This window comes from Gordonia desulfuricans NBRC 100010, assembly GCF_001485495.1.
Taxonomy (GTDB): Bacteria; Actinomycetota; Actinomycetes; order Mycobacteriales; family Mycobacteriaceae; genus Gordonia; species Gordonia desulfuricans.
Window position 1 is genome coordinate 1 of sequence record NZ_BCNF01000048.1, and the last position, 45,228, is coordinate 45,228.

46 protein-coding genes and 1 tRNA gene are annotated in these 45,228 nt (G+C 66.0%); 36 read left to right on the plus strand and 11 right to left on the minus strand.

From position 1 onward, the window contains the following. The first annotated feature begins 194 nt into the window (after nt 1-194). Nucleotides 195-626, plus strand: coding sequence for a PaaX family transcriptional regulator C-terminal domain-containing protein (locus tag GD1_RS08540; protein ID WP_059036715.1), 432 nt, complete (start codon nt 195-197; stop codon nt 624-626). Nucleotides 627-716: 90 nt separating this feature from the next. Here GD1_RS08540 and GD1_RS08545 read toward each other — a convergent pair whose 3' ends face one another. From GD1_RS08545 to GD1_RS08560, 4 genes are all read right to left on the minus strand, one after another. Further along, nucleotides 717-1,532 carry a sodium/glutamate symporter family protein gene (locus tag GD1_RS08545; protein ID WP_307190338.1) on the minus strand — a complete coding sequence of 272 codons (816 nt, stop codon included), beginning with the start codon at nt 1,530-1,532 and terminating at the stop codon, nt 717-719. 386 nt (nt 1,533-1,918) lie between these two features. Further along, entirely contained in the window at nt 1,919-3,124 is a 1,206-nt protein-coding gene (locus tag GD1_RS08550) for an MFS transporter (protein WP_307190339.1), read from the minus strand. Nucleotide 3,125: 1 nt separating this feature from the next. After that, nucleotides 3,126-4,016, minus strand: a complete 891-nt coding sequence (locus tag GD1_RS08555) for an NAD(P)-dependent oxidoreductase (RefSeq protein ID WP_280513261.1) — start codon at nt 4,014-4,016, stop codon at nt 3,126-3,128. 18 nt (nt 4,017-4,034) lie between these two features. After that, nucleotides 4,035-4,856 (minus strand): hydroxypyruvate isomerase family protein, encoded by an 822-nt coding sequence (locus GD1_RS08560; protein WP_059036717.1) that lies wholly within the window; start codon nt 4,854-4,856, stop codon nt 4,035-4,037. Between the two features lie 265 nt (nt 4,857-5,121). On the opposite strand from GD1_RS08560, the gene GD1_RS08565 reads away from it, so the two are divergent. The 4 genes from GD1_RS08565 to GD1_RS08580 all read left to right on the plus strand — a co-directional run bounded on the left by GD1_RS08565 (nt 5,122) and on the right by GD1_RS08580 (nt 8,764). Next, entirely contained in the window at nt 5,122-6,732 is a 1,611-nt protein-coding gene (locus GD1_RS08565; protein WP_059036718.1) for an FMN-binding glutamate synthase family protein, read from the plus strand. Nucleotides 6,733-6,854: 122 nt separating this feature from the next. Further along, nucleotides 6,855-7,316, plus strand: a complete 462-nt coding sequence (locus tag GD1_RS08570; RefSeq protein WP_059036744.1) for a MerR family transcriptional regulator — start codon at nt 6,855-6,857, stop codon at nt 7,314-7,316. A 3-nt stretch (nt 7,317-7,319) separates the two neighbouring features. After that, nucleotides 7,320-8,348, plus strand: coding sequence for an aldo/keto reductase (locus GD1_RS08575; protein ID WP_059036719.1), 1,029 nt, complete (start codon nt 7,320-7,322; stop codon nt 8,346-8,348). A gap of 26 nt (nt 8,349-8,374) precedes the next feature. Continuing rightward, a complete protein-coding gene (locus tag GD1_RS08580) occupies nt 8,375-8,764 on the plus strand; it encodes a PPOX class F420-dependent oxidoreductase (protein WP_059036720.1) in 390 nt (129 codons plus the stop codon). Nucleotides 8,765-8,923: 159 nt separating this feature from the next. Here the strand turns inward: GD1_RS08580 and GD1_RS08585 are convergent, their stop codons facing one another. Then, nucleotides 8,924-9,646 (minus strand): M23 family metallopeptidase, encoded by a 723-nt coding sequence (locus tag GD1_RS08585; RefSeq protein ID WP_059036721.1) that lies wholly within the window; start codon nt 9,644-9,646, stop codon nt 8,924-8,926. Between the two features lie 274 nt (nt 9,647-9,920). On the opposite strand from GD1_RS08585, the gene GD1_RS08590 reads away from it, so the two are divergent. The 5 genes from GD1_RS08590 (at nt 9,921) to GD1_RS08610 (ending at nt 12,627) form a co-directional block, all read left to right on the plus strand. Next, a complete protein-coding gene (locus tag GD1_RS08590; RefSeq protein ID WP_083533985.1) occupies nt 9,921-10,337 on the plus strand; it encodes a VOC family protein in 417 nt (138 codons plus the stop codon). A 555-nt stretch (nt 10,338-10,892) separates the two neighbouring features. Beyond that, nucleotides 10,893-11,159 carry a hypothetical protein gene (locus GD1_RS25665; RefSeq protein WP_307190340.1) on the plus strand — a complete coding sequence of 89 codons (267 nt, stop codon included), beginning with the start codon at nt 10,893-10,895 and terminating at the stop codon, nt 11,157-11,159. A gap of 147 nt (nt 11,160-11,306) precedes the next feature. Next, nucleotides 11,307-12,050 (plus strand): hypothetical protein, encoded by a 744-nt coding sequence (locus GD1_RS25670; protein WP_307190341.1) that lies wholly within the window; start codon nt 11,307-11,309, stop codon nt 12,048-12,050. After that, nucleotides 12,035-12,265 carry a hypothetical protein gene (locus GD1_RS08605; protein WP_157079419.1) on the plus strand — a complete coding sequence of 77 codons (231 nt, stop codon included), beginning with the start codon at nt 12,035-12,037 and terminating at the stop codon, nt 12,263-12,265. The genes GD1_RS25670 and GD1_RS08605 overlap by 16 nt, the downstream gene beginning before the upstream one ends. Further along, nucleotides 12,262-12,627 (plus strand): hypothetical protein, encoded by a 366-nt coding sequence (locus GD1_RS08610; RefSeq protein WP_059036724.1) that lies wholly within the window; start codon nt 12,262-12,264, stop codon nt 12,625-12,627. The genes GD1_RS08605 and GD1_RS08610 overlap by 4 nt, the downstream gene beginning before the upstream one ends. A 303-nt stretch (nt 12,628-12,930) precedes the next feature. Here GD1_RS08610 and GD1_RS08615 read toward each other — a convergent pair whose 3' ends face one another. Next, nucleotides 12,931-13,884 carry a hypothetical protein gene (locus GD1_RS08615; RefSeq protein ID WP_059036725.1) on the minus strand — a complete coding sequence of 318 codons (954 nt, stop codon included), beginning with the start codon at nt 13,882-13,884 and terminating at the stop codon, nt 12,931-12,933. Nucleotides 13,885-13,938: 54 nt separating this feature from the next. Further along, nucleotides 13,939-14,184 carry a helix-turn-helix domain-containing protein gene (locus tag GD1_RS08620; protein WP_059036726.1) on the minus strand — a complete coding sequence of 82 codons (246 nt, stop codon included), beginning with the start codon at nt 14,182-14,184 and terminating at the stop codon, nt 13,939-13,941. 90 nt (nt 14,185-14,274) lie between these two features. Here GD1_RS08620 and GD1_RS08625 point away from each other — a divergent pair, with 90 nt between their 5' ends. From GD1_RS08625 to GD1_RS25420, 6 genes are all read left to right on the plus strand, one after another. Next, nucleotides 14,275-14,781, plus strand: a complete 507-nt coding sequence (locus tag GD1_RS08625) for a hypothetical protein (RefSeq protein ID WP_157079420.1) — start codon at nt 14,275-14,277, stop codon at nt 14,779-14,781. Nucleotides 14,782-15,377: 596 nt separating this feature from the next. Further along, nucleotides 15,378-15,854, plus strand: a complete 477-nt coding sequence (locus tag GD1_RS08630; RefSeq protein ID WP_059036728.1) for an AAA family ATPase — start codon at nt 15,378-15,380, stop codon at nt 15,852-15,854. Then, nucleotides 15,836-16,024, plus strand: coding sequence for a hypothetical protein (locus tag GD1_RS08635; RefSeq protein WP_059036729.1), 189 nt, complete (start codon nt 15,836-15,838; stop codon nt 16,022-16,024). The genes GD1_RS08630 and GD1_RS08635 overlap by 19 nt, the downstream gene beginning before the upstream one ends. Before the next feature lie 1,017 nt (nt 16,025-17,041). Continuing rightward, entirely contained in the window at nt 17,042-17,698 is a 657-nt protein-coding gene (locus GD1_RS08645) for a recombinase family protein (RefSeq protein ID WP_238403940.1), read from the plus strand. Then, complete coding sequence (locus GD1_RS08650; protein WP_238403938.1) at nt 17,698-18,816, plus strand: tyrosine-type recombinase/integrase; 1,119 nt, start codon at nt 17,698-17,700, stop codon at nt 18,814-18,816. The genes GD1_RS08645 and GD1_RS08650 overlap by 1 nt, the downstream gene beginning before the upstream one ends. Nucleotides 18,817-18,870: 54 nt before the next feature. Beyond that, the gene (locus tag GD1_RS25420; RefSeq protein WP_238403935.1) at nt 18,871-19,074 is read left to right on the plus strand and encodes a hypothetical protein; all 204 of its coding nucleotides are present in this window, start codon (nt 18,871-18,873) and stop codon (nt 19,072-19,074) included. 12 nt (nt 19,075-19,086) lie between these two features. Here GD1_RS25420 and GD1_RS08655 read toward each other — a convergent pair whose 3' ends face one another. After that, on the minus strand, nt 19,087-20,475 hold the full coding sequence (locus tag GD1_RS08655; RefSeq protein WP_157079421.1) for a hypothetical protein: 1,389 nt from the start codon (nt 20,473-20,475) through the stop codon (nt 19,087-19,089). A 191-nt stretch (nt 20,476-20,666) separates the two neighbouring features. Then, nucleotides 20,667-20,743 (minus strand) — tRNA-Leu (locus GD1_RS08660). A 147-nt stretch (nt 20,744-20,890) separates the two neighbouring features. Here GD1_RS08660 and GD1_RS08665 point away from each other — a divergent pair. The 14 genes from GD1_RS08665 (at nt 20,891) to GD1_RS08730 (ending at nt 35,879) form a co-directional block, all read left to right on the plus strand. Continuing rightward, nucleotides 20,891-21,517, plus strand: a complete 627-nt coding sequence (locus GD1_RS08665) for an ANTAR domain-containing response regulator (protein WP_053777836.1) — start codon at nt 20,891-20,893, stop codon at nt 21,515-21,517. A 167-nt stretch (nt 21,518-21,684) separates the two neighbouring features. Next, nucleotides 21,685-22,881, plus strand: coding sequence for a branched-chain amino acid ABC transporter substrate-binding protein (locus tag GD1_RS08670; protein ID WP_059036731.1), 1,197 nt, complete (start codon nt 21,685-21,687; stop codon nt 22,879-22,881). An 83-nt stretch (nt 22,882-22,964) separates the two neighbouring features. Continuing rightward, entirely contained in the window at nt 22,965-23,996 is a 1,032-nt protein-coding gene (locus tag GD1_RS08675; RefSeq protein WP_020790877.1) for a branched-chain amino acid ABC transporter permease, read from the plus strand. Then, a complete protein-coding gene (locus GD1_RS08680) occupies nt 23,993-25,198 on the plus strand; it encodes a branched-chain amino acid ABC transporter permease (protein WP_059036732.1) in 1,206 nt (401 codons plus the stop codon). Before GD1_RS08675 ends, GD1_RS08680 begins: the two co-directional genes overlap by 4 nt. Further along, nucleotides 25,195-26,235, plus strand: coding sequence for an ABC transporter ATP-binding protein (locus tag GD1_RS08685; RefSeq protein WP_059036733.1), 1,041 nt, complete (start codon nt 25,195-25,197; stop codon nt 26,233-26,235). The genes GD1_RS08680 and GD1_RS08685 overlap by 4 nt, the downstream gene beginning before the upstream one ends. After that, entirely contained in the window at nt 26,210-26,983 is a 774-nt protein-coding gene (locus tag GD1_RS08690) for an ABC transporter ATP-binding protein (RefSeq protein ID WP_020790883.1), read from the plus strand. Before GD1_RS08685 ends, GD1_RS08690 begins: the two co-directional genes overlap by 26 nt. A 26-nt stretch (nt 26,984-27,009) precedes the next feature. Continuing rightward, a complete protein-coding gene (locus GD1_RS08695) occupies nt 27,010-27,657 on the plus strand; it encodes a GNAT family N-acetyltransferase (RefSeq protein ID WP_082365969.1) in 648 nt (215 codons plus the stop codon). A 115-nt stretch (nt 27,658-27,772) separates the two neighbouring features. Beyond that, nucleotides 27,773-30,445 carry a DNA polymerase I gene (polA, locus tag GD1_RS08700; RefSeq protein ID WP_083533988.1) on the plus strand — a complete coding sequence of 891 codons (2,673 nt, stop codon included), beginning with the start codon at nt 27,773-27,775 and terminating at the stop codon, nt 30,443-30,445. A gap of 73 nt (nt 30,446-30,518) precedes the next feature. Continuing rightward, the gene (locus GD1_RS08705) at nt 30,519-31,046 is read left to right on the plus strand and encodes a hypothetical protein (RefSeq protein WP_059036735.1); all 528 of its coding nucleotides are present in this window, start codon (nt 30,519-30,521) and stop codon (nt 31,044-31,046) included. Next, nucleotides 31,040-32,125: an isocitrate/isopropylmalate dehydrogenase family protein gene (locus GD1_RS08710; protein WP_083533986.1), complete on the plus strand. Its 1,086-nt coding sequence runs from the start codon at nt 31,040-31,042 to the stop codon at nt 32,123-32,125. The genes GD1_RS08705 and GD1_RS08710 overlap by 7 nt, the downstream gene beginning before the upstream one ends. Before the next feature lie 128 nt (nt 32,126-32,253). Next, nucleotides 32,254-33,186, plus strand: a complete 933-nt coding sequence (locus GD1_RS08715; RefSeq protein ID WP_020791588.1) for an ABC transporter substrate-binding protein — start codon at nt 32,254-32,256, stop codon at nt 33,184-33,186. Between the two features lies 1 nt (nt 33,187). Beyond that, entirely contained in the window at nt 33,188-34,159 is a 972-nt protein-coding gene (locus tag GD1_RS08720; RefSeq protein ID WP_059036737.1) for an amino acid ABC transporter permease, read from the plus strand. Nucleotides 34,160-34,178: 19 nt separating this feature from the next. Continuing rightward, entirely contained in the window at nt 34,179-34,931 is a 753-nt protein-coding gene (locus GD1_RS08725; RefSeq protein WP_059036747.1) for an amino acid ABC transporter ATP-binding protein, read from the plus strand. Nucleotides 34,932-34,949: 18 nt separating this feature from the next. Then, nucleotides 34,950-35,879 carry a transporter substrate-binding domain-containing protein gene (locus tag GD1_RS08730; RefSeq protein WP_059036738.1) on the plus strand — a complete coding sequence of 310 codons (930 nt, stop codon included), beginning with the start codon at nt 34,950-34,952 and terminating at the stop codon, nt 35,877-35,879. 7 nt (nt 35,880-35,886) lie between these two features. Here the strand turns inward: GD1_RS08730 and GD1_RS08735 are convergent, their stop codons facing one another. Beyond that, complete coding sequence (locus GD1_RS08735; RefSeq protein WP_059036739.1) at nt 35,887-36,720, minus strand: class I SAM-dependent methyltransferase; 834 nt, start codon at nt 36,718-36,720, stop codon at nt 35,887-35,889. 58 nt (nt 36,721-36,778) lie between these two features. Beyond that, on the minus strand, nt 36,779-37,321 hold the full coding sequence (locus GD1_RS08740; protein ID WP_059036740.1) for a 2'-5' RNA ligase family protein: 543 nt from the start codon (nt 37,319-37,321) through the stop codon (nt 36,779-36,781). A gap of 278 nt (nt 37,322-37,599) precedes the next feature. Between GD1_RS08740 and rpsA the strand changes: the two genes are divergently transcribed. The 6 genes from rpsA (at nt 37,600) to GD1_RS08770 (ending at nt 45,103) form a co-directional block, all read left to right on the plus strand. Then, on the plus strand, nt 37,600-39,054 hold the full coding sequence (rpsA, locus tag GD1_RS08745) for a 30S ribosomal protein S1 (RefSeq protein WP_053777842.1): 1,455 nt from the start codon (nt 37,600-37,602) through the stop codon (nt 39,052-39,054). A gap of 137 nt (nt 39,055-39,191) precedes the next feature. After that, nucleotides 39,192-40,430, plus strand: a complete 1,239-nt coding sequence (gene aztD, locus GD1_RS08750; RefSeq protein WP_059036741.1) for a zinc metallochaperone AztD — start codon at nt 39,192-39,194, stop codon at nt 40,428-40,430. Nucleotides 40,431-40,511: 81 nt separating this feature from the next. Further along, nucleotides 40,512-41,708 carry a dephospho-CoA kinase gene (gene coaE, locus GD1_RS08755; protein ID WP_059036748.1) on the plus strand — a complete coding sequence of 399 codons (1,197 nt, stop codon included), beginning with the start codon at nt 40,512-40,514 and terminating at the stop codon, nt 41,706-41,708. Nucleotides 41,709-41,717: 9 nt separating this feature from the next. Further along, nucleotides 41,718-42,263, plus strand: a complete 546-nt coding sequence (locus tag GD1_RS08760; RefSeq protein ID WP_053777844.1) for a ribonuclease FAU-1 family protein — start codon at nt 41,718-41,720, stop codon at nt 42,261-42,263. A 78-nt stretch (nt 42,264-42,341) separates the two neighbouring features. Then, nucleotides 42,342-44,501: an excinuclease ABC subunit UvrB gene (gene uvrB / locus GD1_RS08765; RefSeq protein WP_053777845.1), complete on the plus strand. Its 2,160-nt coding sequence runs from the start codon at nt 42,342-42,344 to the stop codon at nt 44,499-44,501. Between the two features lie 158 nt (nt 44,502-44,659). After that, nucleotides 44,660-45,103, plus strand: a complete 444-nt coding sequence (locus GD1_RS08770) for a universal stress protein (protein WP_059036742.1) — start codon at nt 44,660-44,662, stop codon at nt 45,101-45,103. Nucleotides 45,104-45,228: the final 125 nt, after the last annotated feature.

The following is a 45,228-nucleotide window of genomic DNA, read 5'->3' on the forward strand; positions in this document are numbered from 1 at the left end:
CTGGCGACCCCGTCCGAGGCCAGCAACAACACCCTGGCCTGCAGCACCTGCTGATGCGGAACCCGCTGGCTGCGGGTCAACCTCTCCAACGTCTCGCGCTCACCATCGGTCAACGGCAACGGTGCCGCAGCTCGCCCACTCATACAGAGAATTGTACGCAACATGTGGACGGTTATTTGCGAGACACACCACTAGTGTCCACCGCGCGGACGCAATCGGAACGGCTCGCGTTTCGCCGTGCGATGCTGCGGGCCCGGTTCGCGGAGTTGCGTGAGGGGGTGTGGACCAGGCCGGCCAATCTGGACCAGGATCTCGACGAGATCATCACCGGCTCATGCAGGTTCGTCGTCGGGCGGTTTCGCGACGACACCCCACCTGTCGCCGACCTGTGGGACCTGTCGTCGTGGTCGGCCGAGGCGTGGCGCCTGATCGCGGTGATGGCCGATGCCGACACCCTGGTCGCGGGATTCGTCGCCAATGCGGAGGTGTTCCGGCACCTTCAGCTCGATCCCCTCCTGCCTCCGGAGCTCCTGCCCACGGACTGGCCGGGGGAGCAGCTGCGAGCGCGCTTCGCCGCGTTCAACGCCGACTACGCGGCCCGCCTACGAGAATTCAGTCAGGAGTGATCGCCGGCCCCGATCGTCGGGAGTCCCAGGGTCACATCGGAAGTCCCAGGCCCGCAAGGTCCTGGCATGTCCGGGATGCAGGCGTCGTCCTCAGCCCGCCGGGGTGGGCTTGCGCCGAATCCCCCATACGCCGATGAGCACCGCTGCCACCGCACTCAGTGCGGTGAACAACCCGAGCCCCATCGAGACGATCAGCGGCACCGACAGAGCGGTGATCAATCCGCCACCGAGGAAGGGTTCGTAGGGTAGCTGCTTGTAGCCGTACGCGTTCGCCGTGGACGTGCGGCGTTGCGGATCGACCATGTCGGCCAGGACGAAACCGGTCGCCACGTTGCCCTGCGACTGGCCGAAATCGGCGATGGCGTGCTCGAACCAGTCGTCGCGGTGGAACCGCCTGCCCAGCACGATCAATGCGACCACGCTCCACCCGACGCCGATCACCGTGAACACGACGATCGCGGGCACGTTGGAGCCGATCGTCGCCAGCGACATCGTGCCGATGGCGCACACCAGCAGGACGTCGAGGGCGATCGACGAGATCCCCTCCACGGCACGCTTGTCCACGTGATGGGCCTGCCCGGTCTTGGTGACCAGCCACTGCACGATGAAGCCACCGATGACGGCGACCGGGAACAGCGGCATCTTGTCGAGGATGTCGGAGCCGGGCGCGGACACGACGGCGCGCGCGGCCCACAGGATGCCCACCGACAACAGGATCGTCACGCCGATCAGTGCGAAGGCGATGGTCGTGGGATGGAGCCCGGAGTCTGCGGGGGGCCGCTTGTCTGCCGGGGGGAGGTGGATGTCGTCGACGTCGTACTGCTCGTCGGGCTGCAGGGGTTCGTTGCGTTTGAGCGGGATTCGCGGATTGCGCACCGCCCAGCGGACGTGGGCAGAACCACCCACGACGCCGGTGACCATGCTGATCGTGGCCAGCCCCAGTCCGATGTCGACCAGTTCGGGGACGCCCGCGTCCTCGAACAGCTGCCAGCAGCGACCCGGCCTCCTTCGAGGTGCCGAAGACCGGCGCCGGCAGCACCAGGACGGCGAGACCGCCGAGCGCGAACTGCCCGAACGGGAGGAAGGCGCCGAAGAGCGTATGGGGTGCGGCCGCATGCCATAGGCCCCGCCGGTGCGTGTGCGGAGTGTGATCTCTGGCCGACCCCGTCCGATTCCTGTGAGCCCCAACTGCTGTGGCATCGACCAGCGGTGCTGTCCGTCAGCCGTGCCGACCGAGGTCGGCCGCCGGTGGTCTGCCACAGACGGGCGGACGCGCCTGGATCGAGCGGGCATCATCGTCGCCGAAGGCGCACGGCCCGGGACGTCGACGCGACGATCGCCGCCGCGGCGAGCACCACCATCGGGGTGGTCAGGCCGACGGTCGGCGCGAGGGTCGTGACGAGCACCGGGAGCCCGAAACCCAGGTAGCAGGCGACGTAGAACGCACCGGTCACCGCGCCTCGGCGGGCAGGTGGTGTCCTGGTCTCGACGTCGACCAGCCCATCGCGCAGACACAACCCGTAGGCGAGGCCGAGGACCACAGCGGTGACGACGAACAACGCCATGGAGGGGTGGGCGCCACCAGCGGCGCACAGGAGGAAACCCACCGCGGCCAATGCGGCGCCGACGACGCCGGCCATCGGGCCGGCATGCGCCTGCCGGACGACGAACTGGATGATCACCCCGGTGCCCAGGGCCACGGCGGCGGCGAGTCCGGGCACCCAGGCGTCGTCGCCGATCCGTGCCGACATCACCACCACCACGACCGTCACCGACGAGAACACCCACAGCGCCATCGGGACCGACCAGGACAAGGCAGCCCCCACCGACCGCTCGTTGTCGTCGATCATCCCGTTCGGATGCGCATGGTGGGGGCGGCCGCCGGGGGTCAGCACCGTACCGATCGCAGCCGCCGCCAGTGAGACGATCCCGGTGGCGAGGAACGGGATCTGCAACGGATGGGCGACGAGTTCGGCCAGTAGACCGGTGATCACCGGGCCCAGCGCGAATCCGGTGGTGAGGACGACACCGGCCGATGTCACTCCCGACCGCCCGCGCAGGTCACCGGCCCAGGCGGTGCCGGCGCTGATCGCCAGTCCGGCGCCCAGACCCACCACCAGCCGGCCCGCCAGGACGCCGGTGGAGTCATGCCAGACGACCATCGCCAGATTGCCCAGTCCGGCCACGGCGGCGCCGGAGAGCACCACCGGACGTCGACCGGTCCGGTCCGAGAGCGTGCCGCCACCGAACAGGCCGGGCAGCAGTCCGAGCGCATAGATCCCGAACGCCCCGGTGAGGACCGTCGCCGACAGTCCCTCGTCGGCCTTGAGTACGGGGATCATCGACGCGAAATGATTGGCACCCCATCCGGTCACGAACAGGACCAGCAGGACGACGAGGAGGGCATACCGCAGCCGGATCGGCATCGGCGCGGGCAGCGCGCGCGACGGCAACTGTGGTGAGCGGTGTTCGGGTCGGGCCCCTGATGACGCGGGCACGTCAGCCGTCGAACCGGCCGGACAGGCGCTCGACGCCGCGGAACAGGGCCCCGTGGTCGAGGCCGCCGTCGCCGTTGGCGCGTGCCGACGCCATCAGGGTGGCCATCAGCGATCCGACCGGGACGACCACCCCGGCCTCGCGTGCTGCGGCCGTGACGATCCCGAGGTCCTTGTGGTGCAGATCGATCCGGCCTCCGGGCTCGAAGTCGCGGGCGATCATCCGGGCCGCCTTGTGATCGAGGACCGCCGACCCGGCCAGTCCGCCGGCCAGGACCCGGACCGCCGTCGAGGTGTCGACGTCGTGGGCCTCGAGGAAGACGATCGCCTCGGCCAGGGCTTGGATGTTGGCTGCGACGATCAGCTGGTTGGCGGCCTTCACCGTCTGCCCGCTGCCACTCGGGCCCACGTGCGCGACGGTCCCGCCGACCGCGTCGAGGACCGGTGCGACGGTCGCGAAGGCGTCCGGGGAGCCGCCGACCATGATCGACAAGGAGCCGGCCACCGCGCCCTCCTCGCCGCCGGAGACCGGGGCGTCGAGGAACTCGAGGTCGCGGGCGCGGGCCAGGTCCGCCATCCGGATCGCGACATCGGGTCGGATGGTGGAGAAGTCGACGATCACCGTGCCGGGTGCGGCGTGGGCGAACACACCGTCGTCGGCGGTGAGGACCAGTTCCACATCGCCGGAATCGGGGACGTTCAGCATGACGATGTCGGCACCCGTGGCGGCCTCGGCAACAGAGCCCGCCGCCGTACCTCCGGCGTGCACCAGATCGGCTGTGCGCGAGGCGGTCCGGTTGTACCCGATCACGGTGTGTCCGGCGCGTACCAGGTTGATCGACATCGGGCTGCCCATGACGCCGAGTCCGATGAATGCGATTGTGGCCATGGCAATCCTTTGCGGTGGGAACGATCAGTGGTCGGTCGAGGACGGTGCCGGGAATCCCGGAATCCAGTCGAACGGGTCGGGCCGGGTGGCGTGGTGTTCGAGGCTGATCCACCCCGGGTATCGCTGCGCGTCGAGGGTGGCGAGATGGGCGGCGAGATCCAGTGTCCCGGTACCCGGCTCACCACGGCCCGGTGCGTCGGCGATCTGGACGTGACCGATCCGGTCGGCGAATCCGACGAGTACACACTCGACGTCGTCACCGTTGACCGTCAGGTGATACAGGTCGGCGAGCAGTTTCACGTTGTCGACGTGGTGGTCACGGCGGACGCGTTCGCCGACGGCGATCGCATCGGCGGCATGCGTCAGCGGGTAGGCCGGTATCCCGCTGATCGGTTCGATGAGGATGTCGGCGCCGATACTCGCGGCGGCCCGGGCGGCGACGGCGAGGTTCGCCGAGGCGAGCTCGTCCTGGACGTCCACGGCGAGGCCGTCGAGCCGGTTGCCGTAGAGCGCATTGAAACCCACCGTGCCCAGTTGGCCGCCGATCCCGATCGCGACGTCGACGCTGTCGGTGAACTCGCGGGAGGTCTGTGGATGCGAGAGCAGTCCGCGGTGCCCGGCGGCGAGGTCGCCACCGGCCAGATTCAGGTGCGTCAGGCGAACACCGGCGTCGTCGATCGCAGTGACGAAGGCGGTCACGTCCTTCTCGGACGGGACGCCGGAGTCGAACGGCCACCAGAACTCGACAGCTCCGAATCCGGCATCGCGGGCCGCCTGCGGCCGGCGCAACAGCGGAAGGTCGGTGAACAGGATCGAACAGTTCACGGTCAGCCGGTGGGTGTCGATGCTGTGCCTCCTCTGCTCTGGCAGGGCCGTGCCTGCTGCATCGCAACCATGTCCGTGCTGCGATGCCCGTCACGATTCTGTCAGGGCGTCCGCGGCCGGCCGGACACCCCCTGCCGGCACGGATGGACCGCGGCGACCGCGGGCGTAGAGTGACGGTTGAGGCCTCTTGATGTCGTTGTCCGACAGCAGCCCTGACCGTCGGACACTGTTGCGCGCTCGTCGCGGCGACCGGTGTCCGCATTGTCGCGAACGAGAGGTTGGTCCGGTGATCCGAATCGGTGCTGTGGTGGTTCTCGTGGCGGTCGCCATCGCGACGATCGTGGCCGCGGTGCTCGGACCGTGGGGGTGGATTGTCCTCGCCGTCGTCTTGACCGCGGTGGCCGCTGTCGGCGTCTACGACCTCGTCCAGCGCAGGCATTCGATCCTGCGCAACTATCCCGTCGTCGGACATTTCCGGTTTCTGCTGGAGGACATCCGGCCGGAACTGCAGCAGTACTTCATCGAGCGCAACTTCGACGGCCGGCCGTTCGACCGCGACGTCCGCTCGCTCATCTACGAGCGGGCCAAGGGGACCGCCGCCGAGCTGTCGTTCGGGACCGAGCGTGACATCGATGCCGCCGGCTACGAATACCTCGTGCACTCCACCGCACCGATCGACCCGGCCCCCGAACCGTTCCGGGTGCCGGTGGGTGGTCCCGACTGTCGTCGGCCGTACTCGATGTCGCTGTTGAACGTGTCGTCGATGAGTTTCGGGGCGTTGTCGGGAAATGCGTTGCGCGCGCTGAACAACGGCGCCCGCAAGGGCGGTTTCGCGCACGACACCGGAGAAGGCGGGCTGACGCCGTATCATCTCGGCGGCGCCGACGTGATCTGGGAGATCGGGTCCGGCTATTTCGGCACCCGCACCGACGACGGCCGCTTCGACGCCGCCCAGTTCGCCGACAAGGCTGCGAATGACCTGGTGAAGTGTGTCTCGCTCAAACTGAGCCAGGGGGCGAAGCCGGGCATCGGAGGAGTGTTGCCCGCGGCCAAGGTCAGTGCCGAGATCGCCCGCTATCGCGGTGTGCCGCAGGGGCAGAAGTGTGTCAGCCCGGCGGCACACTCGGCGTTCGCCACACCACGGGAGCTGATCCGGTTCATCGCGAATCTGCGTGAGCTGGCGGACGGTAAACCCGTCGGGTTCAAACTGTGCGTCGGCTCCCGGGTCGACCTGTTGGCCATCTGCAAGGCGATGCTGATCGAACAGATCACCCCGGATTTCATCATCGTCGACGGTGCCGAGGGCGGAACAGCCGCCGCCCCACTGGAATTCGAGGATCACGTGGGCCTGCCCCTGACCGATGGTCTGATGACCGTGCACAACGCCCTGGTCGGCACCGGCCTGCGGGACCGGATCCGGATCGGGGCGAGCGGGAAGGTGGCCTCCGGCAACGACATCGTCAAACGCCTCATCCAGGGCGCCGACTACACCAATGCCGCCCGGGCGATGATGATGGCGGTGGGCTGCATTCAGTCGCAGCGGTGTCACACCAATCGCTGCCCGGTGGGTGTGGCCACCCAGGACCCGCGACGTGCCCGGGCCCTCGACGTCCCCGACAAGAGCGAACGCGTCTATCGATATCAGCGGGCCACGGTCGATCAGGCCATGCGGATCCTGGCGTCGATGGGCATCGACGATCCGTCGCAGCTCTCCCCGCATCTGCTGCGTAAACGGATCTCGAGCACCGAGCAGCGTTCCTTCGCCGAGATCTACGAGTGGCTCGGTCACGACGAGCTCACCGTTGACCCGCCGGAGACCTGGGTCGACGACTGGCGACGCGCCGACCCCGATTCGTTCGGCCCGCCGGGGGCTCGCCGACGATCGGCCGGCGCCTGACGCGGCGCTCGACGGTCAGGTGACGGGCGTGCAGGGGAGCGGTGTGTGCGGCGGCGGTGATCTGCGATCTGTCGGGTCGGCAGTGTTGCGTTCGAGTGCGCTCGAAGGCCTACCGTGGCTCCATGACCAGTTCCGATGACCAGTCCATCGCAGAGGTGTCGGCGCGAACCGGGCTCTCGCGTGACACCCTGCGCTGGTACGAATCCGAGGGCGTGATCCCGACGGTGCCACGGACCGCGGCGGGGGTGCGTCGCTACGACGACGCGACCATCCGCATGATCGAGCTCCTGGTCCGGTTGCGCCAGACCGGGATGTCGGTGGCCCACATGCGCGACTTCGTGACCATGGTGGGGCAGGGGGCCCGGACGCACGGGCGGCGGATGCGGCTTCTGGAGGACCACCGGGAGGAGATCGAGTCCCGCATCCGCGAACTCGCCGATGGCCTGGCCGCCGTCGACGAGAAGATCGCCCACTACCGGCGACTCATCGACGCCGGGCTCGACTGCACAGAGCAGGTGATCGAGGATCCCGACGAGCTGGCCGAGCAGCGGTGGACCGGCGAACAATCAACAGAGAGAAAGTGATACATGCGGACAATCGAGTTGGGTGACGGTCTGACGACCTCTGCCCTCGGCTTCGGCGGGATGTCGCTGACACACGTGTACGGCGGCACCGACGACGACACCGCGTTGGCGGTTCTGCACGCCGCCGTCGATGCCGGGATCGGCTTAATCGACACCGCCGACGTCTACGGCACACCGCCGCCGGGGGTAGACGGTCCCGCCGGGACCAACGAGGAACTGGTCGGTCGTCTCCTCGCGACCCGCCGCGCCGAGATCACCGTCGCGACGAAGTTCGGCATCACCGGCCGGATCGGTGCCGGCGGCGGCTTCGGGACCCGACGTACACGCGGTGACGCGGAGTATGTGCGCAGCGCCTGTGAAGCATCGCTGCGACGCCTCGGGACCGACGTGATCGACCTGTACTACATGCACCGCCGCGATCCCGAGGTGCCGATCACCGACACCGTCGGCGCGATGGCCGACCTGGTGAGCGCGGGCAAGGTACGCCACCTGGGGCTGTCAGAGGTGACGGCATCGGAACTTGCTGCCGCACAGCAGGTTCACCCCATCGCTGCGGTGCAGAGCGAGTGGAGTCTGTGGTCACGCGATGTCGAGACCAACGTCGTACCGGCCGCTGCCGAACTGGGTGTCGGCTTCGTGCCCTACTCGCCCCTCGGTCGGGGCTTCCTCACCGGAACCCTGACCCGTGAACAGATCGATTCCGACCTTCGCGGTCAGACCGCCCGGATCGGTGACAACTGGGATGCCAACCAGCGCGCAGTGGCCGTCGTCACCGACGTGGCGCAGCGGGTGGGCGCGACCAACGCCCAGGTGGCGCTCGCGTGGCTGTACGCCGCGGGACGTCGGCTGGGGGTGGGCGCCGTGCCCATTCCCGGAACCCGCTCCACCACACGACTCCAGGAGAACGCGGCCGCGGTGGACCTGACCCTCGACGACGCCGCGATCGCGGAGCTCGACACCGTCGCGGGTCTGGTCGCCGGCGACCGCAACATCGCCTCCGACCCCACCTGGATCTCCTCAGGACGCGAATAGCAGTGCACCACAACAGAAAGAAGAACATGACCACCATACCGGCCAGTCATCGCGATCTGCTGGAACGGCCACTGTATGCCCATCTGGCCACCATCCGACCCGACGGCACACCGCAAGTCAATCCGATGTGGTTCACCTGGGACGGTGAGTACCTGTACTTCACCAACACCAGGACACGCCAGAAGTATGTGAATGTGACCGCCCATCCCGCGGTGGCGATCTCGGTGAACGACCCCGATCAGCCCTACCGGTATCTGGAGGTGCGTGGAGTCGTCGAACGCATCGACGACGATTCGTCGGGGGCGATGTTCGCCGCACTGGCCGAACGGTACGGGCTGACCATGGAAGGACCGCCTGGCGACGTCGCCGACCGGGTCACCTATGTGGTGCGCCCCACCGCGACCAGTAGGCAGTGACAGCAGGCCGGGGTGCTCGACGCGTGACCTGGGGCTACCGGGTTGTTCTGTCGGTATGTGACTTCGGATCGCCGCTGACGCTCATGTCGTGCAAGGAGTGACTCTGGCGAATCGGCGAGCTCGGATTCGTGGATGACAGGTAGCCCGCTGGGCCCATCGTCACGGATGGACGCCGCGCTTGTTCAGCCACACCTGCGGATTGATCTTGCTGCCGCTCTTGTCCCAGACCTCATAGTGAAGGTGCGGGCCGGTCGACTCGCCGCGATTGCCGACGGTGCCGATCTGCTGACCCGCCTGCACGTGCTGGCCGGCGTGGACGAAGCTCTGGTCGACATGGCCGAAGACGCCGGTGGTGCCATCGTCCTGGCTGACCCGGATCCACTGGCCGAAACCCGACGCCGGACCGGATTCGAGGACCACTCCGTCGGTGACGGCATACACCGGCGTACCGATCTTGGCGGCGATGTCGACGCCGTAGTGGTGGGTGCCCCAGCGCGAGCCGTAACCCGAGGTCACGGTGCCGTTGGTCGGCTTCATAGCCTGCTTCCTGCCCGGCACCGAGAGGTTCGGGCGCAGCAGATCACGTGTCAGCTCGTCGAGCTGTGGGGGCAGCTTCAGGTTCGAGGGCAGCGCGACGTTCTCAGGCAGCGTGATGTTCGACGGCAGGGCCGGGACCGGCGGGGTCGACGTCGGATGCGCGTTCGCGCTGGCGGCGCCACCAGCAGCAAGTCCGATCGCGCCGGCGAAGACCGCGAGGGCGCCGGCCTGGGCGCGGATGGGCGTGGATGTGACGGCCCGGTGTTGGCCGCGCGATCCTGGGCGTTGCTCCGTGTCGATCGAGAAGCGTGTCGGCGTCTGGGCAGTCAGTCGGTGTCGAGGCACGGCTGGGTCCGTTCGTTTCGTAACAGTTCGGTATCGGCAAGGACACGGCGAGATTACCCACAGGTTCCTGAATTGGTCCTGAGAGGTTGCTGGATAGTGACCGACGACACATCTATGCGTGTGGGCCGGATGGGGATGGTGCGTGGTTCTTCACCGTCGTGACTTCCAGGCGGAGCCGTCGGCGCCGCCGTCCGCGGGGCCGCGGCTTCCTTACTCCCCTACGCCCTGCAATGGGAGTTTGTCGGTTGCGTTTCCGGGCGGGGATAGTTGCCGGATGAGATTCTCCGTGCACCATGTGGCGATCAGCGTGGCATCGATCGAGAGGTCGGCCCGGTTCTACGCACAGTTCGGCTTTCGGGAAGTGATGCGTTACGACGCTCCCGATGCGTCCATGTCGGTGTCCCACCTGCGCCTCGACGGGATGATCCTGGAGTTGTTCACCTTCGCCGCATCGGAACCGCTGCCGGATGCGGCTCGCGATCTGGTCACCGATCTGCCCGAGATCGGCGTGAAACACTTTGGTCTGCAAGTAGATTCCGTCGAGCTGACGTTGCGTGACTTCACCCGGCGCGGTCTGTGTCCTGCCTCGACCGCCATCACAGAGGGGCGTACCGGCGTGCGGTACTTCTTCATCACCGACCCGGACGGGATACTCGTGGAGTTCCTTCAGGACGATCGCGTCTTCGACTGATCGGTTCTCGCGTGGTGGCCGTTCACGATCGGGAGTCGGTGACCTCGACCGGCGTATCCGGTCCCGCACCTTCGGTCTGGATGCCACTCCGATAGCAGAAAACCCCTGCTGAACAGGTGTTTCGTGGTGCCCTCGGTGAGACTCGAACTCACACTGGACGGGTTTTGAAAACCTGCGGTGTGCGTTTTGGGTGACTTAACGACGAGCGCAAATGCGGCTGACTATTTGGTATCGACGCAGGTGGGGCCGCATGAATCGCTACCCATTGCTCACTGGCGGCTACCGCTGGATCACCGCTCGATTACCCGCGAGCGCCGGGGTGTTGCCGGGGTAGCGGCGAGCGGTGGGCGGGGCATAGGGTGGCGGGCAGTACGGCATCGCTGGGTAGTACCCGGCACCGGCTCGCGGTTCGTTTGGTGAGCGTCCGCAAGTTCTACGGCGTGATCAGATTTCCGCCGACAACTTCACATCTCAGTTCGGTAGGGCCGGACTTCCGTCGACCAGACGTCGCGGATTTCTCGCTTTCATCTACTACCGAATCGGAGTTTTCACAGCATGTCCACCACTCACCCCGCCCCGGCGCAGTTCTTCGCGTTCGGCGGCGACAACGCTCGCGGCTACAGCACCCACGGCGACGTCCTCGTCAACAAGACGGCCGACGGCGTTGATCTCAACGTCATTTGGGACGAGGCGAATCAGGTCATGTCGGCCTGGAATCGGAAGCGCACCGACCTGGCCACGCTGATCAGCTACCCGACCATCGCCATCGGTGACACTATCCCGCAGACCATCGGCGGCGATCATTTCGAGAAAGAATCGTAATACGTTGAGCAGCAAGGCATTTCGACTGCTCCGGACGCGCTGATAGTCGGCTACAACTGGCGCGACTGGGATCTGGCCACGCGGGCGACCTGGAAGTTCCTCCGTAGCGCCACCGCCGAGCAGGTCTACGACCTCGTCAACCGCGCGATGGAATCCGACAACCGACTCATCACCGGGACGCTGTTGCGGCGGCTGTTCGACCCTGCGCCGGTCCTCAACGAGATGGGCCAGACCTGCTACGGCCTCTACACAGGCACGGACGGAATCACCCCACCGTCGTTCGCGGGGCAAGACTTCACGTCGAACACGAGCCACTATCTCGTCAGCGGCAATGCCGCGCTCGATCCCGGCGACCTCACCGACGCGATCAATCAGGTCACGTCCAAGGGCTTCGGCATCGACGGCGCTTCGCGGCTGATTGTGCTGTGCCACCCCCTGGAGTCCGAGGTTATCGCGCAGTTCAGGGCGGGGCAGACCACCAACGGAATTGTCTCCAAGTACGATTTCATCCCGTCGAACAGCTCCATCCCGTACCTCACGAGCGAGACGGTGGTCGGTCAGATCGCGCCCGCCGAGTGGTCCGGGCTGGAGGTGAACGGCTCATACGGTCCGGCGTGGGTGATCCCGTCGTACTTCCTCCCGCAGGGCTACATCGCCGTCGTCGCAACGGGCGGGGCGAACAGCGGCGTCAACCCGGTCGCATTCCGGCAACACGCCAACGCCGCGTATCGGGGATTGCGCATGATCCCGGGCAAGGACCAGCGCTACCCGCTGCAGGACAGCTTCTTCCAACGCTCGTTTGGTTCGGGCGTCCGGTACCGAGGCGCAGCGTGCATCGTGCAGGTCAAGGCGTCGGGCGCGTACACCCCACCGTCGTGGAACTGGGAGTAGCTGCCGACATGTCGGCCAAGTCCGAGTTCGAGTCGGAGATGTCCTGGGGTGCCGGTTTGGTGCCCCAGGGCCTCGAATACGCGCCACCGAGCGAAGGTGGTCGGTATCACGGTAAGGCTCCCAAGGTCGACGCGAAGACCGCCGACGGGCTCACCGCCCTGGCCGACGAACTGGCGCAGCGCCGAGCACTCCGCAATCAACCGGGGCCATCATGAAGGCGCGCGACTACATCCGCCGCGATAGCCGAGGGCGCTTCGCGGCGACACCCGGCAAGCGGGTGATCAGCGCCCTCGATGAAGCCGAGGCCGCCTTACGGCGTGCGGAGGACGGCGTTACCGAGGTCGCGGCGGCTCGTCGGTCGGCCAAGGCGCAGCGTAAGCGCACGGTTCGTCGGGCTGCTCTCGCGGGCGCGGCCGTAGGGGCGATGGTCCCAGCACCGAGGGCCGTCAAGGCCTCCACGGCGAGCGCAGCGGTCTACGGCGTGATGACGACAGCGGCCGGATACAAGATGGGCAAGAGCCTCGGCACCATGAAAATTCGGTACCGATCGCCGTCCGGAACCCGGTTGAAGCGTTGAGATGCCGCTACCTACCCCACGGCACCCGGCGCACCCCGCAACACGGCTCACCGAGAGCTGAGCCACCCCAGACAGGCCGCAGCGCGGCCACCCAGCAGGTGGGTTGAACGCCCAACCCGCCGAGAACTAGCGGGAGCCTCGGCTCTCCCGCTAGAAGGAGACGTCGACTTGTCCGTCTCCTGGCACCGCGGTCGACTTGTCCCGCCCGTGCCGAGGACGTCCCCGACCCCCAAGCCGGGGGCGTCCTCAAGAGACCCCGTCTCACCGACCTGTCCTGGACCGGTGAGGCGGGGTTCTCGCTCGCTACACGCGATCCGGGAAGGGCCACCAGGGGTCCTCTCGCATTTCGATCACACCATCCCGCGTCACGGTATGCGTGACGTACCCGCGAGTTCCGTAGGCGAAACGCTCAGCTCGTAGATGCGCGAGGTCTCGGGCGGCACTCCAGCCTGGTGGGCCAGATTCCCGACCCTCGTGGAACCAATCGGGCATGTAATTGCATTCTTGATGCCAGAGGAACAGCTCTTTTGCTTTCTCTTGCAACTCGTCGCGGATTGAGCGGTTGCGTTCGTTTACCTCGTTCCAGAACCACTCGTAGAACGTACGAGTTGCAGTCATATAGCGCTCGATGATCGGGGCGAGGTCGAACTTGTCAGGCTGGGCTCCGAGATAGCTCTTTGCGGAACCTCCCCATCCGCTCCATCGAAGGAGTCTATCCCGATCAAGTTGGAGCGTATTCACCTGAATTACAGGGCCACCCCAGGAGTGACTGATACTCGTGCCGAGGCCAGGGAGGGGTATCGCATAGTGAGTGCAATAGTTCCGCAGCTTGGTTACAAAGGCAGCTTCGTCAGTCTCGAACGTGCCCGTGCGTTGTTTGTCATATTCTGCTTGGAAAGCAACCCTTTCAGGGTCTTTCTCGTCCGGCCAGCAATGCCGCACGACGACGCGTTGCGCGTCGATGAGCGATGAGACAGACGTTAGGTAGTTGTGAAGAAGACGCACCAGTTCGTTCATGTACTGGTGGTCGAGATTCTGCACATTCATCTGCGAGTTAACGAATCTCCAGACGTGCGCGGCAAGCTCCTGACCGTTAGTACCGAACACATAGGAGGCACGATTCAGTGCTTCCAGGTCTTCCTTGAATCGTGCGCCTGGCAAGGCTTCGATGTGCGCCTTGCGCCGGTCCATCTCGATAACGAACGGAGATTTGTAGACTTCCTCGACAGTAACGTCGTCGTCTGGATCGCTGGTCATCCCCTGACGATAGCGTCGGCCCCGGACACTCCGAGGGGACATAACACGGTTCGTCTATTCGGACGGTAAGCCGTCCAGCAAGCGCCCTGGTGTCGTATCCAGACCGGCGGCGATCTTCAAGACGTTCTCGATGCGGGAACTGCGTTGGCCGCGCTCTACCTGGCCGAGATGCGTCCAGTGAATGCCGATGTGATCGGCGGCGACTTCCTGGCTCCAACCGAGCTCATGCCGCCGTGCGCGCACGCGCTCACCAAACGCCGCGAGGGTGGCGTTGTGGGGCGGTTTGGCGTCGGCGGGCATGGCGCCCTAGTCCATACGTCCCGACTGTAACCGTCCAGAGTGTAATCATCGTATCGGCTGGTGGTGTTAGATATCTGTCGAACCAACTAAGTGAACAAGACGACACCCATGAAACGCGCATTACTCACCACCGTCGGTGTTGGACTCCTGGTGCTGGCGAGTGCTGGATGCAGTGACGACCAGCAGCCGTCGGCAGGCTCGTCGTCGGTTGCGGCTGCGCCGTCCGTCGGTAGCGCCGAATGGCCGATCGCCCTGGACTTGATCGCAGACCTGACGGGCAAGGGTTTTCACTGCACCGACGAGCAGGTCATGCCCGCACAGACCGAGTTCATTGAGTCGGCCGCGAAATGCAGGACCGGACCGGCGACCGGCGGAGGTATCTACGTCTACGCGTTCACGTTCGGTGCGCCCGTGCAACCTCAGAGCGCTCTGCAGGCCAAGACGGCCGGGAATAGCATTCGTCGGGGTCCGGCCAAGTCCGCATATGTCTCTGACGCGAACTGGATCGTGGAGTGCCCGGATGGCGACAGCGGAGGACCGGGCGAGACCGCCTGCAAGGCTGCTCAGAAGACGATCGGCGGCACTCTCACTCAGTAGCGCACCGGCAATCTGCTGAACTACGTCCTTCACACGAACCACTCTCATCACTTTTCTGCCGCGCCGTTGGGGTGCCTGAGTGACGGGGCGGCTCCGAAAACGCCTCAGCGGCCAAATGAGAGCCGAACCTACCCTGTATGCCCGGATTCTGTTGCGCACCAACGACTATGGGATGCGCGGCGCTTGGCAATTGGTGCGCAATGCTGTAGGGTTGGTTGCACACCGGCCAAGTGGTGGCGTTACCCCGAAAGCTAATCCGTGTAGGAGCCTCGCAGTTTGACTGCGGTGGAGCGCGCACATCGGGTTTCTTGAGCGAGCTACGGGATTTGACCCAGAGATATCTGCGCACGTGACGTACGGCGGCAAGCGATGGCCGCCTCACCAACCGAGCAGAGCCCTCGTCAGATCCTGAAAGGCTCAATCATGTCCCACGCAGCACGAGTCGCCCCGGCCCGACCGGCAGGCGCTCCTCAGCAACCGCCCCGAGACCCGTATCGGCAGCCCGCGAATCGGGTGTGGTCCGAACAGCCGACGCTTGTCGGCGTGGAGGCCGTAATCCGTTTCGCCCGTGACGAGCTGGGCGTCGACCTGACGACGTGAAGTTCTGGGTTCTTGACCCGTTCTCAAAGATCATTCGCGGAAACGAGGACAAGGCAGAGGACGTCAATCCGTTTTGGGCGGCGCTGCGAGAGATCATGAAAGAGGCCGGGTGTCGTGCGGCGTTCGTTATCCATCACGCCGGTCATGGCGTGGAGGGGATGAGGGCTCGGGCTCGTGGATCGTCGGCCATCGAGGGTGATCCCGAAGTGATCTTGTCCTACGAGCACGGCGGCAAACCGGGCGACTTCCCGCCCGACGACCGACGCTATCTGTCGGGAGTGGGGCGTATCGACGTGGTGGACCGGCTGAACCTGACCTACGACCGCGCCACCCGAACGCTGCGAGTAGATGAGAACAGCGGCGGCAAGGTGGCCGACCGGCAAGTCCACGACGATCTGAAGATCGCGTGCCCGCCTGGAAGATGCTCGCAGGCAAGGATAGTGCTGACGCATGGGTGTCGAAGCAGAAGCTGAAAGAGGCCGACACCGGGATCGGGCACGCGAACACGATCAAGGCGATCGACCGGGGCGTGGCTCGGGGCTATCTGGTCATTGAGCCCGGCTCTGCAGGCAAGCCCGACAAGATTCGCCGTGGCCGAACTCGCCCGAAAGGCTTTGTTGAGACCGTCGAGGAAGAGGCGTGATGACGTGTCGAGAGGCCGGAAAACCGTACCCATGCCGACCCATGCTGGACCCATGCCGCATGGGTGCAGGGCCACACCCCAACCCACCCATGCCAGCCCCCGTAGGGGGCGCATGGGTGGTGGGGTGGCACGGGTGCCGGGCCGGGGTGGTGGGCGCTACCTATGCCCAGCATGGGTGCATGGGTCAACGCACATCACCGATCGCGGATACGGGCCGCAGGAATCGAGAGGGGCGCACGGACTCCGTACTCACCAGAGTGCAGGCCGACCGTGTTCGAATCGACAGCAACAACGAGTCGAGGCCAACAGGGAATTGTCGTTGAGTCAAAGGTTAGTACAAACCGGCGGCCAAACGGCCTGATTTGGAGCACATCGTGGAGAGAGACGCAAGGTCTCGCGCGAGACGGATCACTACGAAATTGGGCGTGGAAAGCGTTCGAGCAGAAGGGGATTGGGACGATGACGAGTAGGCGCGGAAAGCGTTCGGGCAGAACGAATTCGGGACGACCCGACAGATTCACTGGCGACTACGGAAAGTCGTACGCGCCAAAGGGATACCCGCGATGGGTGTACGACGAGATTGTCGCGGTGAAGAGCGCCGACGACCGCGCCCTGGCTGCCGAAGCGCGCGACGAGGAAGACGACGCCGCGCCGGTGTCCGCGCCGGCTGAGTCGTCGTCTCCGGTGGTTGGGCCTCGGGTGCCGAGGAAGCTGCTACCGATGGGAGACGCCCTCGAACAGTTGCGCGCTCCGGACCAGCGCCCGCCCGCGCCATAGGCCAGCGCCACCCACGGCGAGGGGTGTCCCGCCCCGCTGACGTCGCCGTCGACGGCCTAACGACGCCGGTACGGCACCCGCGCACCTCACGCCCTATCTCAACGGCAAAACGAGCCAATTGCTCTGTCGGACAACGGTTCAGACCCTTCGTTGAATTGTGATCTATGGCACTCGAAAGTAGGCTGAGGCGTAAGGCGCAAACGGACGTTAGAGCCTCAACGACTAAGGGAGACAACGGAAATGAGCGAAGCGAAAGTCATGATCGGGTACGTACGTGTGAGCACAGAAGAGCAGGCCGACAGCCGCCTTGGCATTCAGGCTCAGGAGGCAGCGCTTCACGCCGAAGCCGAGCGCCGAGGCTGGGAACTGACCATCCTTCGGGACGAGGGGCTGTCCGGTTCGCAGGTCAATCCCGGCCTCCGCAGCGCTCTGGACCAGTTGTCGGCGGGCCTCGCTGACGGGCTCGTGGTGACCAAGCTGGATCGGCTGGCTCGTAGCGTTGTCCACGCGGCCGAGATCATGGAGCGCGCCCGCACACAGCGATGGTCGCTGATCATGCTCGACGTCCAGGTCGACACCACCACAGCCAGCTGCGAAGCGATGGCCAACATGCTCGCCACGTTCGCCCAGTTCGAGCGCCGCCTCATCGGAGAGCGCACCAAGGCAGCGCTCGCAGCGAAGAAGGCCCAAGGCGTCACGCTCGGAAGGCCGCGCCTCGTGTCCACCGTCGTGGCTCGCCGCATCGTCGGGATGCGCGAACAGGGCCTCAGCTTCGGCGCTATCGCCGCCGAACTCACCGAAGCAGGCGAACTCAGCCCAGCGGGCCGTCCCACCTGGCAGGCCTCCACCGTCCGCCGTATCTGCAAGTCCATCGAACAAACGAAAGAGGCCGCGTAATGGCATACATCCGCGCTCACGAGACCAGCCAGAAGCGGAAAGGCCGCGCCGTCAAACGCTACGAAGTGGTGTGGCGGGAGCCGGTGCGCGACGACTACGGGTTGCCGGTGCACGAGAACGGCAAGACGAAGATGCGCAGCCGACAGGAATCCTTCGGCACTCGCGAAGACGACGAGGCCCGTCGCGACGAACTGAATCTGGCTCGGCATACGAATACCGGCACCTACGCCCTGGCCGAGCAGAGGAAGGCCGGCGATCTACCCTTCGGTTACTACGCGCAGGCATGGATCGAGAGTCAACAGGCCAAGGTCGCTCAGGGCCGGTTGAAGCAGCGCACCCTCGACGACTATGAGAAGGTGTTGCGGCGCTACTCGTTGGAGCGATTCGGCGGTCTGGCTGTTGCCAGTCTCAGCCCGCGGGACTGCGAGCGCTTTCTCGCCGACCTGGCAGCGCGCCACCTTGCCCCGAAGACCGTCAAGCACGCTTGGCTCGCGCTGCGGGCCGTCCTCAAGTCCGCCACACGCCACGGCGCTATCCCTGTCAGCCCGACCGAGCAGGTGGATTTCAGAACCGGGCACGCCGTAGGTGACCGCGAAGCGTTCCAGCATCACCCGCTGACCGCCGAGCAGATCGCGTCGACGGCGCGGATCGTGGGGGAGCGTTACCCGGTCCACGAGTTGCTGGCGTACTTCTTGCCGTATTCGGGACTGCGCAAGGCCGAATGCGCCGGGTTGGAGATCCAAGACTTGGAGTTCACCACGCGCCCTGGCCAGCCGACGCGATGCGTCGTACATGTTCGCCGAACCAAGGACCGGAGAGGCGGGGCGTGGGTGACGAGCACACCCAAGAGTCGCAAGTCGCGTCGTTCGGTGCCGTTGCCGCACAGGCTTGCTCAACGGATGCGCGCCTACGTTGCCGAGCATCCCCGCGCTGAAGAGCCGACAGCGCCGTTGTGGCCGTCGAGGAAGAACGGCGGACGCCGGGTGAAGGGTAAGCACACCGTGGCCGAGCTGGACTGGTCGCAGCCGCCCGAGTTGGGGACATGGTTCGAGACGATCCTGGCTCTGGCGCTGGTTGAGAGCGGTTTGCCGGTGAGTTGCCCCGCCCGTAACGGCTAGCCCGCCCAGCGAGGCGTCAGGCTGCACGACTACAGCCGCCACACGTTCGCCACCATGCAGCTCTCGGCCGGGGTCCACTTCATGCAGGTGTCGCAATGGCTCGGTCACGCGCACTACAGCCTGACGCTGGACACCTACGGCGACTGGATACCGAGCGAGGATGGAGGCGCGCTCAACAACCTGCCCGAGCCGACCGCGCCGGAAAGCGTCGCAGCCGAATCAGAGCCGTCGAACGTGATCCAGCTATTCGGACGGTAACCCCGCGCGGAGTTAAGATTCATGCCCAGATCCGTCTGTGTAGGTGTCGGCGAACGCCAGAACCCGAGGTGCCAAGAAAGAGTACGGGGGAACGCGCAGGCGCCTTGTGAAGCCCGGCCCCGACTGTAATGCGTAGAGGCCCCGTCGCCCTTTGAAATGTTGAATCAGCTCTCTGACAGTTGCTGTGTCCTCGGCGACATTTGGGTATAGAATCGCATCCAGCTTGTCCTGTAATTCGCAAATTGGATCCTGAACCGCCTTAATCATATCGAGCACACTTGGGTCAGAAGTCTTCGCTTCCAGTTCATCGCGTTTCAACCACTTCTCGCGGGCTTCCCTCGTGAACTGCAACATGTAATTTCGGTCCATCAACACGTTTGCCTCACTATCTCCCTCCAGTCGAGCATTCAGGTTAATCTTGAAGGCATTGATGTCGCCGTGAAGAAGCGCGTCGCGCATCTTCACTAACCATCGGTAATCAAACGATGAATCAAGCAAGCTGTTGAACAGGCTGAGGACCTGCTGCTCTTCTGGGGTCTTCCGTCCAAACTGCTCTCGGACAGCGCGTATCGATTGATCTTTGTGGCTATGTACGGCGCTGGTGAAGGCGATCAAGGCGGAGCGCACCCTTCGGCGGCGTTCGTCAAAAGCATCTTGATCGCTTAGTGAAACCCGCCTTTCAGTGATATCGGTAAGTGTCTCAATAAGCACGTCGCAGAATCTGTCGCGCTCGTCTGACATATGCTGTAGCAGCTCGCTGTCGATCATCCTGCGGAGTCGCTCGTGTGCGTGCCTGTACCGCGAGTCTTCGTCTTTAGTGAACGAGCAGACCTTCGTGAAAATTATGGCGGCGTCAACGTTCGGGTCGACGTATCCCAAGACTGCCCCGTATGGATCGGCCGCTGCTGCGGCATCGTCGGCTGCATCCTTGTCGAGCTGTTCTTTGCCATCGTCCTGTATGCGCTCGACGTTATGTTTCGCCGATTCGATCCGGGCACTTATTTCCTCAGCCGTTGGCGCTCCCTCCGTCATCCAAGCTCGGCTTTCCTCGAGGATCTGTGAAAGCTCGGCTCGGAGTTCTTGCTGTACAGCATCGTGTGTAAGTCTGTCGCGCTCATCAGGCGTATTAACGTAGTCGAACCCGACGTTGGCAGCTGCCTGCACAAGAGCCTGCATTGCTTCGACAACGATCAAAGCGCCCGGGCCTCCGGGTAGTGGCTTGTTCTCAGACGATAGGTCGGTCTGCCACGATTCCATCGCGTTTTCGCACAGTTGCATTGCGCTGTCGCTTTTATCCTGGTTCACGCTGGTTGTCAGTCTTTCGAGCCACTCAACCCACTTGCGGGTTTCCGGACTTTCGTCTTCGGTCACGCCGTTATTCATCTTGTCGACCTTGCTCATCGTTCGGCATCACACTTTTGGTGGCTGCCATATGTGGCGGGCAGCCCTACAGAATCTCATGAGTTCGGCGACATTCGGCAGATTTGGCGTTCGTGCGTGTCGAACTACCGGCGCTGGCCGGGCTAAAGCCGGGTTGACGCCGTTTGGGCGACGCCCAGACAGTAGAAAACCCCTGCTGAACAGGGGTTTTATGGTGCCCTCGGTGAGACTCGAACTCACACTGGACGGGTTTTGAATCCGTTGCCTCTGCCAATTGGGCTACGAGGGCACGCGGCCCTGCGGAGGGCTGCAGCTAGCCAGTCTAGATGATCGGCCAATCGGTGATCCACCCGGTACCCTTCCCACAGCACCCGTTGGTGGCATCGGGTGCGGCTCTGCGCGTCCGTGCAGGTCAACACTCGATGTGGAGGAGGGGATGGTGACGGTGGTGGACGGTGCTGCGGCTTCGCCGAACGTTCAGGAGACAACTCACAAGGTCCTGGTCGCCGAGGACGACTCACTGATCCGGCTGGACCTCATCGAGATGCTCCGGGAGGAGGGTTACGACGTCGTCGGTGAGGCCCCCAACGGACAGATCGCCGTGGAGCTCACCGAGAAGCTCGGCCCGGACCTGGTGATCATGGACGTGAAGATGCCCGTCCGTGACGGTATCGATGCGGCGAGTGAGATCGCACGCAAGCGGCTCGCCCCGGTGGTCATGCTGACCGCGTTCAGTCAGCGGGAGTTCATCGAGAAGGCCCGCGAGGCGGGTGCGATGGCCTACCTGGTCAAACCGTTCACGAAGGCCGACCTGGTGCCGGCCATCGAGGTGGCGGTCAGTCGCTATCAGGAACTGCGGACCCTCGAGAACGAGGTCGTCTCCATGCAGGATCGCCTGGAGACCCGCAAGCTCGTCGAGCGGGCGAAGGGCCTGCTGATGGAGAAGCAGCAGCTGTCGGAACCCGAGGCGTTCAAGTGGATTCAGCGCGCCGCGATGGATCGCCGTACCACGATGAAGGCCGTTGCGCAGGTCGTCGTGGAAACTCTCGGCCCGAACGAGTGAGGTTGTACCGGTCGCGTTAAATCTCTGAAAAGGCTCCCACGCGAACTCGGTTGTTTGCTTCGGATCCCGCGCGCGGCAGCGTCGTTCGGTCTATGTTTCCACCCAAGGTCTACCGGGTAGACCTCCCGGCCAGGTGCGGTCGGGTAGCCGGACGGAAGGCAGACACTATGCGACGTCGCATGACGACGGCCGCGATTGCGGTGACTCTGACGGGCGCCTTGGCGCTGTCGGCGTGTAGTTCCAAAACGACGGAGTCCGAATCCACACTGTCCATCACTCCGCTCTCGCAGATCGACGTGCAGGGCAACGAGGTTGCCGCCCAGAATCAGCAGGCCCCGCTCGATCCGGGTGCCGCGCTGAACGCGACCTGCCCCGAGTCGACCATCGCCTTTGCCGGCGCCGAGACCGGCGCCGATTCCAACCTCGGTCTCAACATCCTTCGTGGTGCCAAGCTCGCAGTCGACAAGTTCAACAAGGCCAATCCGAACTGCAAGATCGTTCTCAAGGACTTCGACACCGAGGGTGATCCGCAGAAGGCCACCGGTGTGGCCACCCAGATCGTCAACGACTCGAGCATCATCGGTCTGCTGGGTCCCGCGTTCTCCGGCGAGACCAAGGCCACCGGCGGAACCTTCAACCAGGCGGGTCTGGTGTCGGTCACCGCATCGGCCACCAATCCCACTCTGACCGAACAAGGTTGGAAGACCTTCTTCCGCGGCCTCGCCAACGACGCCGTCCAGGGCCCGGCCATCGCCAAGTACCTCACCGGCAAGATGGGCAAGAAGAAGGTGTGCGTGGTCAAGGACGACACCGACTACGGCATCGGACTGGCCAAGACCGTCACCGAAGGACTCGGCACCGCAGCCGATTCCGCCTGTGCCGGCGACGTCAAGAAGGGGCAGACCGACTTCTCGGCGGTGGTCAGTTCGGTGACCAACGCCAACCCCGACGCCGTGTTCTACTCCGGCTACTACGCCGAGGCCGCGGCATTCGCCAAGCAGCTCAACGAGAAGAACTCCGACATCCTGTTCGTCTCGGGTGACGGCGCCAACGACCAGAAGCTCATCGACCTGGCCGGCTCGTCGGTCAAGGGTGCGGTCCTCTCGTGCCCGTGTGGTCCGGCCCAGGGCGAATTCGCCTCCGAATTCCAGAGTTTCAACAACGCCGCACCCGGCGTGTACTCGGTGGAGGCCTACGACCTGACGACGATCCTGATGAAGGGTATCGCCGAGGGCAACACCACCCGACCCAAGCTGCTCGACTTCGTTCGCAACTACAACGGGACCGGCCTGGCCCGTAACTACCAGTGGACCCCGACCGGCGAACTGACGTCGTCGCTGATCTGGGCGTACGAGGTCAAGTAATTCGACAGATGCGGCCACCGGATGCGTCCCACCCGACGGGGCGCATCCGGTGAGTCGTCTGGGGAATCTGCTGAAAGGCATCAATGGTCGAGCTCGCAGTGACGTACTCCGCCGCTGACATCCACTTCAACGTCCAGGCGCTGATCGACGGGTTCTGGGGACTGACGATCGAGGGTCTCGCCTACGGATCGATCTATGCCCTCGTCGCAGTCGGCTACACCCTGGTCTACGGCGTCCTGCGCCTGATCAACTTCGCGCATTCCGAGGTCTTCATGCTCGGCATGTTCGGGCAGTACATCGGCCTGCTCGTGCTGGGCTTCACCCCCGCCGGCGACGCCTACAGCGAGGGCATGGTGATGACCGTGCTCTACCTCCTGGTGGCCGGATTGTTCGGTATGGCCGTATCTGGTTCCGCAGCAGTCGGATTGGAGTTCGTCGCCTACCGGCCACTACGTCGTCGCAATGCCAAACCGCTGGCCTTCCTGATCAGTGCGATCGGCATGTCGTTCATCCTGCAGGAGGTCGTGCACTACCTGCTCCCGCGCGTGCCGGTCGACCCCCAACTCGGCGGGGCGAGCGCCCAACCGGCGATCACCCTGGTCAACCCCGTCGAACAGTTCTCCATCTTCGGCAGTCCGGTCACCAACGTCACCCTGGTGGTGATCATCGCGGCCCTCGTACTCGGTATCGGTACCGACACCTTCGTCAACAACACCCGACTCGGTCGCGGCATCCGTTCGGTCGCACAGGATTCCGACGCCGCTCTGCTCATGGGTGTGTCGCGTGACCGGGTCATCATGGTCACCTTTCTGATCGGTGGTCTGCTCGCCGGTGCGGCCGCCCTGCTCTACACCCTGCGATTCCCGACGGCGATCATCTACTCCGGTGGATTCCTGTTGGGAATCAAGGCCTTCAGCGCCGCCGTGCTCGGCGGTATCGGCAACGTCCGAGGCGCCCTGCTCGGTGGACTCATCCTGGGCGTGGTCGAGAACTACGGTGCGGCACTCCTCGGAAACCAATGGAAGGACGTGGTGTCGTTCGTGCTCCTGATCCTGGTCCTGATGTTCCGTCCGACCGGTATCCTCGGTGAGAAGTTGGGGAAGGCGCGAGTATGACCGCAACAACCTCGGACAACACACAACCGCGGCGGCGGGGCGTCGGCGACGCCATCCGCACCTGGTGGGACGGCCTGCCCCGCGCCACCCAGTGGCTGGTCGGTATCCCGGTCTTCCTGCTGATCGCCGCACTGCCGGTGATCGACCCGCCGTTCATCACCACCCCGGCAACCAATTTCGGCATCGTCATGGCGACCTTCGCCATGGTCGCGCTGATCGCGATCGGCCTCAACGTCGTCGTCGGCCAGACCGGACTCCTCGACCTGGGCTACGTCGGTTTCTATGCGGTCGGCGCCTATGTCGTCGCCCTGCTGACCAGCCCCGCCAGCCCCATCTGGGACAGCGCCGACCACGGCTTCTTCTCCAGCGGCTGGGCCTGGCTGGCCTGCGTCCCCATCGCGATCGTCATCACCGGCATCACCGGCGTCATCCTGGGCACCCCGACCCTGCGTGTTCGCGGCGACTACCTGGCCATCGTGACGCTGGGTTTCGGTGAGATCGTGCGACTGTTCGCCGACAACCTCACCGAGGTCACCAACGGCCCGGCCGGACTGCAGGGTGTGCTGTTCCCGGAGATCTTCCGCAGCGACGAGAACCCGCAAGGCGTGTTCTCGAAATCCAACATCGGCACCAACACCAGTTACGGCGTGTGGTGGTTCTGGCTGGCGCTGATCCTGGTGGTCATCGTGCTGCTGGTGATCGGCAACCTCGAACGCAGCCGCGTCGGTCGGTCCTGGGTGGCCATCCGCGAGGACGAGGACGCCGCCGAGATCATGGGTGTGCCCACCTTCAAGTACAAGTTGTGGGCCTTCGTGATCGGCGCCGGCATCGGCGGTCTGTCCGGGGCGGTGTACGCCGGCCAGGTGCAGTACGTCGATCCCAAGGCGTTCACCGTCATCAACTCGATGCTGTTCCTGTGTGCAGTGGTCCTCGGTGGCCAGGGCAACAAACTCGGCGTCGTCGTGGGGGCGTTCATCATCGTCTACCTACCCGCCCGCGTACAGGGCGTGTACGTCGGCGATGTCTCGCTCGGCGAGTTCAAGTATCTGTTCTTCGGCATCGCCCTGGTCGTGATGATGATCTTCCGCCCGCAGGGACTGTTCCCGGCCCGCGCCCGATTGGTCACCTTCGGTCGACAGATCTACGCCTCGGTGCAGCGGAACCCGAAACCGGCCGCATCCACGGAGGAGGCGAGCGCATGACCCACCGACAACCCGACGCCCCCGGGCCCGACGAACCCCTGTCCGACGAACCCCTGCCCGACGAAGCCCTGTCCGACAAAGCCCGCTCCGACAACCCCCTACCGGTGGATCCCGACGCCCAACTCGAACGTGCCGAGGCCGACCCGGCGGCCACCGCCATCGTCGACCCGGCGGCGATCGACCCCGACCTCGCCGACCCCGAAGCGGTCGCCGAAGCCGTTGCGCCCGACCGCGAGATCGCCGTCGCCGAGGGGGAGACGCTGCTGGCGGTGGACGACCTCACCGTCGAGTTCGGTGGTCTGGCCGCCCTCGACTCGGTGGGCTTCGAGATCCGACGCGGCGAGATCCTCGGCCTGATCGGCCCCAACGGCGCAGGTAAGACCACCTGTTTCAACGCGATCACCGGCGTCTACAAACCGAGCCGTGGTGTCGTCACCTTCGACGGGACGGTGCTGCGCAAGACCAAACGCCACGAGATCACCCGCCTCGGTATCGCCCGCACCTTCCAGAACGTGCGGTTGTGGGGAGAGATGACGGCGCTGGAGAACGTGTGCGTGGGCACCGACGCCCGGCACAAGACGTCGGTGTTCGGCGGCATCTTCCGCACCCCGCGGCATTACCGTGAGGAACGTGACGCCGTCGACCGTGGAATGGCTCTGCTGGAGTTCGTCGGTATCGGCCCCCGCGCCGCCGAGAAGGCCTCCAATCTGCCCTACGGCGACCAGCGGCGCCTGGAGATCGCCCGAGCTCTGGCCACCGAACCCAAACTGCTGTGCCTCGACGAGCCCGCGGCCGGTTTCAACCCGCGCGAGAAGGACGCGCTGATGGAACTGATCCGCAAGATCCGCGACGACGGCTACACGGTGCTGCTGATCGAACACGACATGCGGCTGGTCATGGGGGTGACGGATCGGATCGTCGTGCTCGAGTTCGGCCGCAAGATCGCCGAGGGCACGCCGAAGGAAGTCCGTGACAATCCGGCCGTTATCGCCGCCTACCTGGGAGTGCCCGATGACCAAATCGGCGACATCGCCTGAACCGCAACCCGGGTCACCGCCGCCCACGGGCCCGGTCCTCGAACTCGAGGACGTGGTGATCCACTACGGCAGAATCCAGGCACTGCACGGCATCTCGCTGCAGGTACAGACCGGGGAACTGGTCACCCTGCTCGGCGCCAACGGTGCCGGCAAGTCCACCACCATGCGCGGGATCTCCGGGCTGGCCAAGACCACCACCGGCGACATCCGGTTCAAGGGGGAGTCGATCACCCGGCTCGCCCCGCACGAACGGGTCAAACGCGGGATCATCCAGGTCCCCGAGGGGCGGCGGATCTTTCCCGGCATGACCGTCCTGGAGAACCTCGACATGGGTTGCTACGGACGCAGATTCGGGACCAAGGCGGAGTACCAGGAGGCCGTCGACCAGGTCTTCGAACTGTTCCCGCGGCTGGCGGAACGGCGAAAGCAGTTCGGCGGCACCATGTCCGGCGGTGAGCAGCAGATGCTGGCGATCGGCCGGGCCCTGATGGCGCGCCCGGAACTGCTGTTGCTCGACGAGCCCTCGATGGGTCTGGCCCCCATGGTGATCCAGCAGATCTTCTCGATCATCGCGCGGATCAACGCCGAGGGCACCACCATCCTGATGGTGGAACAGAACGCCCAGCAGGCATTGAGCCGCTCCGATCGCGGCTACATCCTGGAGACCGGGTCCATCACCCGCGAAGGACCCGGCAAGGATCTGCTCGGCGACGACGCGGTCCGCGAGGCCTATCTGGGGGTGGCCTGAAACGCTCACGGCGTAGCCTGAACCCCATGGCCGAGAGCCCAGAGCGCCCCCAGTCAGAGAAACCCGGACCGGCGAGATCAGAGCCGGCGAAGTCCCGGCCGCGGACCGTCGTGACCGCGGCCACCGACCGTGATGTCGTGGCATCGTTGCTGGCCACGGCCTTCGCCGACGACCCGGTGATGACCTGGACACAGCCGGACAAGCGCAAGCACCACAGCATCTTCGCGACCCTGCTGTCGACGTCATACGCCGACGCCCGACTCGACGTCGCCGGGTGCGACGGGGAGCCGATGGGGGCGGCGATCTGGATGCCGCCGGGTCGGCGCTCCTCCCGGACGGACGACCTGCGCGCCCTGATCGCGTTCATCCGGATACTCGGGCCGCGGGTGGTACAGGGAACGATCGTCGACGCGATGTGTGAGGGGCGTCGACCCGACGAGCCGCACTGGTATCTGGCCGACCTCGGCGCCGCCGTGCAGGGACGGGGAGTCGGTACGGCGCTGCTGCGCGCCGGCATCGATCGCGCCGGCGACGCCCCGGCCTATCTGGAGAGCTCCAACGAGGTCAACGTGCCGCTCTACGAACGGTTCGGCTTCGAGGTGACCGGCGAGATCCATCTGCCGTTCGGAGGTCCGACGCTGTGGACGATGCTGCGGCGCGGACAGGGGCACTGATCGCGGCCCGGGCGACGGCACGGACAAGGCTGCCGGGCTGTCGGAGGCGGTCACTAGACTCGTCCGCGTGAGTCCTGCGAAGAGTGTGGCCCCGTCCACCGACCAACCGGTTCTGATGCTGCTCGATGGCCATTCCCTGGCCTACCGAGCGTTCTTCGCGCTGCCTGCCGACAACTTCAAGACGAACACCGGCCAGGCGACCAATGCGGTGTACGGCTTCACGTCGATGCTGATCAACCTGCTGCGTGACGAGTCGCCCACGCACATCGCCGCGGCCTTCGACGTGTCCCGTCAGACCTTCCGGTCGGAGATGTTCCCCGACTACAAGGCGCAGCGGTCGGCGTCACCCGACGAGTTCCGCGGCCAGGTCGACCTCACCAAGGAGGTGCTCGACGCGCTCGGGATCAACGTGATGGCGGTCGAGGGATTCGAGGCCGACGACATCATCGCCACGCTCGCCACCCAGGCCGACGCCCAGGGATACAAGGTGCTCGTCGTCACCGGCGACCGCGACTCCCTGCAGCTGGTGAACGATTCGATCACCGTGCTCTACCCGAAGAAGGGCGTGTCCGAACTGACCCGGTTCACCCCGGACGAGGTGGAGAAGAAGTACGGCCTCACCCCGACCCAGTACCCCGACTACGCAGCCCTGCGCGGCGATCCCAGCGACAACCTGCCCGGCATCCCGGGGGTGGGCGAGAAGACCGCGTCCAAGTGGATTCGCCAGTACGGATCGCTGGCCTCCCTGGTCGACCACGTCGACGAGGTGAAGGGCAAGGTCGGTGACTCGCTGCGGGCCAATCTCGCGTCCGTGCAGACCAATCGTCAACTCACCGAACTGATCCGGGACATGCAGCTACCGGCCGGCCCGGACGATCTGGCGCTGATCGGCTGGGACCGCGACCGTATCCACCAGCTCTTCGACGACCTCGAGTTCAAGGTGCTGCGCGAGCGACTGTTCACCACACTGAGCTCGGTGGAACCGGAGGCGGAGGCCGGATTCGACCTCGACGGTTCGGTTCTCGCCGCCGGTGAGGTGGCCGGCTGGCTCGCCGAGCACGCCCGCACCGGCCGCGCCGGACTCACCGTGACCGCGCCGCACACGGTGATGGGCGCCGATGTCACCGGTATCGCGATCGCCGCCGCCGATGGCGTCTCCGCCTACGTCGACGTCACCACCCTCGACCCGGCCGACGAGCAGGCACTCGGGCAGTGGCTCGCCGACGCCGATGCGCCCAAGGCGCTCCACGAGAGCAAGTGGGCGTTCCATGCCCTGCGGTCACGCGGATGGCGCCTGACCGGGGTGACCAGTGACACCGCACTCGCGGCCTATCTGGTGCGCCCGGGGCAGCGCACCTTCAACCTCGACGATCTCGCGTTGCGGTACCTGCGCCGGGAACTCGTCGCCGACGGCGGTGCCGGCGACGGTCAGCTCTCGTTGCTCGACGACGACGGGGGACTGGCGCAGCAGGCCGAGCAGCACATGCTCGAGGCCCGTGCGGTCCAGGAACTCGCCGACACACTCGACACCGAACTCGAACGCATCGACTCGCGGTCTCTGCTGACCGATCTCGAGCTGCCCCTGCTGTTCGTCCTGGCCGAGCTCGAGGCGGCCGGGATCGCCGTGGACGTCGATCATTTCGACGAGCTGGAGAAGGAGTTCGCCGAGCGCATCCGCAATGCCGCCGACGCCGCCTACGAGGTGATCGGTGAGCAGATCAACCTCGGTTCGCCCAAGCAGCTGCAGACGGTGCTCTTCGACAAGCTCGAGATGCCGAAGACCAAGAAGACCAAGACCGGCTACACCACCGACGCCGACGCCCTGCAGACCCTGTACGAGAAGACCGAGCATCCCTTCCTGGCCCATCTGCTCGAACATCGCGACGCCACCCGGCTCAAGGTCACCGTCGACGGTCTGCTCAAGTCGGTCGCCGACGACGGCCGTATCCACACCACCTTCAACCAGACGGTGGCCGCCACCGGACGGCTCTCGTCGACCGAACCGAACCTGCAGAACATCCCGGTGCGGACCGACGCGGGCCGTCAGATCCGCCGCGGCTTCGTGGTCGGCAGCGCCAACGGCACCGACTTCGACTGCCTGATGACCGCCGACTACAGCCAGATCGAGATGCGGATCATGGCGCATCTGTCGGAGGACGAGGGCCTGATCGAGGCGTTCAACACCGGTGAGGACCTCCACAACTTCGTCGGGTCCCGCGCCTTCGGGGTGCCGATCGACGAGGTGACCACCGAGATGCGGCACCGGGTCAAGGCGATGTCGTACGGACTGGCCTACGGCCTCAGTGCTTTCGGGCTCGCCGCGCAGCTGCGGATCAGTCGTGACGAGGCCAAGGAGCAGATGGAGGCCTACTTCGCCCGCTTCGGTGGTGTGCGCGACTACCTGCACAACGTCGTCGCCGAGGCTCGCCGCAACGAGTACACCGCCACCCTCTACGGTCGTCGCCGGTATCTGCCCGACCTCAACAGCGACAACTGGCAGCGGCGGCAGGCCGCGGAGCGGATGGCACTCAACGCACCCATCCAGGGCACGGCCGCCGACATCATCAAGGTCGCGATGATCAACGTGTACAAGCGGTTGGCCGCCGAGCAGCTCGCCTCCCGCATGCTGCTTCAGGTGCACGACGAACTCGTCGTCGAGGTGGCCGCCGGTGAGCGCGAGCAGGTCGAGAAGCTGGTGCGTGAGGAGATGGGCTCGGCGATCGAACTGTCGGTGCCGCTGGAGGTCTCGGTGGGATTCGGCCGGTCGTGGGACGACGCGGCGCACTGAGTACCCCGAGCCCGCCGGCCCCCGACCCGGCCGGTCCCGACACCGCTGTCCGCCCGACCCCGAGGAGTAGCACGTGACGCCGCGCTCGCAATGGGTGCTGCCGGTCGTCATCGGCAGTGTGATCGGTGTGATCGTGATCGTCGCGGTGATCTTCGGGGTGCGCTGGTCGCGCAGTACGTGGGGCGATTCGGTGGCCACCGGTACCACCTCGCCCACCACGGTCACCTCGGTGGTGACCCAGACGACGACGGTGGCGCGGTCGACCACCCGTACCCCTGGGTCCCGGACCACCGAGCCGCGAACCACCGAGTCCCGGACCACCCCCGAACGGGAGACCACCGGTGCCGAGCGCACCACGCGGCCCGCACCGGTCCCGCCGGTGGCGTCGGCGCACTGGTACGCCCAGTTCGGGGCCTTCGACGACTACGACAACGCCGTCGCCGTACGCGACGAGCACTACGGGTCGCTGATCCTGCCGGGGGAGATGCTCGGCTCGCCGGCCCGCTACGTGGTGGCGCGACCTGCCACGTCGCAGGCGGTGGCACAGCAGGTGTGCGACCACTTCTCGACCGGACACTGCCTGGTGAAGGAGCGATGGTGACGATGACCCGGCGGATCGGAGTACTCGACGGAGACGGGATCGGGCCCGAGATCGTGCCCTGTGCGACGGCGGTGGCCACCGCCGCAGCCGAGGCCGAGGGAATCGAGTTCGATTGGGTTCCTTTGCCTTTGGGTCGATCCGCGATCGACGAGTTCGGGACGCCGGTGCCAGAACACACCCTCACCGCACTCGACGATCTCGACTGCTGGATCCTCGGACCGCACGATTCCGCCGGATATCCTGCACGTTTCGCCGAACAGCTCACCCCGGGTGCGGTGATCCGCAAGCGCTACGGTCTCTACGCCAACATCCGGCCGTGCCGGGCGTGGCCGGGAGTTCCGGCGACCGCACCGGACATCGATGTCGTTGTGGCACGCGAGAATTCCGAGGGGCTCTATGCCGACCGCAACATGGCGGTCGGCTCCGGCGAGTTCATGCCGACCCCCGACATCGCCCTGGCGGTGGGGGTCATCACCCGGGCCGCCAGCGAACGTATCGCGCATCAGGCGTGCCGGCTGGCCGCGACCCGGTCGGGCCGGATCACCATCGTGCACAAGGCGAACGTCCTGCGTCTGACGACCGGCCTGTTCCGCGACGCCTGCCGAGACGTGGCCGCACAGTATCCCGGCCTCACCGTCGACGATCAGCATGTCGATGCGATGGCCGCGCTGCTGGTGCGCCGTCCGGGAGACTTCGACGTGCTCGTGACGGAGAATCTTTTCGGCGACATCCTGTCCGACCTCGCGGGCGAGCTGGCCGGCTCCATCGGGCTGGCGGGATCGATCAACTCCTCGGACACCAAGGTGATGGCGCAGGCCACCCACGGCGCCGCCCCCGACATCGCGGGCACCCGACGGGCCAATCCGGTCGCGATCATCGCATCCACGGCAATGGCGCTGCGCTGGTGGGGAACCCGTGTGACCGACGCCGCACTCGTCGGGTGCGCCGACCGTATCGAGCGCGCCCTGGGGGCCGCACTGGCCGACGGTATCACCACACCTGACCTGGGTGGTTCAGCCACCACCACAGAGGTCGGAGACGCGGTGACACAACGTGTGGCAGGACACGGTGGGGGGTAAAACTCTCGTAACCGGCCGGTGTAGTCGCGCCAAAGGAAGTAGGTTCACTACTCGTGGCGGCAATACTGCCGTCACCGGATTTGGTAGACCTGCCTCGGATGCACTGGGGCGCGAAGGGAAATTCTGAGATGCGTGATCATCGATCGGTACGACCTCGAGGGTGGCGACTGCCCGGGGTCCTGACACTGCTGTTGGCAGTGATCGCACTGGTGGTGGCCGGTTGCTCGAACGACGAGAACGACTCCGCCGCCCTGGGTGCCGATATCAGCCCCACCACCGTCGACGTCGCCAAGGTCGAGGCGATCGCGAGTCTGCTGCCCGCCGACATCAAGCAGTCCGGCAAGCTGATCGTCGGGGTCAACGTCCCCTATTCGCCGAACGAGTTCAAGAACGCCGACGGCCAGATCGTCGGGTTCGACGTCGACCTCATGAACGCCATCGGCAAGGTCCTCGGTATCACCCCCGACTTCCGCGAAGCCCAGTTCGACAAGATCATCCCCTCGGTGGTCGCGGGCACGTACAACGTCGGGATGTCGTCGTTCACCGACACCAAGGAACGTGAACAGCAGGTCGACTTCGTCACCTACTTCAACGCGGGCGTGCAGTGGGCGCAGCGGACCGGCGAGAGCATCGATCCGAACAACGCGTGCGGCAAGAAGGTTGCCGTCCAGTCGCACACCGTGGAGGCCGACGAGGAGGTGCCGGCCAAGTCGAAGGCGTGCACCGACGCCGGCAAGGCCGCGATCGACATCCAGAAGTTCGACAGCCAGGACGCCGCCACCAACGCGCTGATCCTCGGCAAGGTCGACGCCATGTCGGCCGACTCCCCGGTCACCGCCTACGCGATCGGTCGCTCCGGCGGCAAGATCGAGGCCGCCGGTCAGGTCTTCGACTCCGCACCCTACGGATACGCCGTGCAGAAGGGTTCCTCGCTTGCTCAGGCGTTGCAGCAGGCCGTTCAGTACCTGATCGACAACGGTCAGTACGAGGCGATCGCCAAGCACTGGAATGTCCAGGAGGGCACGATCCAGAAGTCCGTGATCAACGGCGCCACCAGCTGACGTGAGCACTTCCGATACCGGCCGGGTGGCCGTGGACGCCGACGATGAGTCGGCACCCGCGGCCATCAGGGCCGTTCCGCTCCGTCATCCCGGTCAGTGGATCGCGGCTGCGATCGTCCTGGTCCTGGTGGCGCTGTTCGTCTACGGTGCAGCCACCAACTCTGCGTACGGGTGGAGTACGTACGGCAAGTACCTGTTCGACTCGCGGATCCTCAAGGGTGTCGGCAACACCCTCGCCCTGACCGTGTTGTCGATGCTCATCGCAGCGGCCCTGGGTATCCTGTTGGCGATCATGCGGTTGTCGCCGAACGTGGTGCTGCGGTCGGTGTCGTGGATGTACCTGTGGATTTTCCGCGGCACCCCCGTGTACGTGCAGCTGGTTTTCTGGGGTCTCTTCCCGTCGATCTACAAGTCGATCGATCTGGGCATTCCGTTCGTCCACCAGTTCGCGCACTTCAACATGCAAGACCTGTACTCGGCGTTCATCTTCGCGATGGTGGGCCTCGCCCTCAACGAGGCGGCCTACATGGCCGAGATCGTGCGTGCCGGCGTGAGCTCGGTGGGCGAGGGCCAGACCGAGGCGTCGGTGGCGCTCGGTATGTCGTGGTCGCAGACCATGCGACGCACCGTGCTCCCGCAGGCGATGCGGGTGATCATCCCGCCCACGGGCAACGAGGTGATCAGCATGCTCAAGACCACCAGCCTCGTGGTGGCCGTCCCGTTCACCGGCGAGGTCTTCGGCGTGCAGGCCGACATCTCCGGTGTGATCTTCCAGCCGATCCCACTGCTGTTGGTGGCATCCACCTGGTATCTGGTGGTCACCAGCATCCTGATGGTCGGGCAGTTCTATCTGGAGCGGTACTACGCCCGTGGGGCATCACGCCAGCTGACCGGGCGTCAGCTCAAGGCGATGGCCGCAGCGCAGGCCGCCCAGAACAAGGTCGTCGACGAGGAGAGCGATGAGCGTCGCTGAACAGTCCGCCGACCAGCCGATGGTGCTGGCCGATCGGGTCTGCAAGAACTTCGGCACCCTGCAGGTGCTCAAGGGGATCTCACTGGAGGTGCGCCGGGGCGAGGTGCTGTGCCTGATCGGTCCATCCGGGTCCGGCAAGTCGACCTTCCTGCGATGTGTGAACCACCTCGAGATCGTCAACGCCGGCCGGCTCTACGTCGACGGTGATCTCATCGGCTACCGGGAGCGTGGAGGCAAGCTGCACGAGATGAGTCCTCGGGAGGCCGCACTGCAGCGCCGCGACATCGGGATGGTGTTCCAGCACTTCAACCTGTTCCCGCACCGCACCGCGCTGGAGAACGTGATCGAGGCGCCGACCCAGGTCAAGAAACAGTCGAAGGACAAGGCCGTCGCCCGGGCGAAGGACCTGCTCGACCGTGTCGGGCTGGCCGACAAGGCCGACACCTACCCCGCGCAACTGTCCGGCGGTCAGCAACAACGCGTCGCCATCGCCCGGGCGCTGGCGATGGACCCCAAGCTGATGTTGTTCGACGAGCCGACCTCGGCGCTGGACCCGGAGCTGGTGGGCGAGGTGCTCGGGGTGATGCGTGAACTCGCCGCCTCGGGAATGACCATGCTCGTGGTGACCCACGAGATGGGCTTCGCCCGCGAGGTCGCCGACCAGCTGGTCTTCATGGACGGTGGCGTGGTGATGGAGAAGGGCGACCCCCGCGAGATGCTGGCCGATCCGCAACACGAGCGGACCAAGAGCTTCCTGTCCAAGCTGCTGTAGGGAATCGACCGAGAACCGATGAAGACGAGTCGACGGGCACTGCCCCGTCTGGGTGTGGGCCGACTGCTGGCCACCGTGGGTGCCCTGATCATGCTGGCCGGATGCTCGGATTCCCCGGCGCCGACCACCGCGGCCGACGGGTCGTCCGGAGCGTCGTCGACGACGCCGAGTGCGGTGGCGGAGGTGGCCTCGATCGCGGCGAACGTACCCGCCGGGATCGCCGAGCGGGGCACGCTGATCGTCGGGGCCGACGTCGGATACGAGCCGTACGCCTTTGTCGCCGACGGTGAGATCACCGGCTTCGACGTCGACCTGATCACCGACGTCGCACGCGTTCTCGGAGTGACCGCCGAGATCCGCGAGGCGCCGTTCGCGGGGCTGTTCACCGCGGTCGCCGACGGCCGCTACGACACCGCGATCCCGGCGCTCACCGACACCGTCGCACGCGAGAAGATCGTCGACTTCGTGACCTACTACTCGGCGGGCAACCAGTGGGCGCGGGTGCCCGGTACCGACATCGAACCCGGTGATGCCTGCGGTCGCACGGTGGCCGTCAAGAAGGACACCTACCAGGACACCGTGGAGGTGGCCGCCCGCAGCAAGGTCTGCGTCGCCGCCGGGAAGAAGCCGATCATCAAGGCGCGCTTCGATACCCAGGACCAGGTGGTGGACGCCGTACTCACCGGGAGGGCCGCCGCCTTGTCGGCCGATGCCCCGGTCACCACGGCGTCGGTCGCCGCCTCCGGCGGACGGCTGCAGACCATCGCGGGGGTGTTCGCCTCGGCGCCATACGGATTCCCGGTGGCCAAGGGGTCGACGCTGGTCGTCGCGATCCAGCAGGCCGTGCAGCACCTGATCGACACCGGCCGCTACGCCGAGATCGCCCAGAAGTGGGATCTCGGCGCCGGCATGGTGCCCGGCGCGATCATCAACGGCGCCGTCAACTGATCGCGGCTTACGGTTTACGGCTGCAGAAGATCGCCGTCCCGGGGAAGTAGTAGCCGCGCAACGGACTCCACTGGCCCCACTCGCGATCGAGATCGTCAGGCCACTCGGGTTCGACGATGTCGTCGAGGACCAGCCCGGCCGCACGGATCTCGCGGACGCGGTCACCGATCGTCCGGTGGTGCTCGACGTAGGTGATCACCCCGTCGGCGTCGGCCTCGGAGTACGGCGTGCGGTTGAAGTAGGGGATGGCGACGGTGAGTCCGGCCGGCCCCGGGTCGTCGGGGAACATCCAGCGCATCGGGTGGTTGATCGAGAACACCCACCGGCCACCGGACTTCAGGACGCGGGCGGCCTCGGCCATCACCCGTGCGGAGTCGGCGACGAAGGGCACCGCACCGAACGACGAGAACACCAGGTCGAACGACCCGTCGGCGAACGGCAGGTCCTCGGCGGACGCCTGGATCAGCGGGATCCGGCGGTGATCGAGCCGGTCCATCGCCTCGAGGCCGTGCTCGAGCATCCCGTGGGAGAGGTCGAGGGCCGCGACATGTGCTCCCTGGCCGGCCAGCCACCGCGAACACGGCGCCGAGCCGCAGCCGATCTCGAGGACGGTCTTGCCTGCCACATCACCGAGCAGCCGGGCATCCTCCTCGCGCAGACGCTCCGGGCACCACACGAAATCGCCGCCGGCGGCGTCGGAACCGAGGAAGTCGCCGTGTTCGCGGTGGTATTCCTGCGATTCGCCGTCCCACCAGGACCGGTTGGCCCGGACGCTGGTGGTCGAGTCGACGGCGTCGAGGACGCGGGGCGGCCGCGGGGCGGGGGTCTCGTCGGAGGGCACGCGACGAGTCTAGGCGTGGCCGCGTGACCGTCGGGACGCCGAGCGGAGGGGCGGCCGTTCAGATGCCGCCGATGACGTGTTCGGTGTGCGCGTCACCGTCCCAGCGGCGCAGGGCCTGCACCGATCCCTCGATCGGGTCGGTGCCGAGGACCTCGAGCGCCGCGGGGATCTGATCGATCCGCACCCGGCGGGCCAGGGTGACATGAGGTGTCCACGCCCCGGGCCGGGAGTGGGCGAACAGGGCGGGTACGCCGGTGTCGTCGATGGCGTGCTCGGCGCCCATCCGCACGATGGTCGCGTGCACCGACAGCAACTCCGACGACGGCACGACCAGGCGTGCGAGCACGCGATGGGAGCCGTGGCCGAAGACGACGACGGCACCGAGGGTGACCGGGAACGGCAGGTGCATCGCGACCACCGCCAGCTCGCCGTCGACCTCCGGGGAGATGCCGGTGGCGGCCATCGCGGTGATGTGCGGTCGGTTGGTGGCCGAGCGGATGCGGTCCCCGCTGGGGAGCCCGGCGGCGGTCAAGGCCGCCCACTGTGAACGAATCTGCTGGTCAGAGGAATCGTCGAGGAGGAACTCCACCGAATGCGTCAACGTTGCAGCTCCTGTCGCGGTGACCGCGCCGGGTGGCACCGACGGCGGACGAAAGTGGTATTTGCCCAGCACAATGCCACTGGAGTAGGCTGATCGTCGCGCGTATGCACTGTTCGCGCGCGGTTCGCCATTGCCTCACCCGGGCGTCATCGAGAGATCGACGACGCGTGGCACGCTGGTCGAACGCCCACGTCAGTGGGCGATCCTCAGCAGTTCGAGGGGCCGTGCCGACACCACGAACTGTACCTACTACACACCTGTCCGGAGCAACTCACCACATGCCGTCCTCCACCATCACCTCGCCGCAAGTAGCCGTCAACGACATCGGCTCGGCTGAGGACTTTCTCGCCGCCATCGACTCCACGATCAAGTACTTCAACGACGGCGACATCGTCGAGGGAACCATCGTCAAGGTCGATCGTGACGAGGTTCTGCTCGACATCGGTTACAAGACCGAAGGCGTGATCCCTTCGCGCGAACTCTCGATCAAGCACGACGTCGACCCGAACGAGGTCGTCAACGTCGGCGACGAGGTCGAGGCCCTGGTCCTCACCAAGGAGGACAAGGAAGGCCGGCTGATCCTGTCCAAGAAGCGTGCTCAGTACGAGCGCGCCTGGGGCACGATCGAGGAGCTCAAGGAGAAGGACGAGGCCGTCAAGGGCACCGTCATCGAGGTCGTCAAGGGCGGCCTGATCCTCGACATCGGTCTGCGCGGCTTCCTCCCCGCTTCGCTGGTGGAGATGCGCCGTGTCCGCGATCTGCAGCCGTACATCGGCAAGGAGATCGAGGCCAAGATCATCGAGCTCGACAAGAACCGCAACAACGTCGTGCTCTCGCGTCGCGCCTGGCTGGAGCAGACCCAGTCCGAGGTCCGCAGCGAGTTCCTGCACCAGCTGCAGAAGGGCCAGGTCCGCAAGGGCGTCGTGTCCTCGATCGTCAACTTCGGTGCGTTCGTCGATCTCGGCGGCGTCGACGGTCTGGTCCACGTCTCCGAGCTGTCCTGGAAGCACATCGATCACCCGTCCGAGGTCGTCACCGTGGGTGACGAGGTCACCGTCGAGGTCCTCGACGTCGATCTGGACCGCGAGCGCGTGTCGCTGTCGCTGAAGGCCACCCAGGAAGACCCGTGGCGTCAGTTCGCCCGCACACACGCGATCGGTCAGATCGTGCCGGGCAAGGTCACCAAGCTGGTGCCGTTCGGTGCATTCGTCCGCGTCGACGAGGGCATCGAGGGTCTGGTCCACATCTCCGAGCTGGCCGAGCGCCACGTCGAGGTCCCGGACCAGGTCGTCTCCGTCGGCGACGACGCGATGGTCAAGGTCATCGACATCGACCTGGAGCGTCGCCGGATCTCGCTGAGCCTCAAGCAGGCCAACGAGGACTACACCGAGGAGTTCGACCCGTCGAAGTACGGCATGGCCGACAGCTACGACGAGCAGGGCAACTACATCTTCCCCGAGGGCTTCGATCCCGAGACCAACGAATGGCTCGAGGGCTTCGAGAAGCAGCAGAAGGAGTGGGAGGCCCGCTACGCCGAGGCGGAGCGTCGTCACAAGATGCACACCGCTCAGATCGAGAAGTTCGCCGCTGCCGCGGCCGAGGCCGAGAAGGCCCCGACGGACTACTCGTCTGCATCGTCGGAGACCCGCAGCTCCTCGTCGACCGGTGGCGGCTCGCTCGCCAGCGACGAGCAGCTCGCCGCCCTGCGCGAGAAGCTGTCGGGCAACGCCTGATCCGAGGCTGATCGCCTGAGCTGAGTTCTCACCTGTGGCCCCTTCCCGGTTTTCCGGGGAGGGGCCACAATGGTCTCCGGATGTATGCACAGATAGCTCTTTGACAATAATTTTCAACAAGGGCTTGACTGTCTGGCGTGCTGAAACACCGGACAAAACTGACACATTCACTCGCACTGGCCGTGGTGGGTGCCTTCGCCCTCGCCGCGTGCGGGTCCGACGGCTCGGACCCGGCCGCGTCGAGCTCCTCGGCCGCCAGCGGCCACGAGGCCGAACAGCAGAGCGCCACACCGCGTCTGGCGCTGAGCTACGACGGCGGCGTGCTGGTCTACGACGCCGACACCCTCGAGCAGGTCGCCGACATCCCCGTCGAGGGCTTCCTGCGCCTCAACTCCGCCGACAACGGCCGTGACGTCTTCGTCAGCGAGCCGGACGGATTCCACGTCCTCGACATGGGCACCTGGACCCGTCGGCATGGCGACCACGGTCACCACTACACCACCCGGCCACAGATGACCGAGATGCGTTTCGGCGGAACCAAACCCGGCCATGTCGTGTCCTTCGACGACCGGCTGACCCTGTTCAGCGACGGCACCGGAGAGGTCACCGTCGTCGAACCCGTCGAACTGGCCCAGGGGAACGCCAAGTCCACTTCGTACACCGTTCCCGAGGCGCACCACGGCGTGGCGGTGGCCCGCGGTGACGGCTCGCTGGTCGTCACGATCGGCAACGAGGAGAGTCGCTCGGGGATCGCCATCCTGGACAAGGAACGCCACGAGATCACCCGCTTCGACCAGTGTCCCGGGATCCACGGTGAGGCCGCGGCCGCCGACGGTGTGCTGACCTTCGGCTGCCAGGACGGCATCCTGATCGTGCGCGGCAACGAGATCCGCAAGGTCGACTCCCCGGATCCGTACGGCCGCATCGGCAACCAGGCCGGCAGTGCGGATTCGCCGATCGTGTTGGGCGACTACAAGACCGACGCCGACGCTGAGACCGAACACCCGAATCGCTTCACCCTCACCGACACTCGCACCGCTCAGCTGAAGATCGTGCCCTTCGACGCCAGCTACAGCTTCCGCGGTATCGAGCGCGGCCCCGGCGGTCAGGCGCTGATCCTCGGCACCGACGGGGCCCTGCACGTCTTCGATCCCGAGACCGGGACGCAGACCCGCACCATCCCGGTGATCGGTGCCTGGACCGAGCCCGCCGAATGGCAGGAGGCGATGCCGAACCTGTTCGTGCTCGACGACGAGGCGTACGTGACCGATCCGGCCACCCGCAGCCTGGTCCGGGTGGACCTCGACAGCGGCGAGGTGTCGCAGAAGGCGACGCTGCCCAAGGAGACCATCGAACTGACCGGCGTCACCGGCTGATCGGGATCGGCCGACGCTGATCGACAGTGTGGCAGACGGGTGGTGTCGCGACCGTCACACCCGTTTGCCACACTGGGAGCCGTGATCAGAGTGGGCCTGACCGGCGGCATCGGTGCCGGGAAATCGACCGTCGCCAAGACTTTCATCGATCGCGGCGGCTACCACGTCGACGCCGACAAGATCGCCCGCGAGGTGGTCGAACCGGGGACACCGGGACTGGCCGCCCTCACCGAGGCCTTCGGTGACGAGATCCTCGCCGACGACGGCACACTCGACCGTCCCGCACTGGCGGCCAAGGCCTTCGTCGACGACGAGAGCAGGCAGAAACTCAACGCCATCACCCACCCGCTGATCGGGGCGCGCACCCAGGAACTCCTCGACGCCGCGCCCGAGGACGCGATCATCATCCAGGACATCCCGCTGCTGGTGGAGAACCACACCGCGCCGTTCTTCCACCTCGTCGTGATCGTGCACGTCGATGCCGAGGAACGGGTCCGCCGGCTCACCGAGTTCCGCGGGATGCCCGAGGCCGACGCCCGCGCGCGGATCGCGGCCCAGGCCACCGATGAGCAGCGTCGCGCCGTCGCCGACGTCTGGCTGGACAACTCCGGCACCCCCGAGCAGCTCGCCGTCGCGGCCGCGGCCGTGTGGGCCGAACGACTGGTGCCGTTCGAGGCCAACATCCGGTCGCGTACCCCGGTCCGCGGGCCCCTGACCCTCGCCGACGCCGATCCGGAGTGGGCGGCGGCCGGTACCCGGCTGGTGAACCGGCTCTGGGCGGTGGTGGGGGACAAGGCATCGGCGATCGACCACATCGGATCCACCGCGGTCCCCGGACTGATCGCCGAGCCGACCATCGACATCCAGGTGAGCGTCGCCGACCTGTCGGTGGCCGATGCGCTCACCGACACCCTTGCCGACGGCGGGTTCCCTCGGGTTCCCGGGGTCGAGGGCGACAATCCCAAACCCGATCCCGCGACCGGTTCGGTCGACGTCGGACTGTGGGGCAAACGCCTGCATGCCTCCGCCGACCCGGGCCGCGCGGTCAACGTCCACCTGCGGGCCGCCGGATCGCCGGGCGGCCGGTTCGCCGTCGACTTCCGCGACTGGTTGCGCGACGACGCCGCCGCCCGCGACGAGTACGCCGCGCTCAAACGGCAGGCCCTCGACACCGCCGACGGCGACGCCGACCGCTATGTCGCGGGCAAGGAACCGTGGTTCGACCAGGCCTACCGTCGGATCGCGGCATGGAAGGCCGGCCGCGGCGACAACCGATAGGGTCGAACGATGTCCGAGCACAACCACATCCATCCACCCAAGCGCGAGGTGTTCGATGTGCCGGCGATGACCAACACCGACAACAAGGGATTCGTGCGGCCGGTGGAGCGGTACGAGGTCACCGACTTCGGCCTGTACATGTCCCGGACCGCCGACCACCCGCGGTTCCATCACCTCGAGACATGGTTGCTGCCGGCACTGGGTCTGCGTGCCAACATCTTCCACTTCGTCGATGGGCACCGTTCCGGTCAGCGGCTCTACCTCGATGTCGGGCGATTCGGCGGACCCGACGCCGACGGACGATGGCATGCCGAGGACTGGTACCTCGACCTCGTCGACGTACCGGGGACCCCGCTGGAGCTGGTCGACGTCGACGAGCTGTTCGAGGCCCATACCGCCGGTCTGCTCGACACCGCCGAGTGCACCGAGGCCGTCGCGATCGCGACCCGCACGCTGGTCGGTGCCGCCGAGCACGGCCACGACGTGCAGGCCTGGCTGGAGGCCGCAGCCGGTGGGTCGGTGTCGTGGCGCGACCCCGCACCCGTGCAGGGCTGACGCCCGGCGCGGTACCGGTGTCGGTGCGGTCACCTGCACGGGAACACTCGTGTCGGTCCCCGCGTTTACCCTCGAATCATGGCCTTTGCAGCAGAGCGACCGGTGATCGCGCATTCCGAGTACCGCCCGATCGGCGAGATCGAGCGCGTCGAGGGCCACTTCGAGGTGGTCAGCGAGTACGAGCCGTCGGGTGACCAGCCCACGGCGATCGCCGACCTGGAACGGAGGATCGGCGCCGGGGAGAAGGACATCGTCCTGCTCGGTGCCACCGGTACCGGCAAGTCGGCCACGACGGCCTGGCTGATCGAGAAGGTGCAGCGGCCCACGCTGGTGATGGCCCCCAACAAGACCCTCGCCGCGCAGCTGGCCAACGAACTGCGCGAGATGCTGCCCAACAATGCCGTCGAGTACTTCGTCTCGTACTACGACTACTACCAACCCGAGGCATACATCGCCCAGACCGACACCTACATCGAGAAGGACTCGTCGATCAACGACGACGTCGAGCGGCTGCGGCACTCGGCCACGTCGAGTCTGTTGTCGCGGCGCGACGTCGTGGTGGTGGCCTCGGTCTCCTGCATCTACGGCCTGGGTACTCCGCAGTCCTACCTCGACCGGTCGGTGGAGGTGGCGGTGGGCGAGGAGATCGACCGCGACGCGCTGCTGCGCCTGCTCGTCGACGTCCAGTACGCCCGCAACGACACCGCCTTCACCCGCGGCACCTTCCGGGTGCGCGGGGACACCGTCGAGATCATCCCGTCCTATGAGGAACTCGCCGTACGGATCGAGTTCTTCGGCGACGAGGTCGAGGCGCTCTACTACCTGCATCCGCTCACCGGAGACGTGGTGCGGCAGGTCGATTCGCTCCGGATCTTCCCGGCCACCCACTACGTCGCCGGGCCGGACCGGATGGAGAAGGCGATGAAGTCCATCGAGGACGAACTCGAGGAGCGCCTCGCCGACCTCGAACGCAAGGGCAAACTGCTCGAGGCGCAGCGGTTGCGGATGCGCACCACCTACGACCTGGAGATGATGCGGCAGGTCGGGTTCTGCTCCGGCATCGAGAACTATTCACGCCACATCGACGGGCGTGCCGCCGGCACCGCCCCGGCCACCCTGATCGACTACTTCCCGGAAGACTTCCTGCTGGTCATCGACGAGTCGCATGTCACCGTGCCGCAGATCGGCGGTATGTACGAGGGCGACATGTCCCGCAAGCGCAACCTCGTCGAGTACGGCTTCCGGTTGCCGTCGGCGGTCGACAACCGTCCGCTCACCTGGGACGAGTTCGTCGACCGGATCGGGCAGACCGTGTATCTGTCGGCGACCCCGGGCTCCTACGAGCTCGGCCAGTCCAACGGCGAGTTCGTCGAACAGGTGATCCGGCCGACCGGACTGCTCGACCCCGAGATCGTCGTCAAACCCACCAAGGGACAGATCGACGACCTCGTACACGAGATCCGCGAGCGCACCGAACGCGACGAGCGTGTCCTGGTCACCACGCTGACCAAGAAGATGTCCGAGGATCTCACCGACTATCTCCTCGAGCTCGGCATCCGGGTCCGCTACCTGCACTCCGAGGTCGACACCCTGCGGCGCGTCGAACTGCTCCGACAGCTCCGATCCGGCGACTACGACGTCCTCGTCGGCATCAACCTGCTGCGTGAGGGCCTCGACCTGCCCGAGGTGTCGCTGGTCGCGATCCTCGACGCCGACAAGGAGGGGTTCCTCCGTTCCACCACCTCACTGATCCAGACCATCGGCCGTGCCGCGCGCAACGTGTCGGGGCAGGTGCACATGTACGCCGACACCGTCACCGACTCGATGCGCAATGCGATCGAGGAGACCGAACGGCGCCGCGAGAAGCAGATCGCCTACAACAAAGAGCACGGTATCGACCCCCAGCCGCTGCGCAAGAAGATCGCCGACATCCTCGACCAGGTGTATCGGGAGGCCGAGGACACGCCCGCCAATGTCGTCGGATCGGGTCGCAGCGCCAGCCGCGGCCGGCGAGCGCAGGGCGAGGTGCAGGGCAAGGCGGTCAGCGCCGGGGTGATCGAGAACCGTGACGTGTCGACCATGCCGCGCGCCGAACTGGCCGACCTGGTCGCCAAGCTCACCGACCAGATGATGTCGGCGGCCCGCGACCTCCAGTTCGAGCTCGCCGGCCGGCTCCGCGACGAGATCGCCGACCTGAAGAAGGAGCTCCGCGGTATGGACGCCGCCGGGATCAAGTGAAGTGAACTGGGACGATCGTCCAGCAGATCGCCGATCCCGGCGATCGGGGGACAAATCGCGCCTGGCACACTAACCTGCGGATTCACGGCACCCTGGAGTGTGGGGGATGGTTGTGTGCCCGTCGCCCGGCGGGCCCGGATCAACTATGGAGGTCAGGAATGAGCGCATACACCACGATCGTCGTCGGAACCGACGGCTCGGAGTCGTCGATGAAGGCGGTGGATCGTGCCGGCGCGTTGGCGGGGGAGTCGACCACACTCGTCATCGCATGCGCATACTTTCCCAACGACCGGGCCCCCGGTGAGGTCGCCGACGTCCTCAAGGACGAGGCCTACCAGGTGACCGGCTCGTCACCGACCGAAGAGATACTGCGCAGCGCCAAGGAGCGCGCACTGTCCGCGGGGGCCAAGCTCGTCGTCCAGCGGGCCATCAAGGGCGCACCCGTCGACGCCCTGCTGCAGCTGGTCACCGACACGCAGGCCGACCTCCTCGTCATCGGTAACCGGGGCCTCAACTCCATCGCCGGTCGTCTCCTCGGGTCCGTGCCCGCCGACGCCGCTCGTAAGTCCACTTCGGACGTGCTGATCGTCCACACGACATAGGTTCTCGACCACCTCGGAGGTGGGTCACCGACGCTCTCGTCGTACCGGATTTCGACACGGGTCCTGTTCAATCGGCAAGTGGGTAACGGTGGTTGAGCCGATGAGGAGCGGAGCGACGAGGCGTG

Bases quoted from the DNA above. Each gene is read 5' to 3' on its own strand.
- GD1_RS08570 (WP_059036744.1), top strand. From the start codon at position 6,855: ATGACCAGTTCCGATGACCAGTCCATCGCAGAGGTGTCGGCGCGAACC.
- GD1_RS08575 (WP_059036719.1), top strand. From the start codon at position 7,320: ATGCGGACAATCGAGTTGGGTGACGGTCTGACGACCTCTGCCCTCGGC.
- GD1_RS08580 (WP_059036720.1), top strand. From the start codon at position 8,375: ATGACCACCATACCGGCCAGTCATCGCGATCTGCTGGAACGGCCACTG.
- GD1_RS08590 (WP_083533985.1), top strand. From the start codon at position 9,921: ATGAGATTCTCCGTGCACCATGTGGCGATCAGCGTGGCATCGATCGAG.
- GD1_RS25665 (WP_307190340.1), top strand. From the start codon at position 10,893: ATGTCCACCACTCACCCCGCCCCGGCGCAGTTCTTCGCGTTCGGCGGC.
- GD1_RS25670 (WP_307190341.1), top strand. From the start codon at position 11,307: ATGGAATCCGACAACCGACTCATCACCGGGACGCTGTTGCGGCGGCTG.
- GD1_RS08610 (WP_059036724.1), top strand. From the start codon at position 12,262: ATGAAGGCGCGCGACTACATCCGCCGCGATAGCCGAGGGCGCTTCGCG.
- GD1_RS08615 (WP_059036725.1), bottom strand. From the start codon at position 13,884: ATGACCAGCGATCCAGACGACGACGTTACTGTCGAGGAAGTCTACAAA.
- GD1_RS08620 (WP_059036726.1), bottom strand. From the start codon at position 14,184: ATGCCCGCCGACGCCAAACCGCCCCACAACGCCACCCTCGCGGCGTTT.
- GD1_RS08645 (WP_238403940.1), top strand. From the start codon at position 17,042: ATGAGCGAAGCGAAAGTCATGATCGGGTACGTACGTGTGAGCACAGAA.
- GD1_RS08650 (WP_238403938.1), top strand. From the start codon at position 17,698: ATGGCATACATCCGCGCTCACGAGACCAGCCAGAAGCGGAAAGGCCGC.
- GD1_RS25420 (WP_238403935.1), top strand. From the start codon at position 18,871: ATGCAGCTCTCGGCCGGGGTCCACTTCATGCAGGTGTCGCAATGGCTC.
- GD1_RS08655 (WP_157079421.1), bottom strand. From the start codon at position 20,475: ATGAGCAAGGTCGACAAGATGAATAACGGCGTGACCGAAGACGAAAGT.
- GD1_RS08665 (WP_053777836.1), top strand. From the start codon at position 20,891: ATGGTGACGGTGGTGGACGGTGCTGCGGCTTCGCCGAACGTTCAGGAG.
- GD1_RS08670 (WP_059036731.1), top strand. From the start codon at position 21,685: ATGCGACGTCGCATGACGACGGCCGCGATTGCGGTGACTCTGACGGGC.
- GD1_RS08675 (WP_020790877.1), top strand. From the start codon at position 22,965: ATGGTCGAGCTCGCAGTGACGTACTCCGCCGCTGACATCCACTTCAAC.
- GD1_RS08680 (WP_059036732.1), top strand. From the start codon at position 23,993: ATGACCGCAACAACCTCGGACAACACACAACCGCGGCGGCGGGGCGTC.
- GD1_RS08685 (WP_059036733.1), top strand. From the start codon at position 25,195: ATGACCCACCGACAACCCGACGCCCCCGGGCCCGACGAACCCCTGTCC.
- GD1_RS08690 (WP_020790883.1), top strand. From the start codon at position 26,210: ATGACCAAATCGGCGACATCGCCTGAACCGCAACCCGGGTCACCGCCG.
- GD1_RS08695 (WP_082365969.1), top strand. From the start codon at position 27,010: ATGGCCGAGAGCCCAGAGCGCCCCCAGTCAGAGAAACCCGGACCGGCG.
- polA (WP_083533988.1), top strand. From the start codon at position 27,773: ATGCTGCTCGATGGCCATTCCCTGGCCTACCGAGCGTTCTTCGCGCTG.
- GD1_RS08710 (WP_083533986.1), top strand. From the start codon at position 31,040: ATGGTGACGATGACCCGGCGGATCGGAGTACTCGACGGAGACGGGATC.
- GD1_RS08715 (WP_020791588.1), top strand. From the start codon at position 32,254: ATGCGTGATCATCGATCGGTACGACCTCGAGGGTGGCGACTGCCCGGG.
- GD1_RS08725 (WP_059036747.1), top strand. From the start codon at position 34,179: ATGGTGCTGGCCGATCGGGTCTGCAAGAACTTCGGCACCCTGCAGGTG.
- GD1_RS08730 (WP_059036738.1), top strand. From the start codon at position 34,950: ATGAAGACGAGTCGACGGGCACTGCCCCGTCTGGGTGTGGGCCGACTG.
- rpsA (WP_053777842.1), top strand. From the start codon at position 37,600: ATGCCGTCCTCCACCATCACCTCGCCGCAAGTAGCCGTCAACGACATC.
- GD1_RS08760 (WP_053777844.1), top strand. From the start codon at position 41,718: ATGTCCGAGCACAACCACATCCATCCACCCAAGCGCGAGGTGTTCGAT.
- uvrB (WP_053777845.1), top strand. From the start codon at position 42,342: ATGGCCTTTGCAGCAGAGCGACCGGTGATCGCGCATTCCGAGTACCGC.
- GD1_RS08770 (WP_059036742.1), top strand. From the start codon at position 44,660: ATGAGCGCATACACCACGATCGTCGTCGGAACCGACGGCTCGGAGTCG.